Source organism: Phenylobacterium sp. (assembly GCF_041916435.1).
Taxonomy (GTDB): Bacteria; Pseudomonadota; Alphaproteobacteria; order Caulobacterales; family Caulobacteraceae; genus Phenylobacterium.
Genome location: NZ_JAYRZM010000007.1, coordinates 1 through 53,300, shown reverse-complemented (window position 1 = coordinate 53,300; position 53,300 = coordinate 1). Strand labels below are relative to the sequence as shown.

Here is a 53,300-nt window from a genome sequence, read left to right as displayed (position 1 = left end):
GAAGCCGGCGGCGGCCAGCTTCACCCCGTCCAGGCGGCGCTGGTCGATGCCGTGGGACGAGGCCTCCAGCGCCAGGCGCTCCACCCCGAGGTCCTTCAAGGCGGCCAGCAGCGCGGCCACGTCGCCGGCGTCCGGCGTGGTCAGGCCGGGGGGCGTGAGCTGGTCGTCGAAGCCGTCCGGCCCGGTGGCGCGTACGCCGAGCGTGCCCATGCTGGCGGCCCGCAGGCCCGCGTGGTTGAAGATCTGCCGGCAGAAGGCGGCGACCGAGGTCTTGCCGTTGGTGCCGGTCACCGCCACGCAGGTGTCGGGCTGGCGCCCGTGCAGGGCGGCCGCGGCCAGGGCGTAGAGCCGGCGCGGATCGCGCGTGCGGATCAGCGGCGCGGCAAGCTCGGCGGTGTCCTCGGCGGCGATCACCGCCGCGGCCCCGGCCGCCAGGGCGGCGGGGATGAAGTCGCGGCCGTCCACCTTGGTCCCCGGCAGGGCGGCGAACAGCACGCCGGGACCGGCCTTGCGGCTGTCGGCGGTGACCGCCGCGATCATCGGATCGACCGTCAGGTCGCGCCGGACCAGGGATGAGAGCAGCGCGCTCACAGCCCCTCCCCGATGGTCGCCGGGTCGGCCTGGGCGGTGATCAGCTTCGGTTCGTACCTGCGCGGCACGCCCAGGAACGGGGCGATGCGGTTGATCACCCGGCCGACGCCCGGCGCGGCCACCCAGCCGCCGGTCGAAAAGCCGTAGGTCGCGGAGTCGCCGTGCGGCTCGTCCAGCAGGATCATGACGAAGTAGCGCGGCGCGTCGACCGACCCGTCGGTCGGGAACGTGGCGGCGAAGGAGGAGACCTGCTTGTCGTGGCTGTAGCCGCGGATCGAGGGTTCGTACTTCTCGCCGGTGCCGGTCTTGCCGCCGACGGACAGGCCCGGCACGTTGGCGCTCTTGCCGCTGCCGCCGGTGACGTTGGCGCGCATGATCTGCAGCATTTCCGCCGAGGTCCTCTCGGAGACCACGCGCGGGCCGTCCGGACGATCGCCGGGAGCCAGCTTGCGGATGGTCAGCGGCACCAGCGTGCCGCCGTTGAGAAGCGCGCCCATGGCCCGCGCCACGGCCAACGGGCTCACGGCGATGCCGTGGCCGAACGAGGTGGAGGCCACCGCATCCATGTCCCACTTCTTCGGCGTCAGCGGATAGGCCGACTCCTCCAGCTCCACCTTGGCCGGCTTGGTCAGGCCCAGCGCCTCGAAATAGCTGCTCAGGCGGTCGCCGCCGATCGACTCGGCGAGCTTGGCCGTGCCGATGTTCGAGGAGTGCTGGAAGACCTCGACCAGGGTCAGGATCTTATGGGTGGCGTGGTAGTCGTGAATGGTGCGGTAGCCGAGCTGGTAGGGCTGACGCGCGTCGAAGGTGGAGTTGGGCGTGGCCACGCCCGTATCCAGGCCGATCGCCACGGTGAAGGCCTTGAAGGTGGAGCCCATCTCGTAGACCGAGGCTGCGGCGCGATCGAGGCGATCGGCGTCGCTGAAGTCCCCCGGCCGGTTCGGGTCGAAGTCCGGATAGCTGGCCAGGCCCAGGATCTCGCCGGTGTGGACGTTGGTCACGATGCCCACGGCGCCCTTGGGATGGAACTCCAGGGCGGCCTTGCGCACCTCGTCCTCCAGGGCCGCCTGGACGCGCAGGTCGATGGACAGCGCCACCGGCTGATGGTTGGCGACGGCGCCGCGGATGGTGTCGTTCAGCGCCAGTTCCGCGCCGGCCAAGCCCTGGCCGCCGGTGTCGGCGAAGCCCAGCAGGTGCGAGGCGGTGTGGCCCAGCGGATAGACCCGCCGCTGCTCGGGATCGAAGATCACGCCGGGCAGGCCGAGCTCGTGCACGCCGGCCTTCTGCGCCGGGGTCAGCCCGCCGATCACGTACATCCGCCGCCCGTAGTGCAGGGCCTTCTCCAGGCGCTGCGGCGACACCTCCGGCAGGGCGCGGCGGATCGAACGGCGGGTCTCGTCCACGTCCCAGACTTCGCTGGAGTCGATGTAGAGGCCGTAGTGCGGCAGGTCGGCGGCCAGCAGCTCGCCGTTGCGGTCGACGATGTCGGCCCGCGCGGTCCCGCCGCCCGCCCAGGCGGCGCCGCTGCGGCCGGCGTCGGCGAACAGGGCCGCGCGCGTCGCCCCCACCGCCAGGGTCAGGAAGCCGGCCGCGAACAGGGCGGCGACGAAGAAGATGCGGATGCGCGTGTCGTCCTCGGCCTTGCCGGCGGCCCGCGCCCGCTCGAAGGCGTGCTCGATGCGCCACAAATGCGAAGACACCCAGCGCAGGCCGGGCGGAGAGACGCCTCCAAGACCGGAATGATGCAGGCTCATGGTTTGGCCTCGCTCTCGGCGATCTCGGTGAGCCCGGCGGGCGTCGTTTCCTGCTTGGCCTGCACCGGCTCCATGTGCAGGTAGGTCGTCGCCAGCCGCTCGATGCGCGAGGGCTCCTCCAGGTGCGCCACCTCGGCCTGCATCAGGCGGATGCGCGTCTTCTCCAGGTGGATCTGCTGCTCGACGCTGGCGATCTCGGCGCGTTCCTTGCCGGCCACCGTCTTGGCCAGGTAGACGCCCAGCACCAGGGCGATCAGCAGGGCCGCGGCGATCACGTCGATCAGCCGGAAGCCCCGGATTTTCGCATTCAGCACGCTCACGCCGCCGCCCTCCACACAGGGGCGGCCGTGCGCACCGCCGCCCTCAGCTTGGCCGACCTGGCGCGCGGGTTGGCCTCGATCTCTTCCTCGGAGGCCGAGCGCGCGCCGTTGAACAGAAGCTCGAAGCTGGGCGCCGCGCCGGCCTCGGCCGGCGGCAGGTGCCGCGAGCCCGCCGGGGTGCGCCCGGCCCGCGCCGCCAGGAAGCCCTTGACGATCCGGTCCTCGAGCGAATGGAAGGTCACCACCGCCAGGCGCCCGTCGGCCTTCAGCACCCGCTCGGCGGCGGCGAGGCCCGCCTCCAGCTCGCTCAGTTCCTCGTTGACCGCGATGCGCAGGCCCTGGAAGCAGCGGGTGGCCGGATGCACCTTGGCCCCGCGCCGCCCGCCCAGGGCGCGCTCGATCACTTCGGCCAGGTCCAGGGTGCGCTCGAAGCGGGCTTCGGTCCGCCGGCGCACGATCGCGGCGGCCACCCGGCGCGACTGACGCTCCTCGCCGTAGACGAAGAAGATGCGGGCGAGTTCGGCGGCGTCGGCTGTGTTGACGATGTCGGCGGCGGTCGGCCCGTCGGCGCCCATGCGCATGTCCAGCGGCCCGTCGCGCATGAAGGAGAAGCCGCGCTCGGCCTCGTCGAGCTGCATGGACGAGACGCCCAGGTCCAGAGCCACGCCGTCGGCCGCGCCCTCGCCCAGCTCGGCGTCCATCTGCGAGAACCGCGCCTCGACCAGGCGGAAGCGCGCAGCCTCCAGCCCCTCGGCGAACCGCCGCGCCGTCGGATCGCGGTCGAAGGCCACCACGTCCGCTCCGGCCGCCAGGAAGGCGCGGGTGTAGCCGCCGGCGCCGAAGGTGCCGTCGATGATCAGCTTGCCGGGGGCGGGTTCCAGCGCGCGGACCACGTCACCCAGCAGCACCGAGACATGGGGCTCGCTCACGCCGCGCCTCCCGCCGCGCGGGCGGCGCGCTGCTGGGCGCGAAGCTGGGCCAGCCCCTCGCGGGCGGCCTCGCGCTGGGCGGCGCGATGCGCCTGGAAGGCCTCGCGCTCCCAGATCTGGAACCGCTCCCCCAGGCCGACGATCACCACCCAGTCGGTCAGGCCGAACATCTCGCACAGGGTCTCCGGCAGGGTGATGCGGCCGGCGGTGTCGAACGACAACTTGGCCATGCCGCCCAGCACCGAAGTCTCCAGCGCCGTGCGCAGGGGATCGCCGAAATCCAGCTCCTCGATCACCCCGCCGTAGCGGTCGAACAGGGCCTTGCCGCCGCCCTCGATACAGTCGGATTCGATGGAAGGGAAACAGAAGACGCCGTCGAAGGGGCCGGACACGGCGGCGCGGAAATCCTGCGGCACGACCAGGCGCCGTTTGGAGTCCAGCTGCTTTTCGAAGGTCGAGAGAAACATCTCGCCCCAACCCCTGTTTGCGGCCCCGCCATCGGCCGCCGGTCCCTTCACCCCGACGTCGTCGCCAGCGCCCCCACGGGCGACGGATCGGCTTGGTTAGCGAATGGTGTTTGGGTTAACACGGGACGAATTGGGACACAATGACTCTCAGCGCCATTTTGGGACAAATACCTAGATGTCGCAGCGAGTTATGGTTAACGCCCATAAATATTCCACAGAACATACATCGAACACGCCAAGTATAGCGGCGCGGCGTTCGTCCGTGCGGGGATGGAAGGGATCAGACGGCCTGTAAGCCGGGTTCTGTGCCGCCGGCGAGCGCCGGCGCGGCGATCATTCCTCTGGACCGCCCATTGCTGGACGGTTCTCGCGACCTACCCGGGCGCCTCGGGCCTACGACAGCCCTGCCGGCCGAAGCCGGCGCAGCGCCCCTATTCGGTCTTGCTCCTGGCGGGGCTTGCCATGCCGTCTCCATTGCTGGAGCCGCGGTGCGCTCTTACCGCACCCTTTCACCCTTGCCCGCGCCGAGGCGCAGGCGGTTTGCTTTCTGTGGCGCTATCCCTGGGGTCGCCCCCGGCGGGCGTTACCCGCCGCCATGTCGAAGTGGAGCCCGGACTTTCCTCCCCCGCCTTGCGGCGAGAGCGACCGCCCGGCCGTCTGATCCGCGCGGAAAGTGGGGCCGAAGGCCGCCGGCGTCAATCTGCCCGCTGATCGATCCGGGCGTAGATGAACTGGTCCCAGAAGCGGCCTTTCCAGAAGCCGTGGTCGCGCAGTTGCCCCTCGCGGGCGAAGCCGTGCCGCTCCAAGAGCCGGCAGGAGGCCGCGTTGCCCGGCGTGACGAACGCCTCCAGCCGCCTCAGCTCCAGCCCGTCGAAGCCGATGCCCACCAGCTCGGGCAGGATCTCGCTCATCACGCCCTTGCCCCAATAGGCCCGCGCCAGGTCGTAGGCCACCTCGCCGCGCCGGCCGCGCTCCAGCTCCAGGGTGTTGAAGCCGCAGGTGCCGATCAGCGGCCCGCCGCCCTCCGGCCGGATCGACCAGCGCGCGCCAAGGCCCTCTCGCCGCCGCGACTGGGCCCAGTCGATGACGCCGTAGGCCTCCTCCAGATCCTCCAGCGGATCGATGTCCATGAACTCCACCACCGCCGGATCGCCGAACAGCGCCAGCAGCTCCGGCGCGTCGGTCCGTTCCAGCGGCCGCATGACGAACCGCTCGGTGCGCCACTCCAAGGGATCGCGGGTGAGTTCCAGGCTCACGACGGCTCCTCCATCAGCCCGCCGATCGGGCGGCCGGCCAGGGCGCGGACGACGCCGGCGCGGTCTTCGGCCGACTTGTTCTGCGAGAGCTTGAAGGTGCCTTCCAGCCGCTCGACGGCGAGCCGGGCGCCGACGATCCCTTTCAGCATCGCCTCGAAGCGGCCCGGGCTCATCTTGCCGCGCGTCCAGGCAGGTTTCGGCTTGAGCCGGGCCTCCTCCTGGGCCGACAGGTCGTCGAGGAGCCGGATGGTCGCCTCTTCGTCCAGCGGCGCGACGGGGCCCTCAGCCTCCACGGCGACGTAGTTCCAGGTGGGGACCTGGTCGGCCGAGGCGTACCAGTCGGGGCTGACGTAGGCTTCCGGCCCGAGGCTCGCGACCACGGCGGCGAAGCCCTGCGCCACATGGCCGGCCAGGGCGTTGTTGCGGGACAGGTGGAAGTCCAGCGCCAGGCCCTCGGGCAGGTCGCGCACGACCAGCGGGGCGTGGGCCAGCAGCGGGCGTCCCTGCGGCGCGGCGGCCAGGGTGACGAACGGCCGCTCGGCCAGGAACGCCAAGAGCGCGGCCCGGTCCTCGATCCTGAACGCCGCCGCCGGATGCATCAGGCCGCCGCCCGCAACAGCGCGATCAGCCGCGCGCGGGTCTCGCCGTCGGCGATCCCGTCCACCCGCTCCTGGCGCCAGTGGCGCTGGAAGGCGCGGACCACCGCGGCGGTGTGCGCGTCGTACTGGCCGGACGGCGCGCTGTCGTAGCCCAGCCGCGTCAGGCCCGCCTGCAGGGCGAAGACGCCGGCGCCTTCGGCCCCCTCCCCCAGCGGCTCGCCGGGCGCTGGCGGCGGCTCGGCCCACAGGCCGTGGCCGGCCTCGGCCAGGCGCTTCCAGGGAAAGAGCTCGCCCGGGTCCTCCTTGCGCTCGGGCGCGACGTCGGCGTGGCCGACGATCCGCGCGTCGTCCACGCTCCAGCGGGAGCGGATGTCGCCCACCAGCGCGATCACCGAGGCGATCTGGGCGTCGGGAAAGGGCCGGTAGCCGAACTCGTGCCCCGGATTGACGATCTCCACCCCCACCGAGGCGGCGTTGACGTCGGTGACGCCCTTCCAGAACGAGCGGCCGGCGTGCCAGGCGCGCCGCTCTTCGGGCACCAGGCGGAAGACGCGCCCGTCCTCCTCGACCATGTAGTGGGCCGAGACCTTCGCCTCGGGGTCGCGCAGGCGCTCCAGCGCCTCCTCGCCCGTGCGCATGCCGGTGTAGTGCAGGACGATGATGTCCGGCGGGCTGGTGCGGGCGTCGAAGTTCGGCGAGGGCGCGTCGATGAAGTCCATGACCGGTTATTGCACGCGGTTTCGCACGGCGAGCAACAGCGGCATCACCTGGTTGGGCCGCAGCGCGATGATCAGCACGCCGCTGAGCGCCACCAGCGCGCCCACCGCCATGCGCCAGCCGAACGGGTCATGGGTGATCAGGACGCCGAGGCCGATGGTGGCCAGCGGCGTGATCAGGGTGAGCGGGGCGATCAGGTTGGCCTCGTGGCGCTGGATCAGGCCGTAGTAGGTGGTGTGGCCGAGCACCGAGACCACCAGGGCCGAGAACAGCACCGCCGCGACGAAGGGCCAGCCCGCGCCGAGGGCGGCCTGCACCTGTCCGGGCTCGAGCAGCGCCGAGGCCAGCGCCAGCGGCGGGAACGAGGAGACCCCCACCCACGCCTGGAACTGCAAGGGCTTCACGCCCTCCATCTGCTTCATCATCACCGCGCCGAGGGCGCCGAAGAAGCCCGAGATGACGATGTAGATCAGCCCGCCCGACAGCTTCAGACCTTCGGGATTCCACATCACGCAGAGCACGCCGGCGAAGGTCAGGGCGATGCCCAGGCCGCGGCGCCAGCGCACCCGCTCACCCAGCATCAGCACCGACAGGATGGTGGTCATCGGCACGCCGAGCTGCATGACCACGGCGGCGGCGGAGGGCGTAGAGGCCTTCAGGCCCATGAAGGTGAAGGCGAAGCTGGCGCCGCCCATCAGGAGCGATACGACGATCAGCCGCCAGCGCGGCCGGGGCATCGGCCGCAGCCAGGGGAACACCACCGCGGCCACCACGGCGAAGCGCACCGCCGCATAGAACAAGGGCGGCACGTCCATGACGCTGACCACGAACTTGCTGATGATGTTGTTCGACGCCCACACCAGGCAGACGAGAACGATCAGGGCGAAGTCGCGGAGCGGCATGGGCGCCTTAAGCCCGGTTCCAACAAGCTCCGCAAGCGGCCCCGGCGGCCGGTCGACGATTCTTCCGCGAACATGCGCCGCCGACACAACGGGAGGGCCGCCCGGTTCCCGAGACGGCGGCGTCGCCCCGCCTCAACTGCGGCGGCGGGTGAAGCGCAGCGCCGTCAGGGTGTCGGAAAAGGCGCAGACCTTGTTGTCCACCAAGCCATGGGCCTTGGCCGCGGCCATGACCTCCACGTCCTTGATGGTGGCGGCCTTGCCCTTGCGCGAGACCACCCACATCGCCCCGCTCGGCGCGAGGGCCGGGGCCAGCTGGCCGATCCGCGCCAGGGCGGCCGCGTCGTCAGCGCCGTAGAAGAGGATGTCCAGGCCCGAAAGGTCGTGCGCCAGCACGGCGCCGCGCCCGGCGACCTCGCCGGCGATGCCGGCGTCGTCCACGCCCAGGATCGCCACCCGCTGGCCGGGCTTGACGCCCAGCTTGTCGAGCCGGCTCTTCGGATGAAGGATCGCCTGGGCCCAGCTCTCCGCGGCTTTTGCGCCGAGACCGAAGCGCGAACCGTCGGCCAGCACCAGATCCCCGCCCTCGGCGCGCACGCCGGCCAGGGCGGCGGCGTCGAACACCCGTCGCGCCGCGCCGCGGAAGATCAGCTTCGGGGGCTCGTATTGCAGGCGGCCCTCGTCCGCGCCGTCCGCCAGGACCGCACGGACGTGGGCCTCCTTGCCCATCCCGCCTAGGCGGCCTTGCCCAGCGACAGGCCCTCGTAGCGGGCCAGGTGGTGGTCGGTCGAGCCGAACGCGCTCTCGATCATGGTCGCGCGCTTGAAGTAGTGGCCGATGGCCATTTCGTCGGTCATGCCCATGCCGCCGTGGAGCTGGATGGCGTTCTGGCCGACGAACTTGCAGGCCTTGCCGATCTGCACCTTGGCCGCCGAGGCGCCCTTGGCCCGCTCGATGTCGCTGTCGCCAAGCTTGATCGTGGCCATGTAGGTCATCGAGATCGACTGCTCCATCTGGATGAACATGTCGACCATGCGGTGCTGCAGCACCTGGAAGCTGGAAATCGGCACGCCGAACTGCTTGCGCTGCTTGGTGTATTCCAGGGTGCCTTCATGCAGCTTGCGAAGCACGCCGCAGGCTTCGGCGCAGGTGGCCACGACGGCCTCGTCGAGCACCTTCTCCACCAGCGGCAGGCCCTGGCCTTCGGAGCCGATCAGGGCGTCGGCGCCCAGGGCGACGTTCTCGAAGGTCACTTCCGAGGCGCGCAGGCCGTCGACGGTGGGATAGTCGCGCGTGATCACGCCCTTGGCCGACTTGTCGACCAGGAACACCGACACGCCCTGGGCCTCGCGCTGGCCGCCGCCGGTGCGGGCGGTCACCACCAGATGGGTCGCCCACGGCGCGCCGATCACCACGGCCTTGGCGCCGTTCAGCACATAGCCGGCGCCGTCCTTCTTGGCGGTGGTCTTCAGGTCCTGCCAGGTGTAGCGGGCCTGCGGCTCGGCGAAGGCGAAGGCGATGGTCATCTCGCCGCCGATGATCTTGCCGATCACGTCGGCCGCGCCGGCGTAGTCGGAGTGCTTCATGAAGCCGCCGCCGATCACCACGGTGCCGAGATAGGGCTCGACCACCAGGGCTTTGCCGAACTCCTCCATGACCACCATGTTCTCGATCGGGCCGCCGCCCAGGCCGCCCAGCTCTTCCGAGAACGAGGCGCCCAGGATGCCGAGCTCATCGGCGAAGGCCTTCCAGACCTCGGGTCGCCAGCCGGCGTCGCTGGCCACCGCCGCGCGGCGGGCGTCGAAGCCGTAGTTGTCGGTCAGATAGGCCGCGACCGTGTCGCGCAGCATCGACTGTTCTTCGGTGAAGCTGAAATCCACTGTTCTTGTCTCCTCCTGGCCGCGCGCCCTTGCGGGCCGGGCGGGATGTCTGTTCTGGCGTCCGGTCGAAACCTACCTCGACGGCGCCTGCCTAGCGTCGGTCAAGCCCGAAATGGGCCGAACGGGAGGGCTGGACGCCCTCCCCGGGGCGATCAGAGGCCCAGCACCATCTTGGCGATGATGTTGCGCTGGATCTCGTTGGAGCCGCCGTAGATCGAGGTCTTGCGGCCGTTGAAGTAGAGGCCGTTGGCGTCCTGCAGGTAGGTCGGGCCGATCCCGGCGTTGTGGCCGATCCCGTGGCCGAACGGCGCGCCGTAGTGGCCGGCGGCCTCCAGGGCCAGTTCCTGCAGGCGCTGCTGGATCTCGGTGCCCTTGATCTTGAGGATCGAGGATTCCGGCCCCGGGCCCTTGCCGCTCGACTCGCCGGCCAGGGTGCGCAGCTCGGTGAACTCCAGCGCCGTCAGGTCGATCTCCAGCTCGGCCACCTTGCGCTTGAAGAACGGGTCGGCGAGCAGCGGGGCGCCCGCGTCCGACAGCTCGGTCGTGGCGATCTGGCGGATGCGCTCCAAGCCGCGCTTGGAGCGGGCGACGCCGGCGATGCCGGTGCGCTCATGGGCGAGCAGCGCCTTGGCGCAGGTCCAGCCCTGGTTCTCGTGGAAGACGCGGTTCTCGACCGGCACCTTCACGTTGTCGAGGAAGACGTCGTTGACCTCGTGGCCGCCCTCCAGGGTCGTGATGCGCCGCACCTCGATGCCCGGGGTCTTCATGTCGACCAGGAGGAAGGAGATGCCCGACTGCGGCTTGGAGTTCGGGTCGGTGCGGACCAGGAAGAAGCCCCAGTCGGCGAACTGGCCGAGCGTGGTCCAGGTCTTCTGGCCGTTGACCAGGTAGTATTCCTTGCCGTCGTCGCCGGTGATGCGTTCGGCCTTGGTCTTCAGGCTGGCCAGGTCCGAACCCGCGCCGGGTTCGGAATAGCCCTGGCACCACCACACCAGGCCGTCGCGGATGCCCGGCAGGAACGTCTCTTTCTGCTCCTGGGTGCCGAAGGTGTAGATCACCGGCGCCAGCATCGACACGCCGAACGGCAGGATGCCGATGGTGTCGGCGCGGGCCTGTTCCTCGGACCAGATGTACTTCTGCGTGGGCGTCCAGCCGGTGCCGCCCCATTCCTTCGGCCAGGACGGCGTGGACCAGCCCTTCTTGGCCAGGATCCGGTGCCAGGACAGATAGTCCTCCTTGCCGAGCGTCTCGCCGCGGTCCTGCTTGTCGCGCAGGGCCTTGGGATAGTTCTCAGCGATGAACCGGCGCGCCTCCTCTCGGAACGCGATGTCTTCGGGCGAAAAGTCGAGGTTCATGAATGGCTCCCAAGCGGCGCTTCTTTCGGCGGCGCGGACCATAGGCGGAAGGCGGACGCTTGGGAAGATGACGCTAACGTCAACGTAAGGCGTTTCCTGCGATCGGCGCGCACAACCGCTTGCAGGCGAAGAGCCGCTTGCATCGCAAGGCGGTCCGGCCCACCACTGCGCGCCCATGCCGCGCATCCTCACCTACAACGTCCACCGCTGCGTCGGCGTCGACCGCCGCCTGGACGTGGCCCGGGTGGCCGAGGTGATCGCCAGGCTCGAGCCCGACATCGTCGCCCTGCAGGAGCTGGACGTCGGCCGGCTGCGCACCAACGGCGTCGACCAGGCCCACGAGATCGCCCGCCGGCTGGACATGGCCTTCCACTTCCACCCGGCGCTCAGGGTCGAGGAGGAGCTCTACGGCGACGCGGTGCTCACCCGCCTGCCCGAGCGCAAGGTCAAGGTCGGCGCCCTGCCCGGCCACCCGCGGATCGCCGCCCTGGAGCCGCGCGGCGCCCTGTGGATCGAGGTCGAGGTGGGCGGCGCGCCCGTGCAGGTCATCAACACCCACCTGGGGCTGGTGCCGCGCGAACAGCACCTGCAGGCGGCGCACCTGGCCGGCCCCGCCTGGCTCGGCGATCCGCGCTGCGAGGGCGCGACGATCCTGCTGGGCGATTTCAACGCCACCAGTTCCTCGGTGGTCTACCGGGCGCTGACCGCCCGGCTGCACGCCGCGCGCAAGCTGTCGCCGCGGCCCTCGCCCAACGCCACCTTCCCCTCGACCTTCCCGATGCTGCGGATCGACCACCTGTTCGTCAGCCGGCAGATCGTCGTGCAGGACGTCTTCGCCCCGGCCGATCCGCTGACGCGCGTGGCGTCCGATCACTTGCCGCTGGTGATGGACTTCGATGTCGCCGCCTGATCGTGGGCCGGCGCCGACAGGGCCCTGAGCGCCGCGCGGACCCGCGCCCTGCGCCGCCACGGCCGCCAACTGTCGGCCACGCCCAGGGGATCGCCCAGGTGCGAGACGGCGATGAAGTCGCCCAGCGGCGTCATGTTCCGCGTCGGGATCGGCGAGAGCCGCCGGGCGTCGTTGAGCGCCTCGATGGCGCCGATCAGGCCGTCGCGCTCCAGCCGGGCCTTGGCGACCGCATCGCCCGTGCAGCCCAGGAAATGGCCCACCAGCCGGTCGCGCAGCGCCGACAGGGCCATGCGCGCGGTCTCGTCCGGCGCCTCGACCAGCAGCTCGCACTCGGTGTCGAAACCGCCCGAGCGGTTGTTGAGGTTGGCCGAGCCGACCCAGGCGATCCGGTCGTCGATCACCGCCAGCTTGGAATGCACCACGATCTTCCGCCCGCCGGCGGTGTCGGGGAAATAGGCGCGGAAGCGGCCGTAGCGGTCCGCCGCGTGCAGGCGGCGCAGCATCACCGCCCGCGCCCGGTCCATGGTCAGTTGGTCGAACCAGCTCGGACTGCGGCCGGTGGAGACCAGCACCACCTCCGGCCCGTCCGGCTCGGCCAGGCGATCGGCCAGCGCCTTGGCCACCACCGGCGAGGTGAAATACTGGTTCTCCAGGTAGATGAGCCACTTGGCGCTGGCGATGGCCGCCAGATTGGCCTGGCGCAGCTCGGCGACCTCCGGCTCGCCGCGCCAGGCGGGCATGGTCCGCGCGATGGCCACGTCCACGTCGCGAAGATGCGCCGGGATCTGCGCCGGCCAGCATTCGCCGCCGCCTTCGACGGGCGACAGCTCTTCGCCGGTCGCCCGCGTCCAGCGGGCCCGGGCCAGGTCGCCCAGGGCGCGGGCGGCCTCGCCCTCCACCATCATCATCACGTCGTGACGCGGCGGATGCAGCACGTGGGTGGGCATGATCCGGCGCGGATCGTCGTCCAGGTGGCCGGGCGTGTCCCAGCGGTCCACCCCCAGGTCCGCGCCGCCGCAGAAGGCCACCTTGTCGTCGACCACCAGCACCTTCTGGTGATGGCAGCCGCCCAGCGGCACCGCGGCGTCCAGGCGGAAGCGGATGCGCGAGCCGCGGAACCATCCCCTGGCCCGGTGCGGGAAGAAGTCCTGCGAGGCGCTGATCGGCAGGGCCGAACGCCAGATCAGCAGCCGGATGTCCAGGTCCGGCCGCGCCCGCGACAGGCTCAGCAGAATGCGGCCGATCTCGTCGGGATCATGGTCGCCCTCGCTGCCGTCCGGGAACAGGCGCGTGCGCGGGTCGAACCCCCAGCCCAGCAGCAGCACCGAGCGCTGCGCGCGGCGCAGGGCCTCGAACACCGCGGTGAAATAGGACTCGGCGTCCACAAGGAAGGCGGCTCGGGACGCGCGCGCCTTGCGCCAGTGCGTCTCGCCCGGAATCAGGATCGTCATGTCCTCCCGACTATAGGGCCTGCGCAACAAAAAGACGGCGCGTCCGCAACGGACGCGCCTTGAAAGTTAGCGACAGCGGCTCGACGCCAGGGGGTCCGGCGTCGGACCGGATTTGGCGGGGTGGGGCCCCGCCAAAAGGGGTGCGGGAAAGGGTCAGTTCTGCAGGGTCTCGCCGCCCTTCGCGCTGGCCGTGGCCGCGGGCGAGGCGCCCATGTAGGCCATGCAGGGGCCGGTCAGCTCGGCGTTGAGGCGATCGCGGCTGTCCTGGTAGCGCGCCTCGCGCTTGGCCTTGGTCTCCTCGATCTGGGCGCGCTGCAGGACGACGACCGACCGCGTCGGCTCGGCCGCCTTCAGGTAGGAGTCCAGCGCCTTGGAATCGACCGGGCTCAGCTTGCCCGAGGCGTCGAGCCCGCGGCAGCGGCTGGCCTTCAGGTAGTCCATGTCGGTGACCTGGCCGGCGGCGAGCGCCGCGCCGGAAGTGGCGGCGATCAGGCCCACGGCGGCGATGGCGGTGGCTACGGTGCTCATGGCGTTGCTCCCTCGAATTTCGATGAGGGGAAACTGCTCGCCACCCGACAGTTCTTCAAATGAATTCGAGGCAATAATATCGCCAAGACATTAATAATCATCCATGTCGTTAAAGTGTAAATCAAGCAACATGAAGACCTTGTAATGTTCGTCCCGTCGGGGCATGAGACGGCATGGTCGATCTTACGCTCAAGCTCGACGCCGAGGGCGTCAACCAGTTGCTCCAGCGCGCCTTCCCCGAGGCCGCGCCCGACCAGATGCCCCGCGTGCGCGTCGCCGAGCCGGGCCGCGTGCGCATGGTGCGCGCCTACGGTCCGGGGATGCTGCGCCCCGGCGGCGTGATCTCCGGGCCGACCCTGATGAGCCTGGCCGACACCGCCGCCTACGCCCTGGTGCTGGCCCACCGGGGCGAGGAGCTGATGGCGGTGACGAGTTCGCTGGTGATTAACTTCCTGCGCGGCGCGGCGCCCGGCGACATCCACGCCGACGCCGACCTGCTGCGCCTGGGACGCCGCTCGGCGGTGTGCGACGTGCGCATCTGGACCGAGGGTCCCGAGCGGCTGGCGGCCCAGGCCACGGTGACCTACGCTCTGCCCCAGTCATGACCGATCGTCCCCCCGCCCCCATCAAGACCCCCTGCGTGAAGGTCTGCGTCGTCGACGGCGAGAGCGGCCTGTGCATGGGCTGCTATCGCGCCCTGCCCGAGGTGGCCGGCTGGGCCAGGCTCAGCGAGGCCGAGCGCGAGGCGATCATGGCCGAGCTGCCCTCGCGCCGCGCCCGCATCCGCCCCGAAAAGCTGGCGATGTTCTGAGGCCGGAACGCGCGCTCAACCCCCGCTCGGATTCGGCCGCGACCTGATTCACCGGTTGCAAACCCCGCCCGGCCTATTGTGACCGCAATGGGGCCGAGAACGGTCCAGGCCTTTGATGGGGCGGGGTGTCGAAATGCTCAGGTTCACGGCGCTAGCCGTCACGGCCGCGGTGTCGGCCTATGGCGCGGCCAAGGCTGTGGTGGTGCTGGATGGGCGCGACGCCCATCCGCCGATGCGCGCGGCGGTCGCGCAGGTCGATCCGGGCGGCTCCGCCGCGTCGGTGACCAAGGCCGTCGACGGCCACTATTGGGCCGAGGCCAAGGTGGACGGCAAGGCCGTGCGCTTCCTGGTGGACACCGGCGCCAGCGCCGTGGCGCTCACCCGCCAGGACGCCGAACGCCTCGGCTTCGACGTCAAGGATCTCAACTACGCCTACCGCGTGACCACGGCCAACGGCCAGACGCGCGCCGCGGCCGTGAAGCTCGCCTCGGTGTCGATCGCCGGCGCGCGCATCGACGACGTCGAAGCCCTGGTGATCGAGGACGGCCTGGACGCCTCGCTGCTGGGCATGACCTACCTAGGCCGCCTCTCCGGCTTCGAGGCCACCCCCACCACCCTGATCCTGCGCCCCTAGGTCGCGCGCCGCCGACACGGCCTCCAGCGCCGCGTCCAGCACCTCCAGGCCCGCGCCGGGCTTGACGCCGTGGACGGTCAGGATCCGCCGCCAGGCCCTGGCGCCCGGCCGGCCGTGGAACAGCCCCAGCATGTGCCGGGTCATCGCCGCCAGGTGGACGCCGCGCGCGAGCTCGCCGGCCATGTAGGGCCGATAGCGCTCCACCGCCTCGAACGGGCCGACGTCCGCCGCGTCCTCGCCGAAGATGCGCCGGTCGGCCGCGCCGAGGATGTCGGGGGTGTGATAGGCCGCCCGGCCCAGCATCACCCCGTCCACGTGCTCCAGGTGCGCCTTCGCCTCGTCCAGCGAGGCGACGCCGCCGTTGATCGAAACGTGCAGGCCGGGCCGCTCGCGCTTCAGCCGGTAGACCAGCGGATAGTCCAGCGGCGGCACGTCGCGGTTCTCCTTGGGTGACAGGCCCTTCAGCCAGGCCTTGCGCGCATGGACGATGAAGACGCTCACGCCGGCCTTGGCGCACAGGTCCACCAGCGAGAACAGGCTCTCTTCCGGGTCCTGGTCGTCCACGCCGATCCGGCACTTGACCGTGGCCGGAACCTTCACCGCCGCGTTGATCGCGGCCATGCACTCGGCCACCAGCTCCGGCTCGCGTATCAGGCAGGCGCCGAAGCGGCCGGACTGCACCCGGTCTGACGGGCAGCCGACGTTGAGGTTGATCTCGTCGTAGCCCAGGTCCTCGCCGATCCTGGCCGCCTGCGCCAGCTCGGCCGGTTCGGAGCCGCCCAACTGCAGCGCCACCGGATGCTCGGCCGGGTCATAGCCCAGCAGCCGCTCGCGATCGCCGTGCAGCACCGCGCCGGTGGTCACCATCTCCGTATAGAGCAGCGCCCGCGCCGACAGCACCCGATGCAGGCTGCGGCAATGCCTGTCGGTCCAGTCCATCATCGGTGCAATGGAGAGCCGAGAAGCGTACTGCGTCGTATTTTGTCGTAGTTTTTCAGTCACTTCTTCGTTTGCTCGTTCAAATCATTTTGGCCGATTATGGCTCATGTTGTACCATTTTTCGGCCTTAGGTACTGCAATGCAGTACCATCGACGTTCATGTTGTACCGCGTCCCGCCAGCAGATTGGACAGATCGATGGGAACGATTGTCGCCCGGAAACGGAAGGACGGATCAACGGGGTACAACGCCCAGCTGGTCATCAAGCGCGGCGGCGTCATTGTCCATCGTGAAACCCGCACGTTTGACCGCCGCCAGGCGGCCTCCGCGTGGCTGGAACGGCGAGAGTCCGAGTTGGGCAGGCCGGGCGGCCTCGAGCGCGCCAAGATCGAGGACCCGAAGCTCGCGACTGTCATCGATCGCTATGTCGACGAGTCCCTTAAGGCCATCGGGCGAACCAAGGCGCAGGTTCTGAAGGCGATCAAGACCTACGACATCGCCGAGATGCGTTGTTCGCAGATCGGCAGCCCGCATGTGATCGCCCTCGCCCGGAGCTTGGCCGCAAAGGTTCAGCCCCAGACCGTAGCCAACTATCTGTCTCACCTGGGCGCGGTGTTCGCCATTGCCCGGCCCGCCTGGGGATATCCGTTGGACCCGCAGGCGATGAAAGACGCCTTCATCGTCGCCAAGCGGCTTGGTCTCACCACCAAGAGCCGCGAGCGTGACCGGCGCCCCACGCTGGATGAGCTGGACAAGCTGCTGACGCACTTCGGCGAGCGCCAGAAGCGGCGGCCCCGCTCATCGCCGATGCAGAAGATCATCGCCTACGCGCTGTTCTCGACCCGACGCCTCGAGGAGATCACGCGCGTCGAATGGACGGGGCTCGACGAAGTGGGCAGCCGTATCCTGGTCCGCGACATGAAGAACCCTGGCGAGAAAATCGGAAACGACGTCTGGTGCGACCTGCCCGAGACAGCGCTCCGCATCGTTCAGTCGATGCCGCGCAAGACCGCCGAGATCTTCCCCTACAGCGCCGACGCGATTGGCGCGTCGTTTACGCGCGCCTGTCAGTTCCTCGGCATCGAGGACCTGCATTTCCACGACCTTCGTCATGATGGCGTCTCGCGGCTCTTCGAGATGGGGCTGAACATCCCCCATGTCGCCGCGGTTTCAGGCCACCGCTCCTGGTCCAGTCTCAAGCGCTATACGCACCTGCGGCACACTGGCGACAAGTACGCCGGGTGGAAATGGCTGGAAGTCATGACTGCGAACCCTGCCGACCCTCAGGGTAATGGTCGCCGAGCCGCCTAGGAGCCCGCGCAAGCTACAGCTGCGAACGGGGTGCTCTCCGCGGCGACGGCCTGCTATCTAATGGCCGTGCAGCCCATCATGGACCTTCGTGGCGCGTCAGGCGCTATCTATCGCTTCCGCCTGGCCCAGCCGGACGCGCTGCCGAACGCCGCCGGCAACTTCGTCTGTCTTGTCGCGGCGCAGGACGGCGACAGGGTCGTCACCTGCGGAGCGACGACGAGCCTCGCCACGGCGGCCGCAGCTTGGAAAGCCGCCGCCCGGGACGGCGCCACCCACCTCTTCATTAGGCTGAACGTCGCCCGGCAGGTGCGGACGGTCGAGCACGACGATCTCGTCTCGGCCCTCAGCCCTGCGCGTGTCATCTCCGATCCCGGCTGAATGGCGCGGCGACAGAGTTAGAGGGGCTGGGCGCCTTCGTGACGGGTTCGTGGCTGCGAGGGAGGCTCGCGGCGCCCGTCGCGGAGACGTGCGATGGCATCCCCCACTGCTCAGGCGCGCGCCGGCCAAGGCCGCGCGAGCCTCTATCAGGAGATCACTGACAAGATCATCACCGAGTTGGAGGCCGGCCGGCTTCCCTGGGTCCAGCCTTGGCGCGGAGGCGCCAAGACGCCCCTCGCCATGCCGATCAATGCGACAAGCGGGCGACGCTATTCCGGGATCAATGTGCTCATCCTATGGCAGGCCCTGGCGGACTTCGGCTTCCGCAGCCCGGCGTGGCTGACGTTTCGCCAGGCCCTCGCCACGGGCGGCGCCGTCCGCAAGGGCGAACATGGCGTGACGGTCGTCTACGCCGACCGCTTCACGCCGGATGCCGAACGCCGCCGCGCCGAGCGAGAGGGCGGCGCGCCGGACGCTGTGTTCTTCCTCAAACGCTTCACGGTGTTCAACATCGACCAGTGCGAGGGCCTTTCCGACCAGGTCGCCCCACCGCCAAAGCCAATCCCGCCGGGCCTCCTCCTGCCGCAAGCCGAGGCCCTGATCGGCGCCACTAGGGCCGATTTCCGGATCGGCGGCGACCGCGCCTTCTACAGTCCGACGCACGATTATGTGCAGGTGCCGCGACCGGACGCCTTCTTCGAGCCGATCAATTGGCATCGCACGGCCCTGCACGAGCTCGGCCATTGGACCGGGCATGGCTCTCGCCTCAGTCGCGATCAGTCCGGCCCCTTCGGCTCGGCCTCCTACGCCAAGGAGGAGCTAGTGGCCGAGATGGCGAGCGCCTTCGCCTGCGCCTCACTCGGCATCGTCCCTACCGTGCGCCATGCGGACTACCTGGGCGCCTGGCTCGAGATTCTCCGCGGCGACAACCGCGCCATCGTCCGCGCGGCCAGCTCAGCGTCGAAGGCCGCGGATTTCCTGCTCGGCTTCCAGCCGGCGGCGGCCGGCCGTGGGGAGTGAGAGGGCGGGAAGGGCTTCATGACGGGTCGAAGGCCGAGAGAAAGGCTCCCGGCCGGCCCGTCATGGAGATCCACCATGACCAAGGTCCAGAAGATCCAGCTCTCCAGCTCGCGGGACATCCCGTTCGACAAGCTGGTGCTGAGCCAAGCCAATGTCCGGCGCATCAAGGCCGGCGTCTCGATCGAGGAGCTCGCCGAGGACATCGCCCGGCGCACCCTGCTGCAGAGCCTCACCGTGCGGCCGGTGCTCGACGCCGACGGCGCTCCCACCGGCATGTTCGAGATCCCCGCCGGCGGGCGGCGTTACCGGGCGCTCGAGCGGCTGGTTAAGCAGAAGCGTCTGGCCAGGAATGCGCCCGTCCCCTGCGTGGTGCGCGAAGTCGGCCTGGCTGAAGAGGACAGCCTGGCGGAGAACGTCCAGCGCGCGCCGTTGCACCCGCTCGACCAGTTCCGCGCCTTCCAGGCGCTGCGCGAGAAGGGCAAGTCCGAGGAGGAGATCGCCGCGGCCTTCTTCGTCTCGGCCGGGGTGGTGCGCCAGCGGCTGCGCCTGGCCGCGGTCTCGCCGCGCCTGCTCGAGGTCTATGCCGAGGACGGCCTCAGCCTCGACCAGTTGATGGCCTTCACCGTCAATCCGGATCACGAGCGCCAGGAGCAGGTCTACGACGCGTTGTCGCGGACCTATTCCAGGGAGCCCTACCAGATCCGGCGGCTGCTGACCGAGGGCGCGGTGCGGGCTTCCGACCGGCGGGCCCAGTTCGTCGGCGCGGCTTACGAGGAGGCCGGCGGCGCCATCATGCGCGACCTCTTCCAGGGCGACGACGGCGGCTGGCTGCAGGACCCCGCCCTGCTGGAGCGGCTGGTGGTCGAGCGGCTCGATCTCGAGGCCGAGGCCCTGCGCGCCGAAGGCTGGAAGTGGACCGAGGCGGCCGTGACCTTCCCCTATGGCCACACGCTCGGCCTGAGGCGGCTCAGCGGCGACATCGTCGCGCTGAGCGATGAGGAGGTCGCCACCCGCGACGCGCTGAAGGCGGAGTACGAGCGGCTCGAAGAGACGTGGGCCGAGACCGAAGACCTGCCCGTCGAGGTCGACGAGCGCTTCGGCGAGATCGAGGCGGCTCTGGAGGCCCTGCAGGACCGCCCGGTGCTCTACGCGGCCGAAGACGTGGCGCGGGCTGGCGTCTTCGTCAGCATCGACGCGGGCGGCGGCCTGCACGTCGAACGGGGGTTCGTGCGCCCGGAGGACGAGGCGCCGCCTGCCGCGGAACCCGGCGCCGAGGCCGATGGCGGCTCGGCGGACGACGATGGCGCCGAAAGCGAGCATGATCGCGCCGCAGCTCCGGTCGCGGCCGGCGAGCCGGACGAGGCTGACGAGGGCCTGCGCGCCCTGCCCGACCGTCTGGTGGCCGAGCTCACCGCCCACCGCACCCTGGCGCTGCGTGACGCCCTGGCCGGCGATCCCCACATCGCCTTCGTGGCCGCCCTCCATGCGCTCTGCCTGAAGCTGTTCTACCGCTTCTCGGCCGACACCTGCCTGGAGATGGACGCCAAGAGCGCGGGGTTCGCCGCCCAGGCGCCGGGCCTGGCGGAGACCGCTTCGGCCCGGGCGGTGGAGGCGCGTCACCACGCCTGGGCCGACCACCTGCCCAAGGAGCCGGCCGAGCTATGGGAGACGCTCGGCGGCTGGGAGGACGACAGCCGCCAGGCGCTCTTCGCGCACTGCGTCGCGCTGACCGTCAATGCGACGATCGAGCCCTACAACCGCCGGCCCAAGGCCATCGCGCACGCCGACCGCCTCGCCGAGGTCCTGCGCCTCGACATGGCCGCCGCCGGCTGGGCGCCGACGGCCGGAACCTATCTCGGTCGGGTGACCAAGGCCCGCATCCTGCTGGCCGTGCGCGAGGCCAAGGGCGCGGCGGCGGCGAGCCGGATCGAAGCCTTCAAGAAGGACGACATGGTCGCCGAGGCCGAGCAGCTCCTGGCGGGATCCGGCTGGCTTCCGGAGCCCCTGCGGACGTCGGGCCTGCCGGCGGACGTGAAAACGGCGGCTGCAGCGAACGAACCGGTCGTCGACCCGGACGACGCGACGGCCGAAGCTGACGACCATTCGGCAGCCCCCCACGCACACGCCGCCGAATAGGCCGAACTCCCCCCTTCGGCCTCGAGGGGCCCGCCGTCCGGCGGGCCCCTCTGTCTTTGCAGGAAGGTCCACTACATGGCTCAAGACGCCTCCGAGCTGGCCCGTCGCCTGGCGCGTGACGCCGAGGCGGTCTGCCGGCGCTATCTGTCGAACGGCCGCCGCGAGGGCGCCTATTGGCTCGTGGGTGATCTTTCCAATCGGCCCGGGCGCAGCCTCTATGTCCGCCTCTCCGCACCCGGTGATGGCGAAGGCGTCGGCAAGTGGACCGACGCGGCCACGGGCGAACACGGCGACCTGCTCGATCTCATCGCCCTCCGCCAAAACCTGCCGCGGTTGCGCGACACCCTGGACGAAGCGCGGCGGTTCCTCGCGCTGCCGCCCATGGTCGAACCCTCACCTGTCCCATCGGCGCGCCAGGCGTCACGCGGTTCGGCCGAGGCGGCGCGGCGATTGTTCGCCATGGCCCGGCCCTTCCGCGGCACGCTCGCGGAGACCTATCTGCGTCGTCGTGGCCTGAGCGATCTCGCCGACTGCGCTGCCCTGCGCTTCCACCCGCACTGCTACTATCGCGCTGGGCCGGACGACCGACCCGACACGCCGTCCGCCGCGCCAGCCCTGCTGTGCGCCGTGACCGACCTTTCGGGTCGCCAAACCGGCGTCCTGCGCACCTGGCTTGATCCTGCGAGCGCCGACAAGGCCGAGCTCGCCTCGCCGCGCCGCGCGATGGGCGAGCTCCGCGGCTATGGGATCCGGTTCGGTTCAGCGACCTCCGTCCTGGCCGCCGGCGAAGGCGTCGAGACCCTCCTCGCCCTCCGTCAGGCCGCCCCGCGGCTGCCGATGGTGGCCGCCGGCTCGGCGGCGCATCTCGCGGCGCTCATCCTGCCGTCGGGCCTGCGCCGGCTCTATCTGGTTCGCGACAATGACCCAGCCGGACACCAGGCAGTCGCGCGACTGGCCCGGCGCGCGCAGGGCCAGTGCGTCGAGACCATGGTGCTGGCGCCCAGCCTTGGCGACTTCAATGACGACCTGCGCCGGTTCGGCCGCCGGACCTTGGCCGACCGCGTTCGCTCGCAGACGGCCCCGGAGGATCGCTGGCGCTTGCTCCAAACGTGAACTCAGCCGCTGCTCGTGACTGCCGCCGGTGTGGCGGCGTCGACCGCGCGGCGCGGTCCCCGCGGCCTTCTAGAGGGCGATCTGACGGCGGCCGGCCAGCCCCCGCAACGGCTCGCGCCGTCCTCCGCTCCGCTGCGGCCCTAGGGGTGCGGGGTCCCGCCGGCCGCCTGGAGGGGATCGCCACGAAGGCCGCGATGGGCGCGGCCACCCCGTCAAGGCCGACCCCATGACCTACGACCCTCACCTCAACGACCTCGAACCCGACCACGAGTCCTCGCCCACCGGACGGCTCCTTGAAGACCTCGTGCTTTATGGCCACCGGACCACCGACGACGAGACCGATCCTCGCCCGGCGCCTGACGCCAACGACATAACCGCGGCCCTCACCGACATCTTCGACGCCCTAGTCGCGACAATGGCGGACACCGTCCTCGAACCCGATCTCGGCCCCCTCCTGTGGTCGACCGTGAACCTTTTCCATCAGGCCGCAGCGCGGGTCCAGACCCGCCTCGACCTCAACGAAGACGCGCAAAAGCGCAGCCAACGGGAGCAGGACGGCTCAGAGGTGCGCTCGACGACGCTGGAGCGGCTGCTCGCCGAGGGCCGAAACCTGCTCGACCGTCGCGACGGCCTGGAGGCGTTCCGCGAACAGGCCGCAGAGTTGCACCAGATGCACCTAGGCGCGCCTTGGACGCCGCGGGCCGGCTCGCGGGTCAACCATCGCACCCTCACCGCCGCTATGATCGACAGCCGCGATTTCCTTGCGGCCAAACGGCATGCCGAGACCGCCCCGCTGTTGCCGCCTGGGCCCAAGGTCGCCGTCACCGGCGGCTCTGGGTACAATGACCACGGCCGGATTTGGGCGCTGCTCGACCGGGTCCTAGCGCGACATCCTGACATGGTCCTGCTGCACGGCGGCACGCCGACAGGGGCCGAGCGCATCGCCGCCTGCTGGGCCGAGGCGCGGCAGGTCCCGCACATCGCCTTCCGGCCCGATTGGAGCCGCCATGGCAAGGCCGCGCCGTTCAAGCGCAACGACCGCATGCTGGAACTGATGCCGATCGGCGTCCTGGCCTTTCCAGGCAGTGGCATTAACGCCAACCTGGCCGACAAGGCCAAAGCGCTGGGCCTGCCGGTCCGCCGGTTCGATGGCGGTTAGCCGCCTCCATCGGACCAGACAGGCGAAGGCCTATCTGCTAGTCTGTCGACGCGCCGCGGTGGTGGTGGAGGCGCGTCGGAACATCCTTGTCCCGGAGCCCACCACCATGATGCTTCTCGCCCTCCTCATGGGCGGCGTCGGCCTGATCCTGCTCGGTCGCTTCGCCGCCCGCCTCGCCGTGCACGCCGGGCCGCTCTTCGCCGGAGCCGCCGCGGGCGGCGCCTTTCACGCGCACGGCGTCGACCTGGCCGCCGCCATCGGCCTGGGCGTCCTCGTCGCCATCTCCGTCCTGGCGCTTGCCCATCTGCTGATGCAGCTCGTCCGATCGTCGAGCCGTCGCGTGGCTCTCGCCGCCCTCTTCGCGGGGCCCGCCGCGTTTGCCGGCTATCACCTGCTCCACGGCGTCGCCGCATTGCTCCTCACGTCCGAGATGGATCGGCAGCTGCTGGGTCTGGTCGGCGGCGCGATGGCCGCGGCGTCGGCCTGGGCGCAGATGATCCGGCCGATGGTCGACCACGGCGCCGCCCCGGAGCCGCCCTTGTCTCCAGAACCGCCGACCTCCGGACCGCCCACGTTCGCGCCTCATCGTCGATAGGACACCACGAGACTTGCTGGGTCGGTCGGGGCCGTGAGCGACCGAAGGGGTGGGGTCGCGCCCGCGGCTGAACGGTCAAGGGCCAGCGTCTCGTGCGACCGACCTCGTGGGGTGACGGTCGGCGTTGGGCGGGACATCGGCGCCGGACACGGCGGCGCCAGCCTAACGCTTCGCGCGACGCGCCCTGTCCGCCCGGCTCCGGCTGGGCGATGTGAGGCCTCGAAATCTCCGGCGGACGGTCAGGGGGCCCCGCCCCCATCGCGGTCCCCTTGGATGGCCAGATCTGGCCCAGGGCCGGGCTTCGCCCCGCTCGCCAGCGACGCAAGGTCGGCCAGCGGTTTTCTTCCCCGGGCGCCGAGGCGCCCTTCCTCGCGCGCCAAGAAAGCCGCCGCCCGCCCTCCTCCGCGGTGCTCCGGCCGGGCCTGGCCCGGTGCGGCGGCGAGCGCCTGGGCCGGTCGATCGCCATCGGGACCGCGACGGGCGCGGGTCCGAAATCAGACCTTTAGGAGATACGACAATGGCCAACATCGGCAGCTTCAAGAAGACCAGCCAAGAGTTCCAGGGCGAGATCGTCACCCTCAGCGTTCAGGCCAAGGGCGTTCGCATCGTTCCGGAAGCCACGCGTCCCAACGAAAACGCCCCCAGCCATCGCGTCTATGTCGGCCGCGCCGAGATCGGCGCCGCCTGGGCCAAGACCTCCGCCGAGGGACGCGACTACCTCTCCGTCAAGCTCGACGACCCCAGCTTCACCGGCCCGATCTTCGCCAACCTGTTCGACGACGAGGACGGAGAGGGCTTCAGCCTCATCTGGTCGCGGCCGCGCAAGGCCAGCGCCGATTGAGCACGGCGCCGGGCCCCGCTTCGGCGGGGCCCACAGCGCCTTGGGTGATGTCACAGGCGCATCCCCCACGGTCCCCAGCGCGTCGTCCTCCGACACCCCGACGAGGGCAGGCTCAATCGCTCCGGCTCGCGAGATCGCCATGTCCGACCTTCCCGTTCAGGCCGCAGCCCCGACGGCGGCCACACTCACCGACTACGACCGGCGGCATGTGAAGACCTATCTGCGCATGCTGGACGCAGTCGCCGATGGCGTGGACTGGCGTGAGGCGGCCGCCCTCCTGCTCGGTCTCGACGTGGCCGCCGACCCTGAAAAGGCCCGTGCGACCTATGACAGCCACCTCGCGCGGGCGCGCTGGTTGAGTGCGCGCGGCTATCGTGACTTCTTACGCTAGCGGCCCCGTGAAGTGATGCCGCTGTGACATCGGCCGCGTCTCGCACCCACCCTTCCGACGCCGCATCCGCGCGCTCAAGCCTATGCCCGGCGCGCCTCCCCGCGCCTGGCCGGAGCCCCCGATGCGGCCGGATCCATCGCAATGGCGCACGCCCGACGCCTACGCCTATCTGGATGATCTGATCGCCTCGGATCTGGCCTGGGAGTGCCTGCGCCGAAACGCCGACTATCAGGCCGACTTCCAGGCCAGCGCCCATCGCGGCGCCGACGCGGCTCTGAGCGCGCGCTGGGGGTTGCGATTTCCCGGTCGATCCGTCCCGCTCAGCTTCCGACGAGGCGGTGTTCTGGTCGCCGGACGCCGATCTGGCCACTGTCGTCCTGGGGCCCGCCTTGCCCGACCTATCGAGCGTTGCAACGCCGTCGCTGGGACCGCCGCGTAAAGCGCCGCGGATCAGCCGCGAAGGCCACTGGCGGGTCCAAGGGACCGGCCGCTTCACCGTCCACTTGCTGCTGCTGCGCGAGGCCCGACCGGGCCATCCGCTCGCCATCGTCACGCCGTTCGACGCTGATGGCCCCGCACGGCTGGCGATGGCCGCGCGCGCCTGGCGCATTCTTCACGACGCGCCCGAACCGATCGACGATCAGCTGACCTTCCAGCGCCGCCGTCGGCTGGCCCACGTCCTGCGCGCGCACGACGGCCGCACCGCCGGCGCCAGCCACCGCCAAATCGCCAACGCGCTTTTCGGCGCCGAGCGCGTCGCGGATGGGCCGTGGAAATCCTCGGCCCTGCGCGACCAGACCCTGCGCCTGGTGCGCGACGGCGCCGCCCTGGTGACCGGCGGCTATCGTCGCCTGCTGCGGCCGAGCCGCATCAGCCGCTGAGCGGCCCCGCCCGGCGAAGGGGGTGCGATCGCGTCGCGACGCCTTCGCCCTCCGCCCGACCGGCGGCGGCGCGCCAGGGTGGCCTATCGCCGCCGGAGCCCCTCACCGGCTCCCGCGCGGCGCAGGAGACACTGCATGCCCGCCCCGCCCGTCGGCTCCGACCGCTTCCTGCGCACACCGGAAGCCGCCCGCTTCCTCAGCCTGTCGCACCGGACGCTCGAGAAGCACCGCACCTATGGCACCGGTCCGGCCTACCGGAAGCTTGGCGGCCGCGTGGTCTACGCCCTGGAAGACCTGAAGGCCTGGGCCGACCGCGGCGCGCGGCTCTCCACCACCGACCCCTCGGCCGATGTCATCCGGCCGGCCAAGCCGATCGTCGATTCAGGCCGATGAGCGCGCCAATGGACAAGCCCGACGATGGTCGAACCCGCGTCGAGCTCACCTGGCTTGAAGGCCGCGTCGAACACTGGATCCGCTTCGGCGCGATCGCCGAGGAGACGATGATCGACCGCCGCCGGCGCATCGTCGCCTTCGATCCCCATGCGATCTTTGCGTTCGTCCGCTGGGCGTCCAACGACTTCGGCACCGTGGTGTCGCGGCTCGACATTGTTCGCGCCGTCGGCCCCGGCGAGGCCTATTCCGCCCTCCCCTATGTCCGCCCCGGCGGCGAAATCCTGCTGCGTCAGTCAGGCTGGCCGAAGGTCCAGCAGGTGCTTCAGGCGATCGACGCCGTCGAGGCGCTTCGCATCGCGCCCGCCGAGGCCGCGCCGGAGCACTGGCGGCATCTGCACAACCGCCTAGCCGCCGGCCAGCCGCCGCGGCCCTACACCTTGGCGCGGCATCGCGCCTGGCTGCTACGCCGGAAGATCAGCGCATGACGCCCCGCGTCCGCGCCTGGGTGGTCGCCAGCGCTGTTGGCGCGGTCGCCGCTTTGGCGATCTCCGCGCGTCCGCACTCCCCTACCTTCGTCTGGAATGCGAGCGCCAGCGTTCCGGAAGGCCTCTATCAAGTGCGGCCGGCGCGCAAGCTGCAGGTCGGCGACGTCGTTGTCGTCGCGCCGCCCGAGCCGCTGGCCAGCTTCCTGGCGCAGCGCCGCTATCTGCCGCGCGGCGCGCTCCTATTGAAGCCCGTCGCCGCGCTCCCCGGCCACACCATCTGCCGCGCGGGCCTGCGCCTGCAGATCGACGCGGCGCCCCGGGGAGACGCCCGGGCGACGGACAATCTCGGCCGGCGCCTACCTGCCTGGCGCGGCTGTCGCAGGATCCGCCCGGGCGAAGTCTTCCTCATGAACCCCACCGTGTCGGACAGCTTCGATGGGCGCTATTTCGGCGCCCTGCCCGTCTCGGCCGTGATCGGACGCGCGACACCGATCTGGCTGTCGCTGTCCGTCCGTAGGCGCGGCCCCATCGCCGCGGCTCGGCCGTCATCGGCTTCACCTTCCCCCAACGGAGACCCAAGACCATGACCCAGATCGGCCTCTTTATCCGCAGCGCCGATGGCTTTCGGGGTCGCGTTCAGACCCTCACCTTGGCGGCCGACCTCACGCTCGTCGCGCTTGAGAACGGCGATGGGGGACGCGTCCCAGCCTACCGGATCCACCTTGGAGACGCCGACGGACCCGAGGTCGGCGCCGCCTGGCGTCGCACCGGTGAAAAGGCCGGCGCCTATCTCGCGGTACAGCTGGACGACCCTGCCTTGGCGCGTCCGATCCGCGCCAACCTCTTCCCGGCCGATGCGGACGCCGTCCAGTTTCGGCTGGTTTGGAGCCGTCCCACGCGCGGCGCGGCGCAGCCATGAGGACAGTTTTGCGCGGCCGTCGTCTAGCGCTGGCCACCGTCGCCGTGCTCGCGACGGCGGCCGCGCCAAGCCCCGTCATGGCCTCGCCGCCGAGCAACTCAGCGCGCATGGAGGTCCTTTCGCCGCTCATCGCCAAGGCCGCCGCCCGCGCCGGGCTTCCCGCCGCCTGGATCGCCGCCGTGCTGCGCGCCGAGAGCGCCGGCGATCCCCGCGCCATCTCACGCGCGGGCGCGATAGGCCTGATGCAGTTGATGCCGCCCACCTGGCAGGAGTTGCGCGTGCGCCTCGGCCTCGGCGACGACCCGTTCGAGCCGAGCGACAACATCCTGGCGGGCGCCGTCTACCTGCGCGACCTCTATGATCGCTATGGCCGCCGCGGCTTCCTCGCCGCGTACAACGCCGGCCCTGAGCGCTACGAGGCTTACCTGCGAGGGGGACGCGCCTTGCCAGCGGAGACCCGCGCCTACCTCGCGAACGTTGCGTCGCGGCTCGACCTGGCCTTAGCCACCACGCCGCCTGCCGAGCCCCGGGACTGGCGCAGCGGATCGATCTTCGCGGCGCGCCCGAATGACGGGTCATCGACGGCCCAAGCCGCGGCTGTCGAGCCAATCGCTGCGCAGTCACCGCTCGATCCCCGCACAGCATCGCGGCCGACCGAACACCTCTTCGTGCATCTTTCCAGCGCCACGACGCCGTCCTTGCCATGACCCTCCCATCCCCCCACGGCCGTTCGCAGTTCGAACGCTCAGAAAGGGAAACCTTCAGGCCCAAAGGCTTCTCGGGTGGACGGCAAGGGAAAAGCCGCGCCGTCGGCTCGCGACATGGCGTTGGGAACATTGGGGAATTTCGGCTGGCAGGCGATGAGCTACGCCAGCCGCACTGCAACATCTCCAAGGGATTTCAGGCGGTTGAGCGCCAGCCGCCGGGGGCGAATGCATGACCGACCGCTCGGACGAAGGCTTTCGCGTCCGGCCGGGCCGCATCCGATCTGGCCCGCGCGCGCCGACCTCCTTCGTCGGCCAGGTCATGCAGGCAGCCAAGGCCGCCGGCCACACCGGGCGTGGATTCGGTGGGCGCGGGGGGCGTTCCGCCTCGTCGTTCGGCCGCGGGCGGGCCGCCGCCGCCATGTTGGCGCTCCGCTCTTCCTCGCGGCGCGTGGTCACCAAGGCGCGTGTCGTGCGCCACCGGGGCCGGCTCTTCCGCGCCGCGCCGCTCGCCCGGCACATCCTCTATCTCGCCCGGGACGGCGCCGGCCGCCACGGGACGCCGGCGCGAATGTTCGACGCCGCCGGCGACACCGCCGACGAAGCCGGTTTCGCCGAGCGGACCCGCGAGGACCGCCACCACTTCCGGTTCATCGTCTCGCCCGAGGACGCCGACCAGCTCGGCGACCTGCGCGCCTTCACCCGCGACCTGATGGCCGACGCCGAGCGCGATCTCGGGACGCGCCTCGACTGGATCGCGGTCGACCATTGGAATACCGACAATCCCCATGTGCACCTCCTCGTGCGCGGGCGGGCCGACGACGGGCGCGACCTCGTCATCGGCCGCGACTACATCAGCCGCGGCCTGCGCGACCGCGCCGCCCGGCGCGTGACCCTGGAGCTTGGGCCTCGTCCCGAGCACGAGGTGTCGAGCGCCTTGGCGCGCGAGGTGAAAGCAGACCGCTTCACGCGCCTCGACCAGGCGCTGCAGGGCCTTGCCGACGCCGGCGGGGTCCTTGACCTGCGTCCAGGCGAGACGCCTGCGGACGAGAGGTTGCGCGCCCTGCTCTTGGGCCGCGCCGGGCGCCTGGAGCAGCTCGGCCTCGCTGAGCCCCTCGGGCCCGCGCGCTGGGGTCTGCAACCCGGCCTCGCCGACACCCTGCGCGCGCTCGGCCGACGCGGCGACATCATCGCCACCCTGCACCGGACGATCACAGCGGCCGGGCGCGAGGCGGACGCCGGAGCCTTCGCGATCCACGAGCATCCGCCTGTCGCGCCGATCGTGGGCCGCCTGGCCGCGCGCGGGCTCAAGGACGAACTGACCGGGGAAGCCTACGCCGTCGTCGAAGGCCTCGATGGCCGCACGCACCACCTGGGCTTCACCGACCTCGAGCGGACCGGCGACGCCCAGACGGGTGCGATCGTGGAGGCGCGCGCCTGGATCCACGCGCGCGGCGAACCTCACGCGGCCTTGGCCGTCCGCTCCGACCTGAACTTGCACGACCAGGTCATCGCCGACGGCGCGACCTGGCTGGACCGCCAGCTGGTCACGCCGGCCATGTCCCGCGCCGAGACGGGTTTCGGGGCGGAGGTGAGCGCGGCGATGGCTGGGCGTATCGACCACCTGGCGACGCAGGGCCTCGCCGAGCGGCGGGGCGACCAGGTCTGTTTCGCGCCGGCCCTGCTGGCGACGTTGCGCCGCCGCGAGTTGGCCGCCACGAACGCCCGCCTGGAAGCTGAAACCGGCCTGCCGCACCGGCCAGGCGAGGCCGGAGACAGCGTGAGCGGTGTCTACCGCCAGCGCGTGATCCTCGCCTCCGGCCGCTTCGCCATGATCGACGACGGCCTGGGTTTCCAGCTCGTCCCTTGGCGTCCAGCCCTCGAGGCGCGGCTCGGCCAGCCGGTGAACGGCCTCCTCGTCCCCGGTGGCGTCGACTGGGACTTCGCGCGCAAGCGTGGGCGCGGCCTCTAGCGCCGGTCCGACAATTCGCACGCCACCCTATCCGTTCGCCCTCGGCCCGGGCCGAAGCCCTTGCGCGCGCCGCCGGGGCGCCAAGCTGGCGATCATCGACCAACGGAGCGTGACCATGTCCGCCACCAAGATCCTCTGGGGCCAGGTGATCCTCGTCATCGGCCTCGTCTTCGCGGGCGTCTGGGGCGCCACCGAATGGACCGCCTGGCGCCTCGCCTTCCAGCCGCAGCTCGGCGCGCCCTTCGCCACCGCCTTCGGGCTCCCGCTCTACCCGCCCCCCGCCTTCTTCTGGTGGTGGTTCGCCTACGACGCCTATGCGCCGCAGATCTTCCTCGAAGGGGCGACGATCGCCGCCTCGGGGGGCCTGGCCGCCATACCGGTCGCCATCTCGCTCTCCGTCTGGCGGGCGCGGGAGGCCAAGCACGTGGTGACCTACGGCTCGGCGCGCTGGGCCAGCCCCGGCGAGGCCCGCGCCGCCGGCCTCCTGGGCGAGGACGGGGTGGTGCTGGGGCGCCTCGCGGGAACTTATCTTCGCCACGACGGCCCCGAACACGTGATGTGTTTCGCCCCCACCCGATCCGGCAAGGGCGTGGGGCTGGTGGTGCCGACCCTGCTGACCTGGCCGGCCAGCGCCATCGTGCACGACATCAAGGGCGAGAACTGGTCGCTCACCGCCGCCTTTCGGGCCCGGCATGGGCGGGTGCTGCGCTTCGACCCGACCGCTGAGACCTGCGACGCCTATAATCCCTTGCTGGAGGTCCGCCGCGGCGCCAGCGAAGTGCGCGACGTCCAGAACATCGCCGACATCCTCGTCGATCCGGAAGGGTCGCTGGAGCGCCGCAACCATTGGGAAAAGACCAGCCACACCCTCCTGGTCGGCGCGATCCTGCACGTGCTCTACGCCGAGGCGGACAAGACCTTGGCGGGCGTCGCCCACCTGCTCTCCGATCCGCGCCGTCCGATCGAGACCACCCTGCGCGCGATGATGACGACGCCCCACCTCGGTCCAGCCGGACCGCATCCGACCGTGGCCGCCGCGGCGCGCGAGCTGCTCAACAAGAGCGAGAACGAGCGCTCCGGAGTGCTCTCCACGGCCATGTCGTTCCTAGGCCTCTATCGCGATCCGATCGTGGCGGCGGCGACCGGGCGCTGCGACTGGCGCATCGCCGACCTGGTCGAGGGCGCCGCGCCCGTCACCCTCTATCTGGTGGTGCCGCCGTCCGACATCAGCCGCACCAAGCCGCTGATCCGCCTGATCCTCAACCAGGTCGGGCGGCGCCTGACCGAGGACCTCGCCGGCTCGGGCCGACGGCGCAGGCTCCTCCTCATGCTCGACGAGTTCCCGGCGCTCGGCCGGCTCGACTTCTTCGAGAGCACGCTCGCCTTCATGGCCGGCTATGGGCTGAAGGCCTTCCTGATCGCCCAGTCCCTGAACCAAATCGAGAAAGCCTATGGCGTGAGCAACGCCATCCTCGACAACTGCCACGTCCGCGTAGCCTTCGCGACAAACGACGAGCGCACCGCCAAGCGGATCTCCGATGCGCTGGGTACGGCCACCGAGCTGCGCGCCATGCGCAATTATGCCGGCCACCGGCTCTCCCCCTGGCTCGGCCACCTGATGGTCTCGCGCCAGGAGACCGCTCGCCCGCTGCTGACCCCTGGCGAGGTCATGCAGCTGCCGCCGGGCGAAGAGGTCGTCATGGTCTCGGCGCTGGCGCCCATCCGCGCGCAGAAGGCCCGCTACTACGAGGACCGCCGCCTGACCCGGCGCGTTGGTCCGCCGCCTGCGACCGGACGCCATACGCGGCCGCCGGGCGACGACTGGTCGCGCCTGCCGCCGCTCGCGCCGGCGACGGGACGGGCTACGGGTCCGCGCGGTCCGGGGCCCGACGCTGGCGGCGACGGTGAGGAAACGGAGGGAGGCCTGCGCCGCGAACCGGAGTTCGCCCCGCCGGACGCGGTCATGCCCGCGCCATCCCTGGGGCCTGAGTTCGACTTCGCCGACGACACGGCCGATGAGGCGCCCGTGCAGGCGGCGACCCTGCAGCGGCGGATGGCCGGGGTAGCCCGCCAAGCCGCCCTCGACCCCGACGACGGCGTGGAGCTCTGAGCTGGCATGCGCACCAAGCACACTTTCCGCCTACCGGCAGCGCTGGCGCGCCAGCTCGCTGAGCACGCCAGCCGCCACCGCATCAGCCAGGCCCTCGTCGTGGAGGCGGCTCTAACCTCGCTGTTCTCCCCGGACAGCGCCGACCGGCTGGAGGCGGCCCTCGCGCGCCGGCTCGACCGGATGAGCCGCCAGCTCGAGCGGCTGGAACGGCACGTCACCATCTCCAACGAGGCGCAGGCGCTTTTCGTGCGTTTCTGGCTCACCCAGACCCCGGCCCTACCCGACGCGGGCGGGATCGCGGCCCAGGCCAAGGGGCGCGAGCGCTACGAGAACTTCGTCGAGGCGTTGGGCCGGCGCCTGGCGCGGGGCCAGACCCTCGCCGAGGAGCTGACGCGCGATATCGATCCCGGCGCCGACTAGGCCCGGAGCGGCGCCGGTTTGCCGACAAGGTCCGCTAGGAGGGCGGTGAACGGCCCGATGTTCTGCTCCACGCTCGCGGCTTCGAGCGCAGCCATGTAGGGCGCGCGCGCCTGGACTGGGATCACCGTCCAGGGATATCCCGCCGCCGCGAGCATCACGTTCATCAAAAACCGCCCTGAGCGGCCGTTCCCATCGTAGTAGGGGTGGATGTAGACGAAGATGAAGTGACCCAGCACGACACGCACGGCCGGGTCCGCCTCTTCGCTCAACAGTTCGAACAGGGTCGGCATGGCGTCGCGTACGGCGTCCGCGTTCAGCGGCACGTGGCGCGAGCCACGGATGTAGACCGGGCCATTCCGATAGCCGGCGAGGTTCTCCGGCTTGAGCAGGCCGACGGCGACGCTCGGCGCGAACAACTCTCGATACCAAGTTGCGTGGTCATGATCGGCCACCTCACCAGGGTCGTCCCCGCCTAGGACCTTGCGGACGCTGGTCTTCACCGCCTGGAAGGCCTGCCAGTAGCCGCGGGCGGCCAAAGCATTGCGGTGTTCCCGATCCCCCTGGTCACCGTCCGGATTCCAGGTGCCGCTACGCACGCGCTCGATGAGGTCTGGACTGACCTGGTAGCCCTCGATCGACAGGGAGTGGTAGGCGTCGGTGATGTAGATGTCGTCCACGCGGCGAAGGTAGGCGTCGATGTCGTCGACCGGCGGCGGGACCGGCGGAAACCGGCCAACGACGCCTTCGCGCAAGGTCGCCCACAGCAGCCGGATACGGTGGACGTAGGGAGACGGCTCCCGGCGATAAGGGATTCGCGCCAGCTGCTCCTTGAAGGGATCAGTCTCGCGCACGTCGTAATCGGCCGACCGCATGCCGGCCAAGATAGCGTCTGCCTCGCGATCGCGGCCGATGTTGCGGAAAGCGCCGGCCAACCGCCCGGCAATGGCGCTGTGCCCCCCCTTGAGCAGGCGCGCCAGGATATCCGAGGCGTCGCGCTGCATCGACAGGATCGTTCGAGCCTCAGTAGGGTGAAGTTCAAAGAACGAGGGCTGGGCGGCGACCAGCGCCGCTTCCGGCCTGAACAGCCGAAGGCCGTTCAACACCGTGACATCGCCCGGCTCGGGCAGTGTGTGGGCGCCTTCGAACAGCGACGTGCCATGGATGAGCTGGGTGGGATGGTTTCGAGCCCCTTTGGCCCGGACCAGCAGCTGGCGTGGGACGGCCGTATCACCGGCCAGGAGGACCAGCGACTGCTCGGGTGTCAGCGACCAATCTGCGCCAAACCGCTCGGTCAGATAGTCCCGGCAGAAGTCCCAGAAAGAGGTGTACCAGGCCGTGGTGTCGCCATCGCCGACGCCAGGACGCGCGGCGATATACCAGCCCTTCAGCACCTCCTGCAGGAAGCCGTGCTTCTGCAGCAGTTCGCGCGTGGCGCGGGTGAGATCCCGCGAGCGGATCGCGGCGGCGCCCCCAGCCTGGAGCGCCTTGAGGCGTTCGAGGGCGGCGGCCAGTTTTTCGTTGGGTGACGCCATCGCGAGACCTTTCGGTGCGCTTGTAGCATGGATCGCGTTTCGTGTTGTGAGAAATATCGCTTTTCGTGTTGTGTGTTTGATCGCTTATTATGCTGAGATAAAAATCGCCTTTCGTGTCGATGAAGCCGCGAACCATCGTCTAGACGCGCTGTCCTCGTCGACGCGCTCAGATGTGCGGTTAGGGCCGCCCATCGGCTGGCCTTTCGCCCACGGCGCCCTCGTTGGGTCCGCCTAAGGCGCGCGGTCGCAGGCGCGCATCTCAAGGCCGCGCCGCCGTGCGCCTGTCTTTCTACGCCGGAGCGCGACCGCGAAAAGCGCTTGTTGCCGAGCGCTCGGACCTGCCCCTTCTAGTCGACCCCGTCACCTAGCGCCGCCCTGCCGGCGCCTCACCTGGACGGGAAGTCGATGTCTGCCCTCACCGGTGTTTCTGAAGCTGAGGCCCGCGGCGCGCGCATGCTGCGCACGGCGCTCGGACCCGCCATCGCGGCGTGGCTCGAGGATCCCGCCGTCGTCGAGGTGATGCTGAACCCGGACGGGCGGCTCTGGGTCGATCACCTTACCACGGGCCTAGCCGACACCGGCCTTCGCCTGACGCCGGCCGATGGCGAGCGGATCATCCGCCTCGTGGCCCACCATGTCGGCGCCGAGGTCCATGCCGGCGCGCCGCGGGTCTCCGCCGAGTTGCCGGGCTCGGGTGAGCGGTTCGAGGGCCTGATCGCCCCCGTGGCCACGGCCCCAATCTTCGCCATCCGCAAACCGGCGGCTAGCCTCTTCACGCTCGAGGACTATGTCGCGGCCCAGATCATGACCGCCCCCCAGGCCGCGGCCCTGCGCGACGCGGTCGCCCAGCGGCGCAACATCCTGGTGGCGGGCGGCACCTCCACCGGCAAGACCACCCTGGTCAACGCCCTCCTGGCCGAGGTCGCGCGCACGGACGACCGCGTCATCCTGATCGAAGACACCCGCGAACTGCAGTGCGCCGCGCCCAACCTGGTCGCCCTGCGCGCCAAGGACGGTGTCGCCTCCCTGACCGACTTGGTGCGCTCGGCCCTGCGGCTGCGCCCCGACCGGATACCGATCGGAGAGGTCCGCGGCCCCGAAGCCCTCGACCTCGTCAAGGCCTGGGGCACCGGCCACCCCGGCGGCATCGGCACCCTGCACGCCGGCTCCGCTCGCGGCGCACTGCAGCGCCTGGAGCAGCTCATCCAGGAAGCTGTCGCCACCGTCCCGCGCCGCCTGATCGCCGACACCATCGAGCGCGTCGCGGTCCTCGCCGGCCGCGGCGCAGAGCGGCGCCTCGCCGAACTCGTCCGTGTCGAGGGCCTCGACCCCGACGGCGACTACCGCCTCACCCCCGAAGGAGACCCCTCATGACCTGCCTTGCCTCTCAGCCCCTCGGCGTTCGTCGTTCCCGTGTGATCCGCAGGTGCGCCGGCCTCGCCGCCGCGCTCGGCGCCCTCGCCGCGTCGCCGGCGTTCGCGGCGGGTTCCTCCATGCCCTGGGAGGCGCCGCTGCAGTCGATCCTGCAGTCGATCGAAGGGCCCGTGGCCAAGATCATCGCGGTGATCATCATCATCGTCACCGGCCTCACCCTGGCGTTCGGCGACACCTCCGGCGGCTTCCGGCGACTGGTGCAGATCGTCTTCGGCCTCTCCATCGCCTTCGCCGCGTCGTCCTTCTTCCTCTCCTTCTTCTCCTTCGGCGGCGGGGCGCTGGTCTGATGGGCCGCGATCCCTCCGCCCTGGAGATCCCGGGCTTCGTCGCCCCGGTCCACCGCGCCCTTACCGAGCCAATCCTGCTGGCCGGCGCGCCGCGCGCGGTCGCCATCGCCAACGCCACCCTCGCCGCCGCGATAGGACTGGGCCTTCGGCTCTGGCTGGCGGGCCTGGTGATCTGGGCGGCCGGCCACGCCGCCGCGGCCTGGGCCGCCAAGCGCGACCCCTGGTTCGTCGAGGTGGTGCGCCGCCACCTGCGCCACCCAGCCTACCTGCGCGTCTGAGGGGCCCCGACCATGATGTTCCTTGGCGCCTACGCCGATCGCACCGCCCGCCTCAGCGACCACCTCCCCTGGGCCGCCCTGGTCGCCGAGGGCGTCGTCCTCAACAAGGATGGCGCCCTCCAGCGGACCGCCCGCTTCCGCGGGCCCGACCTCGACAGCGCGACGCCCGCCGAGCTCGCGGCGGCGGCCGCGCGCCTCAACAACGCCCTTCGCCGCCTGGGCTCTGGCTGGGCTGTGTTCGTCGAGGCGCAGCGGCGCGCCGTCACCGCCTACCCCGAAGGCGCCTTCCCCGATCCGGCCAGCGCGCTCGTCGAGGCCGAACGACGCGCCCAGTTCGCCGACGAAGGCGCCCACTTCGAGTCCGTCTATTTCCTCACCCTTCTGTGGCTGCCGCCGGAAGAGGACGCCGCCCGGGCCGAGGGCTGGCTCTATGAGGGGCGCGCCGAGCGCGGCGTCGACGCCTGGGAGCTCACCCACGGGTTCGTTGATCGCACCGACCGGGTCCTGAAGCTGGTCGAGGGCTTTCTGCCGGAAGCGGCCTGGCTCGGCGACGCCGAGACCCTGGCCTACCTGCACAGCACCGTCTCCACCAAGCGCCAGGGCGTCGCGGTCCCTGAGATCCCGATGCACCTGGACGCCCTCATCGCCGACCAGCCCCTGACCGGCGGGCTGGAGCCCCGGCTCGGTGATGCAGCGCTGCGCGTGCTGACCCTGACCGGCTTTCCAGGAGCGACCACACCGGGGTTGCTGGACGATCTCAACCGCCTGGCCTTCCCTTACCGGTGGACGACGCGCGCCATCATGCTTGACAAGCTGGACGCCACCCGCCTGGTCGGGCGCATCCGCCGCCAGTGGTTCGCCAAGCGTAAGTCGCTCGCCGCCATCCTGAAGGAGGTGATGACCAACGAGGCGTCCAGTCTCATCGACAGCGACGCGGCCAACAAGGCCGCCGACGCCGACGCCGCCCTGCAGGATCTCGGTTCCGACGAGGTCGGCCAGGTGCTGGTCACCGTCAGCCTCTGCGTCTGGGACGATGATCCGCGGCGCGCCGACGAGAAGCTCCGCCTCGCCGAAAAGGTCATCCAGGGCCGCGATTTCACCGTCATCGCCGAGCGGGTGAACGCGGTTGAAGCCTGGCTCGGATCCCTGCCGGGCCAGGTCTACGCCAATGTCCGCCGCCCGCCGCTCTCGACCTTGAACCTGGCGCACATGGTCCCGCTGTCGGCCGTGTGGGCCGGGCCCGAGCGCGACGAGCACCTGGCCGCCCCGCCCCTCTTCTTCGCCCGCACCGAGGGCTCCACACCGTTCCGCTTCAGCCTCCACGTGGGCGATGTCGGCCACACCCTGGTCATCGGCCCCACCGGGTCTGGCAAATCGGTGCTGCTGGCGCTGATCGCCCTCTCCTTCCGCCGCTACCGCGAGGCCCAGGTGTTCGCCTTCGACTTCGGCGGCTCAATCCGGGCGGCGGCGCTGGCCATGGGCGGGCGCTGGCATGACCTCGGCGGCGCCCTCGAGGCGCCGGATCGGGACGATGGGGCCCCGGTGCAGGTCGCCCTTCAGCCCCTGCGCCGCATCGACGACCTCGCCGAACGGGCCTGGGCCGCCGAGTGGCTGGCGGCGCTCTTCGCTCGCGAAGGGGTCATCGTCAGCCCGGAGCTGAAGGAATATCTCTGGACGGCGCTAGGCTCCCTGGCGAGCGCGCCGCCGCCGGAGCGGACCCTGACCGGGCTCGCCGTGCTCATGCAGTCGCAGAGGCTGAAGCAGGCGCTCGGCCCCTACACCGTGAGCGGACCGTTCGGGCGCCTGCTCGACGCCGAGCGCGAGCAACTGGCCGACAGCCCCGTCCAGGTCTTTGAGACCGAGGGCCTGGTCGGCGGGGCCGCCGCGGCGCCGGTGCTGGCCTATCTCTTCCACCGTCTCGAAGCGCGCCTCGACGGGCGCCCCACCCTGGTCCTGGTCGACGAGGGCTGGCTGGCGCTTGGCGACCCCGGCTTCGCCGCCCAGCTGCGCGAATGGCTGAAGACCCTGCGCAAGAAGAACGCCTCGGTGGTTTTCGCCACCCAGTCGCTAGCGGACATCGAGGCGAGCCCGATCGCCGCGGCGATCATCGAAAGCTGTCCGACGCGCCTCTTCCTGCCCAACGACCGGGCCTTCGAGCCGACGATCGCCGGCCTCTACCAGCGCTTCGGCCTCAATCCGCGCCAGATCGAGATCCTCGCCCAGGCCACGCCCAAGCGCGACTACTACTGCCAGTCCAGTCGCGGGAACCGCCTCTTCGACCTGGGCCTCGGCGAGGTCGCCCTAGCCTTCGCCGCCGCCTCGGCCAAGGCCGACCAGGCTCGCATCACCGCCCTCCTCGCCGATCACGGCGCAGAAGGCTTCGCCGCCGCCTGGCTGCGCGAGCGGGGCCTGGACTGGGCGGCCGACCTCCTTCTCACCCTCACCCCGGAGCCCTGACATGCCCCTGCCTCACCGCGCCATCCTCGCCGCCGCCTGCGCCGCCACCCTCCTCGCCGCCGCCTCGCCCGCCGGCGCCATCGTGGTCTTCGACCCCAGCAACTACGCGCAGAACGTGCTCACCGCCGCGCGCGCCCTGCAGCAGGTCAACAACCAGATCACCTCGCTGCAGAACCAGGCCCAGTCGCTGATCAACCAGGCGCGCAACCTGGCCAGCCTTCCGTTCTCGAGCCTGAAAGCGCTTGAGGACCAGGTGCAGAAGACCCGCGCGCTGCTCCAGCAGGCCCAGCGCCTGGCCTATGACGTCCAGACCATCGACCAGGCCTTTTCCACCCGCTACGGCGCCGTCGACGTCTCCGCTTCCGACCAGACCCTCGTCGACAACGCCCATGAGCGCTGGCGCGACAGCGTGGCCGGCTTTGAGGACGCGCTGAAGGTCCAGGCCGGCGTGGTCGGCAACCTCGGCGGCGCCCGCGACCAGATCAGCCAGCTGGTGGGGGCCAGCCAGTCAGCGAGCGGCGCCCTGCAGGCGGCGCAGGCCGGCAACCAGCTCCTCGCCCTACAGACTCAGCAGCTTGCCGACCTCGCCGCCCTCCTGGCCGCCCAGGGCCGCGCCCAGGATCTGGAGGCCGCCCGCCGCGCCGCCGCCGAGGACCAGGCTCGCGAGCAGCTCCGCCGGTTCCTGGCGCCAGGCCAAGGCTATCGGGCCGTCACTGTGTCGATGTTCCACGACTAGGCCCGTCCTCCATGTCCACAACCCGCCTCTTGCGGCTCGCCGGCGTCGGCCTGGCCGCGCTCGCCTTGGGGATTTCCGCACTGGCGCTGCGCCAGGCGCCGCCAGCGGCGGACCCGCCGCTCGCCCCAGGTCCGCCAAGCCCGCCGCCCGATCCGCTCGCGGCGGCGCTCCGCCACTGCCAGGCGCTCGGCGAGGCGGGCGCGCGCGACGCGGACTGCCTGGCGACCTGGGCCGAGGGCCGTCGCCGCTTCCTGGGCCTTTCGGCCCGAACCTCAAAGGAGTAGCGCCATGGGCGGAACCGGCGTCATCGACCGCTTCCTGGACACCTTCACGTCCTACATCGATAGCGGCTTCGGCCTCCTCCACGGCGAAGTCGCCTTCATCGCCACCACCCTCATCGTCATCGACGTGACGCTCGCCGCCCTCTTCTGGACCTGGTCCGAGGGCGAGGACCTGATGGCGCGGCTGGTGCGCAAGACCCTCTTCGTCGGCGCCTTCGCCTACATCATCGGCAACTGGAACCGCCTCGCCCGCATCGTCTTCGAGAGCTTCGCGGGCCTAGGCCTCAAGGCCGCCGGCGGCGGGCTCTCCGCCGCCGATCTGTTGCGGCCCGGCCGCGTCGCCCAGGTCGGCCTCGACGCCGGACATCCCCTGCTGGAGTCGATCTCGGGCCTGATGGGCTACGTCGCCTTCTTCGAGAATTTCATCCAGATCTCCGTGCTGTTCCTCGCCTGGCTGATCGTGCTGCTCTGCTTCTTCATCCTGGCCGTGCAGCTCTTCGTCACCCTGATCGAGTTCAAACTCACCACGCTCGCCGGCTTCATGCTCGTGCCCTTCGGGCTCTTCGGTAAGACCGCCTTCCTCGCCGAGCGGGTGCTGGGCAACGTCGTGGCCTCGGGCGTCAAGGTGATGGTGCTGGCCGTCATCGTCGGCATCGGCTCGACCCTCTTTTCCACCTTCACCGCAGGATTCGGCGCGGGCCAGCCGACCATCGAGGACGTACTGACGCTGGTCCTGGCGGCGATCGCGCTCCTGGGCTTAGGCATCTTCGGTCCGGGCATCGCGAACGGCCTGATCTCCGGCGGTCCGCAATTGGGCGCCGGGGCGGCGGTCGGCACGGGACTCGCCGCCGGGGGCGTGCTCGCCGCGGGCGCGGCGGCCGCGACGCTGGGCGTCGGCGGCGTGGCCGCCGGCGCGGCGGGCGTGGTGCGAGGCGCCGCCGGTCTGGCCGGCGCCGCGGCGGGCGGATGGCGCGCCGGGGGCGCCCTGGGCCTCGCCCGGGCCGCCGCCAGCCCGCTGCGCCGCGCGGCCACCGACCTTGGCGCGAGGTTCCATGCCGGTCAGGCCGCTCAAGGCGCCGGCGCGGCCGCGGCCCCGTCGCCCCCTCCCCCGTCCCCGCAAGGTCCGCCACCCTGGGCGCGCCGGCTGCGCCGCGAGCAGGCGCTGGGCCAAGGCGCCGCGGCCGCCAGCCATGCCGTCCGCGAGGGCGACGGCGGCGGCGCCGGGACCTCTGTCGACCTCTCAGAAGGATCCTGATCCATGTTCCGACGCCCCTCCGTCCACTATGGCGCGACCCCACCGCTCGACACGCCTTACGCCCGCGCGCGCCAGGCCTGGGATGCACGGATCGGCGAGGTGGCCGTCACCGGCCGCCGGGTCTGGACCCTGGCGCTCTGCGAAGGCGCCGCGATCATCGTGCTCGCCGGCGCGCTCGCTTGGGTGACCCTGCGCGGCAGCGTCGTGCCCTGGGTGGTCGAGGTCGACCGTCTCGGCGAGGCCCGCGCGATCGCGCCGGCCACCGCCGACTTCCACCCGAGCGACCCACAGATCGCCTTCCATCTCGCCCGCTTCATCGAGGCCGTGCGCAGCCTGCCGGCCGATCCGATCGTGCTGCGCCAGAACTGGCTCTCCGCCTACGATTTCACTACCGATCGCGGGGCCCTGGCGCTCAACGACTATGCCCGCCAGGCCGACCCCTTCGCCGAGGTCGGAAAGACGGAAGTCGCCGTGGACGTCTCGAGCGTCATCCGCGCCTCACCGACGAGCTTCCGGGTCGCCTGGACCGAGCGCCGCTACCAGGACGGCGCGCTGGCCGCCACCGAGCGCTGGTCGGCGATCCTCACCCTCGTCCTGCAGCCGCCCCAAGACGCCGAGCGCCTGCGCAGGAACCCCCTGGGCGTCTACGTCACCGCCATCAACTGGTCGAAGGAACTCAGCCAATGACGCCGTCCGCCCTCGCCTGTCCCTCGCTGGCGGCCCTCGCCGCCCTCCTCGTCGGCCCCGGTTGCGCCGCGATCCCAAAGGCGCCCCTGCGCCAGGCCAGTGTTCCCGTGGCGGCGGTCCTGACGCCCGCCATCCTGGCGCCCGCGCCCGTCCTCCCGCCGCCGCCGGCCCTACCGGCGCCCCAGCCCGGACAGCTAAAGCCCATGCCGAGCCGCGCGCCCGCGATCGCGCCCCTCGACGGTCCGCCCCGCCGCGTAGCGCTGGCCAACGCCGACGCGCGAATCCAGCCCACCCGGGACGGCTTCGTCAACGCCATGCAGCGCTACGCCTACGCCGACGGCGCGCTCTATCAAGTCTACGCCGCGCCCGGACAGGTCACCGACATCGCCCTCGAACCCGGCGAGACCCTGGTCGGCGCCGGCGCGGTCGCGGCTGGCGACACGGTGCGCTGGATCATCGGCGACACCGAGAGCGGCGCGGGCGCGTTCCGGCGCGTCCATGTGCTCTTGAAACCCACCGCCCACGACCTCGTCACCAACCTGATCATCAACACCGACCGGCGGACCTATCACCTGGAGCTGCGCGCCACGCCGGCCACCTACATGGCCGAGGTCTCCTGGACCTATCCCCAGGACGCGCTGATCGCGCTACGCGCCAAGGCGAGCGAGGCCGCCGCCACCGCCCCGGCGGCCAGCGGCCTCGACCTGGACGCCCTCGACTTCGGCTATCGCATCGAGGGCGACAAGGTCCCCTGGCGGCCGATCCGCGCCTTTGACGACGGCAAGCGGGTCTATATCGAGTTCCCGACGAACGTCGGGCAGGACGAGATGCCGCCGCTCTTCGTCCTGGGCGCCGGCCGCCAAGGTGAGTTGGTCAACTATCGGATCGCCGGCCGGCGGATGATCGTCGATCGCCTGTTCGCGGTCGCCGAGCTACGCCTGGGCGACAAGCATGACGCCCGCCGCGTCCGCATCGTCCGCGCGACGCCCGAGGCCCGGCGATGAGCGACGCCCTCCCCGATCCCGGCCAGGGCCCGTCCGCAGACGCCTTCCGCCTGCGCGTGCCGGCCCCGCGCGTCACCCGCCTCTCCCGCAAGGTCCTGGCCGGTCTCGCCGCCGTGACGGCGGCGGGCGTGGGCGGCGCGCTCGTCGTCGCCCTGCAGCATCGCCCCACCGACAAGGTTCACGCCAATCCGGTCAATATCGACGGGAAGGCGATGGCCGAGGCGCTCGCCGGCGCGCCGAAGGACTACAGCCAGATCCCCAGGCTCGGCCCGCCGCTGCCTGGCGATCTCGGCCGGCCAATCGTCGCAGCAAACGCCGCCGGCGCCGGCGTCAGCCCGCCCTCGATCGGCGGCACGCCAGGTGCGAGCGCGGCGAGCAAGCCGCCCGATCCGGCGGTGGAGCGGGTCCGCCAGACGCGCGAGGCGGCCCGCACGAGCCGCCTCTTCGCGGCGGATAGTCCTGGTGGGTTGGCTGAGGTTGGCGCAGCCAGTTCCACCGCCCCCTCTAGCGCGTCATCGGCGGAAGCGGCGCCGACCATCGCGGCGGCCGCGCCGACCGGCCAGGCGGCCAAGCACGCCTTCCTCACCGGGACGGGCGCACCGACACCCACCGTCGCGCCGGGACGCCTCACGCCACCGGTCTCGCCCTATGTCCTGCAGGCGGGCAGCGTCATCCCCGCGGCATTGATCACCGGCCTGCGCTCAGACCTGCCTGGCCAAATCACCGCCCAGGTCACCCAGAACGTCTATGACAGCCCGTCGGGCCGGCTACTGCTCATCCCGCAAGGCGCGCGGCTGATCGGTGAATACGACTCCAGCGTGGCCTGGGGCCAGAATCGCGCGCTGCTGGTCTGGACGCGGCTGATCCTGCCAGGCGGGGCCTCGATCCCCCTCGATCGCGAGCCCGGGGCCGACCCGCAGGGGTTCGCGGGCCTTGAGGACCGCGTCGACCAACACTGGGGCCGGATCGTCCGCGCCACACTTGTCTCGACCTTGCTGGGCGTCGGCGCCGAGACGGGCTCCAGCAACAACGACAGCGACCTGGTCACCGCCTTGCGCCGCGGCACGCAGGACACCTCGAACCAGACCGGTCAGGCCCTGGTGCGCCGCGAGCTCGACGTCCAGCCCACGCTCACCATCCGTCCCGGTTCTCCCGTGCGGGTGATCGTCACCCGCGACCTCGTCCTCGCCCCCTTGCCGCAGGAGACCCGCTGATGGGCAAGCTGAAGCTCGGCCCGCTCGCCGACGATCGCCCCGTGCGCCTCACCATCGACCTGCCGGCGAGCGTCCACCGCCTGCTCACGGCCTACGCCGCGGCCTTGGCGCGCGAGACCGGCCAGCCGGTCGGCGAGCCCGCCAAGCTCATTGTGCCGATGATCGAGCGCTTCATGTCGACCGATCGCGGCTTCATCCGCGGCCAGCGGACCAGCGCCCCGCAGGATCCGCCGTGACCTCGCTGGCGAGCCGCAGCGCACGCCGCAGGACAAGCTTGTCGTTGCGGGGCGACCAGGCGGCGCGGAAGCCGAGATCGCCGCGGGAGATGGGCCGGGCCACCAGATCCGCGCCCAACCGTCCCGCCTGCGACGCAGGGAGGACAGCAATCCCCTGCCCCAATGCCGCCAGGTCCAGGACCGTCGCGGCCGAGGCGGAGGCAGCGGGGTTGGAGGGCGCAGTATCCCTGCGGCTCCGACCGATCGCCAAGCCAATCGCGCCGTCAGGAACGAGCAGCGGCGTTGCGGCAAGGTCCCGCCACGTCAGACGCGCCTTGCCGGCGCCCGGATGATCGGTCCGCATCACCGCCAGCAGGGCCTCCCGCCAGAGCGGGGCGGTGAGCAGGCCATGGGCCTCGACGCCGTCAGGAACGATCGCGAGGTCGATCTGGCGCAGCGCTACGGCCGCCAGGAGTTGATCGGGCGATCCCTCCGTCAGCGCGAAGCTCGCCGGGACGTGTGACCCGACCAGCCGGCGCAGCAGGTCCGACAAAGCCCCCCGCCCGGGCGGCTGCACCAGGCCGATGCGCAAGACGCCCCGCTCGATGCGGGCCGCGGCGCCCGCAACGTCCGCCGCTTCCGCCAGGTGCGTTACCGCCTCGCGTGCGCGCGCCAGGAACGCTCGCCCGGCGCGGGTCAGGCGCACGCCGCCGGCTTCACGCTTGAAGAGCGTCGTGCCCAGGCGATCCTCAAGCTCCCGCACGCGGCGGCTGATCGTGGACTGCTGGATGTTGAGGCTGGCGGCCGCGCGGCGGAAGCTGCCCTCTTCGGCGGCGCTCAGCACGTAGCGCAGGTGGTTGAGCTTCATCCCCAGTGGCACCGCCGCGGCGAATCCACCGGCCGCGGCCCTCGCCGAATACGTCCCTTGGTGCGCGACCGATCCCAGGATGCTCGCTCCCTCCTCCGGCGATCCCATGACCGGCGTGCCCATTCCGGCAGCCGCAGGCGGCTATAGCCAGCCTATAGCTCGAATATATCTTTCAAATATAGGGGCTTGGCCGGATATCCTGCGATCTCCCGCCGCACGACGGCGGTCCAGCCAGGAGGCCTGACGCCTTGAACCGCACGGCGATTTACCGTACAAATGGCGCACCGAAAGGATGCGCCATGACCTCCCCATCCTCCCGCCGCGCACGCGGGTCGCACGAGCTCAAGAAGGAGCGCATCGAGCTGCGCGTTGCGCCTTCCGCCAAGGCGCTGATCCAGCGCGCCTCCGCCGTCAGCGGCCTCACGGCCGGCGACCTCGCCTATGAAGGCGCGCGCCGGGTCCTCGACGAGCATGAGCGCATGATGCTGACCGGCGCCGATCGCGACGCCTTCCTCGACGCGGTGCGACGCCCACCGAAGCCGGCCGATCGTCTCGTCCAGGCCCTGCGCGGGCATCGCGACCAGGTGCGCTGAGGTTTGGCGCTCACCGTCGAGCCACTCCAAAACGCTCACGACCGCAAGGCCTTCGCCTGCGGCCAGCCCGGCCTCGACGACTGGTTCAAGCGCCGGGCCGGCCAGGACGAGCGGCGCAATCTCGCCCGCGTCTTCGTGGCGCTCGACGACGACCTGGGCGTCCTCGGCTTCTATTCGCTGAGCGCCTTCACCCTGGCGCTGGAGGATCTGCCACCGGACCTGGCGGGCAAGCTTCCCCGCTCTGACGCCATCCCGGCCGCGCTCATCCGACGGCTGGCGCGAGATCTCAGGGTCAAGGGTCAGGGCGTCGGCGACCTGCTGCTGGCGGACGCCCTCCAGCGGATTCTCGGCGTCACCGGTGACCTCGCCGTCTTCGCCATCCTGGTCAACGCCGAGGATGAGGCAGCGCGCGTCTTCTATGCGGCTTTTGGGTTCAAGCCCTTCCCGGACAGGCCAAATCGGCTCTTCCTACTCACCTCGACGGTGGCCGCAGCGGCCGAACTCGCCGAGCCTCGTGTCTCCCACGGCCCGCCCCGATGAAGAAGCGCCTCGACCACCTGCCCACCGGCAAGCGCCACGAACTGAGGTTCGTGGTCGAGGTCGTGCGCGAGGGCTTCGCCGCCGCCGTCGCGCACCGCACGGCGCCGCGGTTCCGCGAAGGCCGCATCCTGAAGATCATCCTGTTCGGATCCTATGCCCGCGGAGATTGGGTCGAGGACCCCGTCGGCCGCTACTTCTCGGACTACGACCTCCTGGTGGTCGTCACCCACGAGGACCTCGCCGATCCCGGCGAATTCTGGCTCGCGACCGAGGAGCGGCTGCTCGCCGAGCTCGCTTCCGGCGAGCGCCTGCGTACCCCGGTCAGCCTGATCGTCCACAGCATGGACGACGTGAACGAGAAGCTGCGGCTCGGCCGCTACTTCTTCATGGACATCCTGCGCGAAGGGATCGTGCTCTTCGAGGAGCCGGATCATCCGTTCGTCAATCCCGAGCCGCTGCCGCCCGCGGCGGCGCTGAAGGAGGCGCAGGAGTATTATGAGGAGTGGTTGGAGAGCGCAGAGCAGTTCTATCGGCAGTACCGGCACGCAGTTGCTGACGGCGCTCCAAAGGTGGCCGCATTCGACCTACATCAGACGGCAGAGCGCCTGTACCACTGCTACTTCCTGGTCCTGACGCTCTATAGCCCCAAGACCCACAATCTGAACCGTCTACGGGCGTTGGCCGAGGGGATGGACGCTCGGCTCAAGGAGGTCTGGCCGTCGGCCACCAAGTTCGAACGCCGCTGCTACGAGCTCATCCGCGCCGCCTATGTGAAGGCGCGCTACTCGCGCCACTACAAGATCACGGCCGAGGAGCTCGAGTGGCTGGGCGGACGCATCGACCAACTCCGCAACCTCGTCAGGACCCTCTGTGAGGAACGCCTCGAAGCCCTCGCCCGCGAAGCCGGCTGAAGAACGGGGAGTCGGGGAGGTGGAAAGACCGTGCGACGATCCCTACGGGTTTTAGCGCCGAAGCCCCTGGACATGCCCGCAGGCCCCCCGACGGCCGCAACCTACCGCACAAGAACGAACGCAACGAGGGGGAGGATAGCACGGGAGCAGGAGTCTCGCCGGAAAGCGGAACTCGAGCCCCCATCAATTGACCACAGCTAAAGCTGGCCTCGATCGGCGGTGATCGACCCGCCCGCCCCAACGCCAGCACAATTCCAACCGCCAGCACCGGGAACACTGGGCGCCCCGGCGCCGGATAAAGTCGCCAGTCGGCGGGGTATTGAAAGCCGCCCAAGCCGGCCGGCATCGGCGCGGCTCGCACCGCATTCGGCGCGGCATGATCCGCAGTGGCTGCAAGCCATGACTCGGCGCGCCCGCGCAGCCGCGTCAGCAGTGCACGATAGATCAGGCAGCCGGTCACGAACGCGACCGCAAGCGCCAGGCCGCCGCCCGCCTCGCCCCATTCCTACCGAATGCTGATCAGTGCGGCACCGCCGGTCGCCGCCGCGATGGATCCGGCTCCGGCGACAGAGCCATGCACTTGGACCAAGCCTGCGGCGGCCGCGACCGCGAGGGTCACCAGCGGCGCCCGAGCGACCAAGCGCCAGCGCACGCCGGCTCGCCCGCCCCTCCGGGCCCGGGGCTCCAGCGCGAGGCCCGTGGCCTCCGGCAACTGGATCATCGCCAGCTATCCCAGATCGACGAACTGCGGCGCGCCGCTCGCCATCAGGGCGGCCCAAATCCCCAGCACGCCGAGCGCCAAGGCAGTCATCCGCAGGCCAGGCGAGCCGACCATCAGAAGCCCACCTCGCTGAGGCCCGGATGATCGTCGGGGCGGCGCCCTGACGGCCACAGGAACGCACGTTCCGACGCGGCGATCGGCAGGTCGTTGATGCTGGCGTAGCGCCGTTGCATCAGGCCCGCCTCATCGAATTCCCACATCTCGTTGCCGTAGGAGCGATACCACTGCCCGTGGGTGTCATGATGCTCGTAGGCGAAGCGCACCGCAATGCGGTTCTCCCGGAAGCTCCAGAGCTCCTTGATCAGCCTGTAGTCGAGTTCGCGCGACCACTTGCGCGTCAGGAAGGCCTCGATGGCCGGCCGGCCTTCAAGGAATTCGGCGCGGTTGCGCCACAGGCTGTCGGGTGAATAGGCGAGCGCCACACGGGCGGGGTCGCGCGTGTTCCAGGCGTCCTCGGCCAGACGCACTTTGCGGACGGCGCTCTCCATTGTGAAGGGCGGGCGCGGCGGCGGTTCGGTCGAGATCATGGTCAGCCTCCTTGGGCGGCCAGGCGGGCGCGCAGCTCACGGTTTTCGGTCTCGAGCCGCGCCATGCGCTCGCGCTCGGGGACAAGCGAATCGGCAAGCTCGGCGGGCGTAAAGCGCGGGGTGATGTGCTGGGGGCAGTTCCAGTCGAAGGCTTCGAGCGCGATCTTCAGGATGCGCTCGGGCCGGCCGCGATAGCCGTCGGCGACCACGCTGCGGGCCAGCTCCCGGTCGCCATCCAGGCCCACCGACGTTATGCGGCCGTAGATCTTGAGGCGGCGGCGATTGGGATAATCCATCAGGAACAGGCACACCCGCGCGTTGGCGGCCGCGTTGCCCAGCGTCAGGTACTGCCGGTTGCCGCGGAAATCGGCGAAGGCCAGCGTGCGCTCGTCCAGCAGGCGCAGAAATCCCGGCGGCCCGCCTCGATGCTGCACGTAAGGCCAGCCGGTCTCGGACACGGTGGCGACGTAGAAGCTGTCGCGCGCGGCGATGAAATCGGCCTCGTTGGGGGTGAAACGGTCCGACGCGCGGTCCGCCTCGAGGCTCGACCACAGCGCCGCCGATCCGTTGGCGGCCTGCGCGGCCTGCACGCTGGTTGTGATTGCGATGCCGAGAAAGCCGTAGCTCATGGGGATCATCTCCAGGTGGTGAGGTGCGGCCGGCGGGCCGGCCGCACCCGTCGGATCAGGCCGCCTCCGCGGTCAGGCATACGGGGAAGTCGATTTCGGTCTTGGCGACGTTGTTGATGAGGTTGGTGAGGAAGTTCTGGGCCACGACCGCGACAATCTCGATGACCTGGGCGTCGGTGAAGCCGGCGGCGCGGACCGCGTCGAGGTCGGCGACCTCGATCCGACCGCGCGTCTCGGCGACCTTCTTGCCGAACCGCACGGCCGCATCAGCCTTGGCGTCGGTGGAGGCGCCCTGGCGGTTGAGGGCAATCTCTTCGGGCGTCAGGCTCGCTAGGTTCAGGCCCAGGTAGGTGTGGGCGGACAGGCAGTAGTCGCAGCCGTTCGCCTGGGCCGTGGCGACGGCCAGACGCTCGCGGGTCTTCACGTCCAGCGCCTTGGCGAGGGCGCCAGACAGGCTCGTCATGCCCGTAAGCGCGGCCGGGCTGAGGGCGACGAGCCGGTAGAGGTTCGGCACAACGCCCAGCTGGACATTGACGGCGTCGAGAATGGAGTGCGAGGCGGCCGGGGCGGCGTCTCGGGCGGGAATGGCGATGCGGGACATGGGAAACTCCTTGGCTGGATCGGCGGCGGCACCGCGATGGCCAAGGTGTAGACGTTCTCAAAAATCCAGGTTATCCCGCCATTTTGAGAATACTAATTCCATTAATTGGAAGAATGTATGGATCGGCTCGAAGCCATGGCGATCTTCGTCGCTATCGTGGACACCGGGAGCCTATCGGCCGCAGGACGGCGGCTGGGCATGCCCCTGCCGACTATCAGCCGCAAGCTCACCCATCTGGAAACTCACCTTCAGACCAGCCTGCTCGTCCGATCGACACGCAAGCTGGCCTTGACGGACGCCGGTACGAGCTTCCTCGCATCGGCGCGACGCATTCTGGATCAGGTGGACGAGGCCGAGCGATCGGCGGCCGGGGAATATCTGGCGCCGAAGGGCGAACTGCTGGTCGCGGCCCCGATCCTGTTCGGACGGCTCCATGTCCTGCCCCTGGTGAACGCCTTCCTCGCGCGTCATCCCGAGGTCCGGGTTCGCCTAGAACTCTCCGACCGGAATACCGACATCATCGAGGACCACATCGACGTCGCGGTCCGTATCGGCCCGCTTCCCGACAGCACGTTGGTCGCGACCCGCGTCGGCGCCGTTCGGAGCGTTTTCTGCGCCAGCCCGGCATACCTGGCCGCGCATGGAACCCCGCGGACGGAGGCGGATCTCGACCGTCTCGACGCCATCGTCTTCAGCGCGCTCGGCGAGCGCGATACCTGGCCTGGCTCGTCCAGGGAACGCGGTCGCACGCGGCTGACGGTGACGACGGCGGAGTCTGCGCTCGACGCGGCGATTGAAGGGATCGGCGTGACGCGAATCTTGTCCTATCAGGCGGCGGCGGCGGTGCGGGAGGGGCGTCTGCAATTGATCCTCAGACACTTGGACGGTCCGAGCCTCGATGTGAGCCTGATACATGCGGGCCAAGGCCGCGTCGCGCTGAAGGCGCGGGCCTTTCTGGACATGGCCGCGCCCCACCTGACACAGGAGTTAGCGCATCTCTCGCGGTGAGCGCCGGTCGAGGACTCCTGTGCGCCATGGGAGACATCCTGCGCGCTCACGGCGAGGCCTTCCGCCGGGCGCATGCCGGACGCCTGAGCCTCCGACAGCTCAAGGTGATGCGGCCATCGAGGCCTGCCGCACCGCCTGGCTCGGCGGCCACGTCGCCCGCTGCGACGGCTGCGAGCGGCTGGCGGTGAGCGACAACTCCTGCCGCAACCGCCACTGCCCGAAGCGCCAGGGCGCGGCGGCCAGGGTCTGGCTCGCGGAGCGCGAGGTGGACTTGCTCCGGCGGCGACTCGGGGAGTTGAGATGCCGGCCAACGAATGGCGCAGGCAAAGCCTTCAACAATCGTACTGGCCGCCGGCGACCGGCGTATCCCACAGGTCACATGACATGAAAGACTCTGCTTCCTGTTAGACCGCCCCGAGCGCCCGATAGAGGTCAATCGATGCCTCCACCGCAGCGGTCCTAGCCAGCACGCTCTGGTCCTTAGCCTGCCATAACTCCTGGTCGGCCTGCAGCACCGGGTCCCGCGTCGCCGCGCCCACCTCGTGCGCGCGGGCCGCGGCGCGGCGAACGCCCTGCATCGAATCGACGAACGCCGCGATCCGCCGGGCCCGCTCCGCCGAGCCGCGCACCGAGGAAAGCGCCGTGTCGATTTCCGCGACCGCCTGTTCCACCGTCGAGCGATAGGTCGCCAGCGCCTCGGCCTCGCGCCCCTTGGCTGAGCGCAGGTCGGCGTTCAGCCGCCCCCAGTCCAGGATCCGCCAGCGCACCGAGGCGCCGCCGGCCCACAGGCGCGCCTCAGGGTCGAACAGTTGCTCCGGCTCGGTGCGCGAATAGCCGACCAACCCGCCCAAGCTCACCGAGGGATAGTACTCCGCCAGCGCTGCTCGCACCCCGGCGTGTGCGGCGGCGACGGCCCGTTCGGCGGCCGCCACGTCCGGCCGGCGCGCCACCGCCGCGACCGGCGCGTCCAGCACCGCCTCGGGCAGGGCTGCCGGAAGCTCGCCCGGCGCCGCCAGCAGCTCCCAGCTGTGGCCCAGCGGCGCGCCTTGCAACAGGTCGAGCGCGTCCGCCGTCCGCTCCAGCCCCGTCTGGAGCTGCGGCTGGGCGGCCTGCAGCGCCGCCAGTTGCGCCTGCGCCTTGCGCGCCTCGACCATCGCCCCCTCGCCCACCGCCGCCCGGCGCTCGGCCAGGCGCAGCGCCTGCCCGGCCAGGTCGACGCGGGCGCCCAGCGCGATCTTCCGCTGCTGCAGGCTACGCAATATGACATAGGCCCGGGCCGTTTCCGCGGCCACCGCCACCCGCGTCGCCCGCGCCTTCTCCGCCTCCGACTCGACCAAGGCCGAGCGCGCCTCGCGCGCCTGCTTGAGCCTGCCGAACAGGTCCGCCTCCCAGCCCACCGCCAGCACGCTGCTGTAGAGATCGGTCTCGCGGCCCGCTTGGAACGCCCCCAGCAGCCGGCCCTCCGGACTGAGCGTGCTGTCCGAGCCACGGCCGGCGCTCGCCGCCGCCGCGCCGATGGGCAGCGACAGCGCTCGGGCCTCGTCGAACGCGGCCCTCGCCTGCTCGATTCGCGCCTGGGCGATCTCCAACTCGGCGTTGGCCTTTAGCGCGCGCTCGACGCAGGCGCTGAGTTGCGGATCGCCCAGCCCATTCCACCAGGACGCGAGCGCCACGGCCGTATCGCCGCTCGCCGCGCCCTGGGAGGGGAAGGCGGCCGGCAGGTTTGGTTGCGGCGCAATATAGGGATGACCGACCGCGCAGGCCGAAACGACGCCTGTCGTGGACACCGTGGCGAGGGTTGAAAAAGCGCGCAGACAGGCCCGCCGCGTGATCATCCGTACTTCTCCTGGCTTGGAGCCGATCAAATTTTCCCCCGGCTCGCACCGGCCGCAGTCTGCGCTTTGCTGCCGGCACGCGCTGTGCTCTGGATCAATTCATGCTGCGCCGCAGCGCGCTAGGGTGATTTTCAGTTTCGCAAGTCGGTGCAACCAATGCGATTGAACATCAAACGGCTCACGCCGGTCCTCCTGGCCCTCGTCGTCCTGGCCGCCGCTGGCGGCTATCTGGTCTGGCGCGCGCAGAATCACGACGGCCTTCCGCCGGGAATCGCCCAGGCCAACGGGCGGGTCGAGCTGCAGCGCTACATCGTCGCCGCCAAGATGGCCGGACGTCTCGTCTCGGTCGTCCCGCGCGAGGGCGACGAGGTGTCCGCCGGCGCCGTGCTGGCGACGCAGGAGACCTCTCAGCTCGACGCCAGGGCCGCCGCGGCCAGCGCCAACATCGCCGCCGCCCGCGAGGCGCAGGTCCGCGCCGCCGCCGAGGTCCGCGCCCGCCGCGCGGCGCTGGATCTGGCCCGCACCGAAACCCGGCGCGCCGACGAGTTGGTCGACGACGAGGCCGTCTCCCGCGCCGACGCCGACCGGCGGCGCACCCAGCGCGACGCCGCCGAACAGGCCCTGGCCGGCGCGCAGGCCGCCGAGGCCCAGGCCCAGGCGATGGTGGCGGCGGCCGACGCCCAGCTCGCCGAGGTCCGCTCGGCGATCGCCGACGCCCAGTTGAAGGCCCCGGCCGCCGGCCGTGTGGAGTACCGCCTGC

The 53,300-nt window shown here is 70.8% G+C and carries 60 protein-coding genes, 1 other RNA gene and 1 pseudogene (1 of these 62 running past the window's edge); 40 read left to right on the top strand and 22 right to left on the bottom strand.

Annotation, left to right across the window (positions count from 1 at the left end; translation table 11 throughout):
- The 13 genes from ACE3TA_RS19535 to ACE3TA_RS19475 form a co-directional block, all read right to left on the bottom strand.
- On the bottom strand, positions 1-591 hold the 5' end (the start) of the coding sequence (locus ACE3TA_RS19535) for a UDP-N-acetylmuramoyl-L-alanyl-D-glutamate--2,6-diaminopimelate ligase (protein WP_374576011.1). It extends 867 nt beyond the left edge of the window; 591 of the gene's 1,458 nt are visible here — the first part of the coding sequence; the start codon lies at positions 589-591; its stop codon lies beyond the left edge, outside the window.
- Complete coding sequence (locus ACE3TA_RS19530) at positions 588-2,345, bottom strand: peptidoglycan D,D-transpeptidase FtsI family protein (RefSeq protein WP_374576010.1); 1,758 nt, start codon at positions 2,343-2,345, stop codon at positions 588-590. Before ACE3TA_RS19530 ends, ACE3TA_RS19535 begins: the two co-directional genes overlap by 4 nt.
- Positions 2,342-2,665, bottom strand: coding sequence for a cell division protein (locus ACE3TA_RS19525; protein WP_374576009.1), 324 nt, complete (start codon positions 2,663-2,665; stop codon positions 2,342-2,344). Before ACE3TA_RS19525 ends, ACE3TA_RS19530 begins: the two co-directional genes overlap by 4 nt.
- Positions 2,662-3,594, bottom strand: coding sequence for a 16S rRNA (cytosine(1402)-N(4))-methyltransferase RsmH (rsmH, locus tag ACE3TA_RS19520; protein ID WP_374576008.1), 933 nt, complete (start codon positions 3,592-3,594; stop codon positions 2,662-2,664). The genes ACE3TA_RS19525 and rsmH overlap by 4 nt, the downstream gene beginning before the upstream one ends.
- Positions 3,591-4,061, bottom strand: coding sequence for a division/cell wall cluster transcriptional repressor MraZ (locus ACE3TA_RS19515; protein ID WP_374576007.1), 471 nt, complete (start codon positions 4,059-4,061; stop codon positions 3,591-3,593). Before ACE3TA_RS19515 ends, rsmH begins: the two co-directional genes overlap by 4 nt.
- Positions 4,062-4,337: 276 nt before the next feature.
- Positions 4,338-4,722: RNase P RNA component class A (gene rnpB, locus ACE3TA_RS19510), an RNA gene on the bottom strand.
- Positions 4,723-4,756: 34 nt separating this feature from the next.
- A complete protein-coding gene (locus ACE3TA_RS19505) occupies positions 4,757-5,317 on the bottom strand; it encodes a GNAT family N-acetyltransferase (RefSeq protein WP_374576006.1) in 561 nt (186 codons plus the stop codon).
- Positions 5,314-5,916: an FMN-binding negative transcriptional regulator gene (locus ACE3TA_RS19500; protein ID WP_374576005.1), complete on the bottom strand. Its 603-nt coding sequence runs from the start codon at positions 5,914-5,916 to the stop codon at positions 5,314-5,316. The genes ACE3TA_RS19505 and ACE3TA_RS19500 overlap by 4 nt, the downstream gene beginning before the upstream one ends.
- Positions 5,916-6,635 carry an N-acetylmuramoyl-L-alanine amidase gene (locus tag ACE3TA_RS19495; protein ID WP_374576004.1) on the bottom strand — a complete coding sequence of 240 codons (720 nt, stop codon included), beginning with the start codon at positions 6,633-6,635 and terminating at the stop codon, positions 5,916-5,918. Before ACE3TA_RS19495 ends, ACE3TA_RS19500 begins: the two co-directional genes overlap by 1 nt.
- 6 nt (positions 6,636-6,641) lie before the next feature.
- On the bottom strand, positions 6,642-7,535 hold the full coding sequence (locus ACE3TA_RS19490; protein WP_374576003.1) for a DMT family transporter: 894 nt from the start codon (positions 7,533-7,535) through the stop codon (positions 6,642-6,644).
- A 132-nt stretch (positions 7,536-7,667) separates the two neighbouring features.
- Entirely contained in the window at positions 7,668-8,261 is a 594-nt protein-coding gene (locus ACE3TA_RS19485; protein WP_374576002.1) for a DUF3052 domain-containing protein, read from the bottom strand.
- Between the two features lie 5 nt (positions 8,262-8,266).
- Positions 8,267-9,412: an acyl-CoA dehydrogenase family protein gene (locus ACE3TA_RS19480; protein WP_374576001.1), complete on the bottom strand. Its 1,146-nt coding sequence runs from the start codon at positions 9,410-9,412 to the stop codon at positions 8,267-8,269.
- Between the two features lie 152 nt (positions 9,413-9,564).
- Complete coding sequence (locus ACE3TA_RS19475) at positions 9,565-10,767, bottom strand: acyl-CoA dehydrogenase family protein (protein WP_374576000.1); 1,203 nt, start codon at positions 10,765-10,767, stop codon at positions 9,565-9,567.
- 175 nt (positions 10,768-10,942) lie between these two features.
- Here ACE3TA_RS19475 and ACE3TA_RS19470 point away from each other — a divergent pair, with 175 nt between their 5' ends.
- Positions 10,943-11,677: an endonuclease/exonuclease/phosphatase family protein gene (locus ACE3TA_RS19470; protein ID WP_374575999.1), complete on the top strand. Its 735-nt coding sequence runs from the start codon at positions 10,943-10,945 to the stop codon at positions 11,675-11,677.
- Here the strand turns inward: ACE3TA_RS19470 and ACE3TA_RS19465 are convergent.
- Positions 11,638-13,128: a phospholipase D-like domain-containing protein gene (locus tag ACE3TA_RS19465; protein WP_374575998.1), complete on the bottom strand. Its 1,491-nt coding sequence runs from the start codon at positions 13,126-13,128 to the stop codon at positions 11,638-11,640. The genes ACE3TA_RS19470 and ACE3TA_RS19465 overlap by 40 nt on opposite strands.
- Positions 13,129-13,281: 153 nt before the next feature.
- Complete coding sequence (locus ACE3TA_RS19460) at positions 13,282-13,656, bottom strand: hypothetical protein (protein ID WP_374575997.1); 375 nt, start codon at positions 13,654-13,656, stop codon at positions 13,282-13,284.
- A 173-nt stretch (positions 13,657-13,829) separates the two neighbouring features.
- Between ACE3TA_RS19460 and ACE3TA_RS19455 the strand changes: the two genes are divergently transcribed.
- The 3 genes from ACE3TA_RS19455 (at position 13,830) to ACE3TA_RS19445 (ending at position 15,101) form a co-directional block, all read left to right on the top strand.
- Complete coding sequence (locus ACE3TA_RS19455) at positions 13,830-14,261, top strand: PaaI family thioesterase (RefSeq protein WP_374575996.1); 432 nt, start codon at positions 13,830-13,832, stop codon at positions 14,259-14,261.
- Positions 14,258-14,467 carry a DUF1289 domain-containing protein gene (locus ACE3TA_RS19450; protein WP_374575995.1) on the top strand — a complete coding sequence of 70 codons (210 nt, stop codon included), beginning with the start codon at positions 14,258-14,260 and terminating at the stop codon, positions 14,465-14,467. The genes ACE3TA_RS19455 and ACE3TA_RS19450 overlap by 4 nt, the downstream gene beginning before the upstream one ends.
- Positions 14,468-14,600: 133 nt before the next feature.
- Complete coding sequence (locus ACE3TA_RS19445; protein WP_374575994.1) at positions 14,601-15,101, top strand: TIGR02281 family clan AA aspartic protease; 501 nt, start codon at positions 14,601-14,603, stop codon at positions 15,099-15,101.
- Here the strand turns inward: ACE3TA_RS19445 and dusA are convergent.
- Positions 15,045-16,103, bottom strand: a complete 1,059-nt coding sequence (gene dusA / locus ACE3TA_RS19440; protein ID WP_374575992.1) for a tRNA dihydrouridine(20/20a) synthase DusA — start codon at positions 16,101-16,103, stop codon at positions 15,045-15,047. The two genes, ACE3TA_RS19445 and dusA, sit on opposite strands and share 57 nt — an antisense overlap.
- Positions 16,104-16,237: 134 nt before the next feature.
- Here dusA and ACE3TA_RS19435 point away from each other — a divergent pair, with 134 nt between their 5' ends.
- The 19 genes from ACE3TA_RS19435 (at position 16,238) to ACE3TA_RS19345 (ending at position 32,867) form a co-directional block, all read left to right on the top strand.
- Positions 16,238-17,350 (top strand): tyrosine-type recombinase/integrase, encoded by a 1,113-nt coding sequence (locus ACE3TA_RS19435; protein ID WP_374575991.1) that lies wholly within the window; start codon positions 16,238-16,240, stop codon positions 17,348-17,350.
- A 60-nt stretch (positions 17,351-17,410) separates the two neighbouring features.
- Positions 17,411-17,728, top strand: coding sequence for a hypothetical protein (locus tag ACE3TA_RS19430; RefSeq protein WP_374575990.1), 318 nt, complete (start codon positions 17,411-17,413; stop codon positions 17,726-17,728).
- A 93-nt stretch (positions 17,729-17,821) separates the two neighbouring features.
- Complete coding sequence (locus ACE3TA_RS19425) at positions 17,822-18,748, top strand: ArdC family protein (protein ID WP_374575989.1); 927 nt, start codon at positions 17,822-17,824, stop codon at positions 18,746-18,748.
- A gap of 75 nt (positions 18,749-18,823) precedes the next feature.
- Entirely contained in the window at positions 18,824-20,884 is a 2,061-nt protein-coding gene (locus ACE3TA_RS19420) for a ParB/RepB/Spo0J family partition protein (RefSeq protein WP_374575988.1), read from the top strand.
- A gap of 75 nt (positions 20,885-20,959) precedes the next feature.
- A complete protein-coding gene (locus ACE3TA_RS19415) occupies positions 20,960-21,997 on the top strand; it encodes a toprim domain-containing protein (RefSeq protein ID WP_374575987.1) in 1,038 nt (345 codons plus the stop codon).
- Positions 21,998-22,223: 226 nt separating this feature from the next.
- Positions 22,224-23,156, top strand: coding sequence for a DUF2493 domain-containing protein (locus tag ACE3TA_RS19410; RefSeq protein WP_374575986.1), 933 nt, complete (start codon positions 22,224-22,226; stop codon positions 23,154-23,156).
- A 106-nt stretch (positions 23,157-23,262) separates the two neighbouring features.
- Positions 23,263-23,751, top strand: a complete 489-nt coding sequence (locus ACE3TA_RS19405; protein ID WP_374575985.1) for a hypothetical protein — start codon at positions 23,263-23,265, stop codon at positions 23,749-23,751.
- Between the two features lie 517 nt (positions 23,752-24,268).
- Entirely contained in the window at positions 24,269-24,592 is a 324-nt protein-coding gene (locus ACE3TA_RS19400; protein ID WP_374575984.1) for a DUF736 domain-containing protein, read from the top strand.
- A gap of 139 nt (positions 24,593-24,731) precedes the next feature.
- Positions 24,732-24,983 (top strand): DNA -binding domain-containing protein, encoded by a 252-nt coding sequence (locus tag ACE3TA_RS19395; protein ID WP_374575983.1) that lies wholly within the window; start codon positions 24,732-24,734, stop codon positions 24,981-24,983.
- 82 nt (positions 24,984-25,065) lie between these two features.
- On the top strand, positions 25,066-25,422 hold the full coding sequence (locus ACE3TA_RS19390) for a transcriptional regulator domain-containing protein (RefSeq protein WP_374575982.1): 357 nt from the start codon (positions 25,066-25,068) through the stop codon (positions 25,420-25,422).
- Positions 25,322-25,864: a DUF2285 domain-containing protein gene (locus tag ACE3TA_RS19385; RefSeq protein ID WP_374575981.1), complete on the top strand. Its 543-nt coding sequence runs from the start codon at positions 25,322-25,324 to the stop codon at positions 25,862-25,864. The genes ACE3TA_RS19390 and ACE3TA_RS19385 overlap by 101 nt, the downstream gene beginning before the upstream one ends.
- 135 nt (positions 25,865-25,999) lie before the next feature.
- Positions 26,000-26,257, top strand: coding sequence for a helix-turn-helix transcriptional regulator (locus tag ACE3TA_RS19380; RefSeq protein ID WP_374575980.1), 258 nt, complete (start codon positions 26,000-26,002; stop codon positions 26,255-26,257).
- A gap of 8 nt (positions 26,258-26,265) precedes the next feature.
- Positions 26,266-26,742, top strand: coding sequence for a DUF2840 domain-containing protein (locus tag ACE3TA_RS19375; protein WP_374575979.1), 477 nt, complete (start codon positions 26,266-26,268; stop codon positions 26,740-26,742).
- On the top strand, positions 26,739-27,329 hold the full coding sequence (locus ACE3TA_RS19370) for a S26 family signal peptidase (protein WP_374575978.1): 591 nt from the start codon (positions 26,739-26,741) through the stop codon (positions 27,327-27,329). The genes ACE3TA_RS19375 and ACE3TA_RS19370 overlap by 4 nt, the downstream gene beginning before the upstream one ends.
- Positions 27,326-27,661, top strand: coding sequence for a DUF736 domain-containing protein (locus ACE3TA_RS19365; protein WP_374575977.1), 336 nt, complete (start codon positions 27,326-27,328; stop codon positions 27,659-27,661). The genes ACE3TA_RS19370 and ACE3TA_RS19365 overlap by 4 nt, the downstream gene beginning before the upstream one ends.
- An 8-nt stretch (positions 27,662-27,669) precedes the next feature.
- Positions 27,670-28,368, top strand: a complete 699-nt coding sequence (locus tag ACE3TA_RS19360) for a lytic transglycosylase domain-containing protein (RefSeq protein WP_374575976.1) — start codon at positions 27,670-27,672, stop codon at positions 28,366-28,368.
- 229 nt (positions 28,369-28,597) lie between these two features.
- The gene (locus tag ACE3TA_RS19355) at positions 28,598-30,337 is read left to right on the top strand and encodes a relaxase/mobilization nuclease domain-containing protein (RefSeq protein WP_374575975.1); all 1,740 of its coding nucleotides are present in this window, start codon (positions 28,598-28,600) and stop codon (positions 30,335-30,337) included.
- Between the two features lie 115 nt (positions 30,338-30,452).
- Positions 30,453-32,447: a conjugal transfer protein TraG gene (locus ACE3TA_RS19350; RefSeq protein ID WP_374575974.1), complete on the top strand. Its 1,995-nt coding sequence runs from the start codon at positions 30,453-30,455 to the stop codon at positions 32,445-32,447.
- Between the two features lie 6 nt (positions 32,448-32,453).
- A complete protein-coding gene (locus tag ACE3TA_RS19345; protein ID WP_374575973.1) occupies positions 32,454-32,867 on the top strand; it encodes a CopG family transcriptional regulator in 414 nt (137 codons plus the stop codon).
- On the opposite strand, the gene ACE3TA_RS19340 is transcribed toward ACE3TA_RS19345, so the two are convergent.
- Entirely contained in the window at positions 32,864-34,399 is a 1,536-nt protein-coding gene (locus ACE3TA_RS19340) for a Fic family protein (protein ID WP_374575972.1), read from the bottom strand. The genes ACE3TA_RS19345 and ACE3TA_RS19340 overlap by 4 nt on opposite strands.
- A gap of 405 nt (positions 34,400-34,804) precedes the next feature.
- Between ACE3TA_RS19340 and trbB the strand changes: the two genes are divergently transcribed.
- The 11 genes from trbB to ACE3TA_RS19285 are packed head-to-tail and all read left to right on the top strand — an operon-like array spanning position 34,805 to position 44,268.
- A complete protein-coding gene (trbB, locus tag ACE3TA_RS19335) occupies positions 34,805-35,773 on the top strand; it encodes a P-type conjugative transfer ATPase TrbB (RefSeq protein WP_374575971.1) in 969 nt (322 codons plus the stop codon).
- Positions 35,770-36,120, top strand: coding sequence for a TrbC/VirB2 family protein (locus tag ACE3TA_RS19330; protein ID WP_374575970.1), 351 nt, complete (start codon positions 35,770-35,772; stop codon positions 36,118-36,120). Before trbB ends, ACE3TA_RS19330 begins: the two co-directional genes overlap by 4 nt.
- Entirely contained in the window at positions 36,120-36,398 is a 279-nt protein-coding gene (locus ACE3TA_RS19325; RefSeq protein WP_374575969.1) for a VirB3 family type IV secretion system protein, read from the top strand. Before ACE3TA_RS19330 ends, ACE3TA_RS19325 begins: the two co-directional genes overlap by 1 nt.
- A 12-nt stretch (positions 36,399-36,410) precedes the next feature.
- A complete protein-coding gene (gene trbE, locus ACE3TA_RS19320; protein ID WP_374575968.1) occupies positions 36,411-38,855 on the top strand; it encodes a conjugal transfer protein TrbE in 2,445 nt (814 codons plus the stop codon).
- A gap of 1 nt (position 38,856) precedes the next feature.
- Complete coding sequence (gene trbJ / locus ACE3TA_RS19315) at positions 38,857-39,591, top strand: P-type conjugative transfer protein TrbJ (protein WP_374575967.1); 735 nt, start codon at positions 38,857-38,859, stop codon at positions 39,589-39,591.
- A gap of 11 nt (positions 39,592-39,602) precedes the next feature.
- Positions 39,603-39,875, top strand: a complete 273-nt coding sequence (gene trbK-alt / locus ACE3TA_RS19310) for a putative entry exclusion protein TrbK-alt (RefSeq protein ID WP_374575966.1) — start codon at positions 39,603-39,605, stop codon at positions 39,873-39,875.
- 4 nt (positions 39,876-39,879) lie between these two features.
- Positions 39,880-41,127 (top strand): P-type conjugative transfer protein TrbL, encoded by a 1,248-nt coding sequence (gene trbL, locus ACE3TA_RS19305; RefSeq protein ID WP_374575965.1) that lies wholly within the window; start codon positions 39,880-39,882, stop codon positions 41,125-41,127.
- Between the two features lie 3 nt (positions 41,128-41,130).
- Positions 41,131-41,814 (top strand): conjugal transfer protein TrbF, encoded by a 684-nt coding sequence (trbF, locus tag ACE3TA_RS19300; protein ID WP_374575964.1) that lies wholly within the window; start codon positions 41,131-41,133, stop codon positions 41,812-41,814.
- Positions 41,811-42,818, top strand: coding sequence for a P-type conjugative transfer protein TrbG (gene trbG, locus ACE3TA_RS19295; protein WP_374575963.1), 1,008 nt, complete (start codon positions 41,811-41,813; stop codon positions 42,816-42,818). The genes trbF and trbG overlap by 4 nt, the downstream gene beginning before the upstream one ends.
- The gene (locus ACE3TA_RS19290; RefSeq protein ID WP_374575962.1) at positions 42,815-44,032 is read left to right on the top strand and encodes a TrbI/VirB10 family protein; all 1,218 of its coding nucleotides are present in this window, start codon (positions 42,815-42,817) and stop codon (positions 44,030-44,032) included. The genes trbG and ACE3TA_RS19290 overlap by 4 nt, the downstream gene beginning before the upstream one ends.
- Positions 44,032-44,268, top strand: a complete 237-nt coding sequence (locus ACE3TA_RS19285; protein ID WP_374575961.1) for a DUF2274 domain-containing protein — start codon at positions 44,032-44,034, stop codon at positions 44,266-44,268. Before ACE3TA_RS19290 ends, ACE3TA_RS19285 begins: the two co-directional genes overlap by 1 nt.
- Here the strand turns inward: ACE3TA_RS19285 and ACE3TA_RS19280 are convergent.
- Positions 44,225-45,238, bottom strand: a complete 1,014-nt coding sequence (locus tag ACE3TA_RS19280) for a LysR family transcriptional regulator (protein ID WP_374575960.1) — start codon at positions 45,236-45,238, stop codon at positions 44,225-44,227. The genes ACE3TA_RS19285 and ACE3TA_RS19280 overlap by 44 nt on opposite strands.
- 176 nt (positions 45,239-45,414) lie before the next feature.
- On the opposite strand from ACE3TA_RS19280, the gene ACE3TA_RS19275 reads away from it, so the two are divergent.
- The 3 genes from ACE3TA_RS19275 to ACE3TA_RS19265 are packed head-to-tail and all read left to right on the top strand — an operon-like array spanning position 45,415 to position 47,159.
- Complete coding sequence (locus ACE3TA_RS19275) at positions 45,415-45,708, top strand: DUF1778 domain-containing protein (RefSeq protein ID WP_374575959.1); 294 nt, start codon at positions 45,415-45,417, stop codon at positions 45,706-45,708.
- 3 nt (positions 45,709-45,711) lie between these two features.
- Entirely contained in the window at positions 45,712-46,248 is a 537-nt protein-coding gene (locus tag ACE3TA_RS19270) for an N-acetyltransferase (protein ID WP_374575958.1), read from the top strand.
- Positions 46,245-47,159: a HEPN domain-containing protein gene (locus tag ACE3TA_RS19265; RefSeq protein WP_374575957.1), complete on the top strand. Its 915-nt coding sequence runs from the start codon at positions 46,245-46,247 to the stop codon at positions 47,157-47,159. Before ACE3TA_RS19270 ends, ACE3TA_RS19265 begins: the two co-directional genes overlap by 4 nt.
- A gap of 834 nt (positions 47,160-47,993) precedes the next feature.
- Here the strand turns inward: ACE3TA_RS19265 and ACE3TA_RS19260 are convergent.
- From ACE3TA_RS19260 to ACE3TA_RS19250, 3 genes are read right to left on the bottom strand one after another with little or no spacing between them, the layout of a single operon-like run.
- Entirely contained in the window at positions 47,994-48,467 is a 474-nt protein-coding gene (locus ACE3TA_RS19260) for a DUF1348 family protein (RefSeq protein WP_374575956.1), read from the bottom strand.
- Positions 48,468-48,469: 2 nt separating this feature from the next.
- On the bottom strand, positions 48,470-49,096 hold the full coding sequence (locus ACE3TA_RS19255) for a pyridoxamine 5'-phosphate oxidase family protein (protein WP_374575955.1): 627 nt from the start codon (positions 49,094-49,096) through the stop codon (positions 48,470-48,472).
- 55 nt (positions 49,097-49,151) lie between these two features.
- Complete coding sequence (locus ACE3TA_RS19250; RefSeq protein WP_374575954.1) at positions 49,152-49,697, bottom strand: carboxymuconolactone decarboxylase family protein; 546 nt, start codon at positions 49,695-49,697, stop codon at positions 49,152-49,154.
- A 117-nt stretch (positions 49,698-49,814) separates the two neighbouring features.
- Between ACE3TA_RS19250 and ACE3TA_RS19245 the strand changes: the two genes are divergently transcribed.
- Together ACE3TA_RS19245 and ACE3TA_RS19240 are read left to right on the top strand one after the other, a co-directional pair.
- Entirely contained in the window at positions 49,815-50,705 is an 891-nt protein-coding gene (locus ACE3TA_RS19245; protein WP_374575953.1) for a LysR family transcriptional regulator, read from the top strand.
- Between the two features lie 26 nt (positions 50,706-50,731).
- Positions 50,732-50,982 (top strand): annotated as a pseudogene (locus tag ACE3TA_RS19240) (transposase zinc-binding domain-containing protein); the annotation flags it as partial.
- A 127-nt stretch (positions 50,983-51,109) separates the two neighbouring features.
- Here the strand turns inward: ACE3TA_RS19240 and ACE3TA_RS19235 are convergent.
- Positions 51,110-52,540, bottom strand: a complete 1,431-nt coding sequence (locus tag ACE3TA_RS19235) for an efflux transporter outer membrane subunit (RefSeq protein ID WP_374575952.1) — start codon at positions 52,538-52,540, stop codon at positions 51,110-51,112.
- 156 nt (positions 52,541-52,696) lie between these two features.
- Between ACE3TA_RS19235 and ACE3TA_RS19230 the strand changes: the two genes are divergently transcribed.
- The coding region (locus ACE3TA_RS19230) for a biotin/lipoyl-binding protein (RefSeq protein WP_374575951.1) at positions 52,697-53,300 on the top strand (604 nt) is incomplete at its 3' end.

Excerpts from the sequence above, each read along its gene's own strand:
- ACE3TA_RS19530 (WP_374576010.1), bottom strand. The coding sequence starts at position 2,345 with ATGAGCCTGCATCATTCCGGTCTTGGAGGCGTCTCTCCGCCCGGCCTG.
- ACE3TA_RS19515 (WP_374576007.1), bottom strand. The coding sequence starts at position 4,061 with ATGTTTCTCTCGACCTTCGAAAAGCAGCTGGACTCCAAACGGCGCCTG.
- ACE3TA_RS19500 (WP_374576005.1), bottom strand. The coding sequence starts at position 5,916 with ATGCATCCGGCGGCGGCGTTCAGGATCGAGGACCGGGCCGCGCTCTTG.
- ACE3TA_RS19495 (WP_374576004.1), bottom strand. The coding sequence starts at position 6,635 with ATGGACTTCATCGACGCGCCCTCGCCGAACTTCGACGCCCGCACCAGC.
- ACE3TA_RS19490 (WP_374576003.1), bottom strand. The coding sequence starts at position 7,535 with ATGCCGCTCCGCGACTTCGCCCTGATCGTTCTCGTCTGCCTGGTGTGG.
- ACE3TA_RS19485 (WP_374576002.1), bottom strand. The coding sequence starts at position 8,261 with ATGGGCAAGGAGGCCCACGTCCGTGCGGTCCTGGCGGACGGCGCGGAC.
- ACE3TA_RS19475 (WP_374576000.1), bottom strand. The coding sequence starts at position 10,767 with ATGAACCTCGACTTTTCGCCCGAAGACATCGCGTTCCGAGAGGAGGCG.
- ACE3TA_RS19470 (WP_374575999.1), top strand. The coding sequence starts at position 10,943 with ATGCCGCGCATCCTCACCTACAACGTCCACCGCTGCGTCGGCGTCGAC.
- ACE3TA_RS19465 (WP_374575998.1), bottom strand. The coding sequence starts at position 13,128 with ATGACGATCCTGATTCCGGGCGAGACGCACTGGCGCAAGGCGCGCGCG.
- ACE3TA_RS19460 (WP_374575997.1), bottom strand. The coding sequence starts at position 13,656 with ATGAGCACCGTAGCCACCGCCATCGCCGCCGTGGGCCTGATCGCCGCC.
- ACE3TA_RS19455 (WP_374575996.1), top strand. The coding sequence starts at position 13,830 with ATGGTCGATCTTACGCTCAAGCTCGACGCCGAGGGCGTCAACCAGTTG.
- ACE3TA_RS19450 (WP_374575995.1), top strand. The coding sequence starts at position 14,258 with ATGACCGATCGTCCCCCCGCCCCCATCAAGACCCCCTGCGTGAAGGTC.
- ACE3TA_RS19445 (WP_374575994.1), top strand. The coding sequence starts at position 14,601 with ATGCTCAGGTTCACGGCGCTAGCCGTCACGGCCGCGGTGTCGGCCTAT.
- ACE3TA_RS19435 (WP_374575991.1), top strand. The coding sequence starts at position 16,238 with ATGGGAACGATTGTCGCCCGGAAACGGAAGGACGGATCAACGGGGTAC.
- ACE3TA_RS19430 (WP_374575990.1), top strand. The coding sequence starts at position 17,411 with ATGGCCGTGCAGCCCATCATGGACCTTCGTGGCGCGTCAGGCGCTATC.
- ACE3TA_RS19425 (WP_374575989.1), top strand. The coding sequence starts at position 17,822 with ATGGCATCCCCCACTGCTCAGGCGCGCGCCGGCCAAGGCCGCGCGAGC.
- ACE3TA_RS19420 (WP_374575988.1), top strand. The coding sequence starts at position 18,824 with ATGACCAAGGTCCAGAAGATCCAGCTCTCCAGCTCGCGGGACATCCCG.
- ACE3TA_RS19415 (WP_374575987.1), top strand. The coding sequence starts at position 20,960 with ATGGCTCAAGACGCCTCCGAGCTGGCCCGTCGCCTGGCGCGTGACGCC.
- ACE3TA_RS19410 (WP_374575986.1), top strand. The coding sequence starts at position 22,224 with ATGACCTACGACCCTCACCTCAACGACCTCGAACCCGACCACGAGTCC.
- ACE3TA_RS19405 (WP_374575985.1), top strand. The coding sequence starts at position 23,263 with ATGATGCTTCTCGCCCTCCTCATGGGCGGCGTCGGCCTGATCCTGCTC.
- ACE3TA_RS19400 (WP_374575984.1), top strand. The coding sequence starts at position 24,269 with ATGGCCAACATCGGCAGCTTCAAGAAGACCAGCCAAGAGTTCCAGGGC.
- ACE3TA_RS19395 (WP_374575983.1), top strand. The coding sequence starts at position 24,732 with ATGTCCGACCTTCCCGTTCAGGCCGCAGCCCCGACGGCGGCCACACTC.
- ACE3TA_RS19390 (WP_374575982.1), top strand. The coding sequence starts at position 25,066 with ATGCCCGGCGCGCCTCCCCGCGCCTGGCCGGAGCCCCCGATGCGGCCG.
- ACE3TA_RS19380 (WP_374575980.1), top strand. The coding sequence starts at position 26,000 with ATGCCCGCCCCGCCCGTCGGCTCCGACCGCTTCCTGCGCACACCGGAA.
- ACE3TA_RS19375 (WP_374575979.1), top strand. The coding sequence starts at position 26,266 with ATGGACAAGCCCGACGATGGTCGAACCCGCGTCGAGCTCACCTGGCTT.
- ACE3TA_RS19370 (WP_374575978.1), top strand. The coding sequence starts at position 26,739 with ATGACGCCCCGCGTCCGCGCCTGGGTGGTCGCCAGCGCTGTTGGCGCG.
- ACE3TA_RS19365 (WP_374575977.1), top strand. The coding sequence starts at position 27,326 with ATGACCCAGATCGGCCTCTTTATCCGCAGCGCCGATGGCTTTCGGGGT.
- ACE3TA_RS19355 (WP_374575975.1), top strand. The coding sequence starts at position 28,598 with ATGACCGACCGCTCGGACGAAGGCTTTCGCGTCCGGCCGGGCCGCATC.
- ACE3TA_RS19350 (WP_374575974.1), top strand. The coding sequence starts at position 30,453 with ATGTCCGCCACCAAGATCCTCTGGGGCCAGGTGATCCTCGTCATCGGC.
- ACE3TA_RS19345 (WP_374575973.1), top strand. The coding sequence starts at position 32,454 with ATGCGCACCAAGCACACTTTCCGCCTACCGGCAGCGCTGGCGCGCCAG.
- ACE3TA_RS19340 (WP_374575972.1), bottom strand. The coding sequence starts at position 34,399 with ATGGCGTCACCCAACGAAAAACTGGCCGCCGCCCTCGAACGCCTCAAG.
- trbB (WP_374575971.1), top strand. The coding sequence starts at position 34,805 with ATGTCTGCCCTCACCGGTGTTTCTGAAGCTGAGGCCCGCGGCGCGCGC.
- ACE3TA_RS19330 (WP_374575970.1), top strand. The coding sequence starts at position 35,770 with ATGACCTGCCTTGCCTCTCAGCCCCTCGGCGTTCGTCGTTCCCGTGTG.
- ACE3TA_RS19325 (WP_374575969.1), top strand. The coding sequence starts at position 36,120 with ATGGGCCGCGATCCCTCCGCCCTGGAGATCCCGGGCTTCGTCGCCCCG.
- trbE (WP_374575968.1), top strand. The coding sequence starts at position 36,411 with ATGATGTTCCTTGGCGCCTACGCCGATCGCACCGCCCGCCTCAGCGAC.
- trbJ (WP_374575967.1), top strand. The coding sequence starts at position 38,857 with ATGCCCCTGCCTCACCGCGCCATCCTCGCCGCCGCCTGCGCCGCCACC.
- trbK-alt (WP_374575966.1), top strand. The coding sequence starts at position 39,603 with ATGTCCACAACCCGCCTCTTGCGGCTCGCCGGCGTCGGCCTGGCCGCG.
- trbL (WP_374575965.1), top strand. The coding sequence starts at position 39,880 with ATGGGCGGAACCGGCGTCATCGACCGCTTCCTGGACACCTTCACGTCC.
- trbF (WP_374575964.1), top strand. The coding sequence starts at position 41,131 with ATGTTCCGACGCCCCTCCGTCCACTATGGCGCGACCCCACCGCTCGAC.
- trbG (WP_374575963.1), top strand. The coding sequence starts at position 41,811 with ATGACGCCGTCCGCCCTCGCCTGTCCCTCGCTGGCGGCCCTCGCCGCC.
- ACE3TA_RS19290 (WP_374575962.1), top strand. The coding sequence starts at position 42,815 with ATGAGCGACGCCCTCCCCGATCCCGGCCAGGGCCCGTCCGCAGACGCC.
- ACE3TA_RS19285 (WP_374575961.1), top strand. The coding sequence starts at position 44,032 with ATGGGCAAGCTGAAGCTCGGCCCGCTCGCCGACGATCGCCCCGTGCGC.
- ACE3TA_RS19280 (WP_374575960.1), bottom strand. The coding sequence starts at position 45,238 with ATGGGCACGCCGGTCATGGGATCGCCGGAGGAGGGAGCGAGCATCCTG.
- ACE3TA_RS19275 (WP_374575959.1), top strand. The coding sequence starts at position 45,415 with ATGACCTCCCCATCCTCCCGCCGCGCACGCGGGTCGCACGAGCTCAAG.
- ACE3TA_RS19265 (WP_374575957.1), top strand. The coding sequence starts at position 46,245 with ATGAAGAAGCGCCTCGACCACCTGCCCACCGGCAAGCGCCACGAACTG.
- ACE3TA_RS19260 (WP_374575956.1), bottom strand. The coding sequence starts at position 48,467 with ATGATCTCGACCGAACCGCCGCCGCGCCCGCCCTTCACAATGGAGAGC.
- ACE3TA_RS19255 (WP_374575955.1), bottom strand. The coding sequence starts at position 49,096 with ATGAGCTACGGCTTTCTCGGCATCGCAATCACAACCAGCGTGCAGGCC.
- ACE3TA_RS19250 (WP_374575954.1), bottom strand. The coding sequence starts at position 49,697 with ATGTCCCGCATCGCCATTCCCGCCCGAGACGCCGCCCCGGCCGCCTCG.
- ACE3TA_RS19245 (WP_374575953.1), top strand. The coding sequence starts at position 49,815 with ATGGATCGGCTCGAAGCCATGGCGATCTTCGTCGCTATCGTGGACACC.
- ACE3TA_RS19235 (WP_374575952.1), bottom strand. The coding sequence starts at position 52,540 with ATGATCACGCGGCGGGCCTGTCTGCGCGCTTTTTCAACCCTCGCCACG.